We start from the raw sequence: 57443 nt of genomic DNA on the forward strand, positions 1-57443 counted from the left end.
TAGGCGTACAGCGCCGAGAACAGGCGCAGGTGGTCGGGCATGGCCTGCAGCAGGTCGGCCGATGGCATCGGGATGTGCAGGAAGAAGCCGATCCTGCAGCCGATGCCACGCTCGCGCAGCAGCGCGCCCAGTGGAATCAGGTGGTAATCGTGGATCCAGACAATATCGTCTTCGCGCAGCAGCGGCGCGAGCTTGTCGGCGAACAGCGCGTTGACCTTCTGGTAGGTCTCGCGGGTGCCACGGTCGTAGTCCACCAGATCCAGGCGGAAGTGCAGCAGCGGCCACAACGTGCGGTTGGAAAACCCATTGTAGTAACCATCCACATCGCGCTTGGCCAGATCCATGGTGACGTACTCGATGTCACCTTCCTTCTGCTGGTGCAGCGTGCCGCTGGCATCCTTGGCGTTCTTGCCGCTCCAGCCGAACCACATGCCGCCACGCTCCTTCAGCGCGGCCAACAGGCCAACGGCGAGGCCGCCGGCGCGGCTTTCACCGGGCACGGCGACCCGGTTCGAAACAACGACCAGACGACTCACGAGGCCTCCTGCCAGGACCGCGACAGGCGCATGGCGGCAGTGATCAGCCCCACGTGCGAGTACGTCTGCGGGAAGTTGCCCCAGGCTTCGCCGCCATCGAAGGCAAGGTCTTCCGACAACAGTCCCAGGTGATTGCGCTGCTTCAGCAGCAGCTCGAACATCTCGCGTGCTTCGTCCATGCGGCCGATCGCCGCCAGCGCGTCGATGTACCAGAAGGTGCAGATGGTGAAGCTGGTTTCCGGCTCGCCGAAATCATCCGGGGCGACGTAGCGGTACAGCGAGTTGCCGTGTTTCAGGTCGCGGCCGATAGCTTCAACGGTGGCGACGAAACGCGCGTCGTGGGCCTCGATGAAGCCGATGTCCGCCAGCAGCAGCAACGAAGCATCCAGGCGATGGCCGCCGAAGGTATCGGTGAAATGGCCGTGCTCATCGCTCCACGCCTCGGCCATGATGCGCGCGTGGATGGTGTCGGCGCGCTCGCGCCAGTACTGCGCGCGGTCATCGCGCTTCAGGCGCACGGCGATCTTGCACAGGCGGTCGCACGCGGCCCAGCACATGGCGCTGGTGTAGGTGTGCACTTCGGTACGGCCGCGGAATTCCCACAGGCCGGCATCGGGCACGTCGTGCAGGGCGAAGGCCTGTTCGCCCAGCGGTTCCAGCCGCGCGAAGGTATGGGCATCGCCCGGGTCCTGCAGGCGGCGGTCGAAGAACAGCTGGGTGGAAGCCAGCACCACGCTGCCATAGACGTCGTGCTGGCGCTGCACCCAGGCCAGGTTGCCGCGGCGCACCGGGCCCATGCCGCGGTAGCCCGCCAGTGTCGGCACTTCGTCTTCGTCCAGCTTGGCCTCGAAGCCGATGCCGTACAGCGGCTGCAGCGTACCGTCGGTGGTGGCCAGGTTGAAGATGTACCCCAGGAACTGCTCCATGGTGCGGGTAGCGCCCAGCCGGTTCAGCGCGCGTACCACGAAGGCCGCATCGCGCAGCCAGCAGTAGCGATAATCCCAGTTGCGCACGCTGCCGGGCGCCTCGGGAATGGAGGTGGTCATGGCTGCGATGATCGCGCCGCTGTCTTCGTATTGGCAGAGCTTCAGGGTGATCGCACTGCGGATCACCGCGTCCTGCCACTCCAGCGGAATGGACAGATAACGCACCCACTCGCGCCAGTAGTCGCGCGTGCGCTGGAAGGCTTCCTGCACGTAGCCGCTGATCGAGCGGTTCAGGGATTCATCCACGCCCAGCACCAGATGGATGGGGTGGTTGAGCACGAACGGCAGGCCGTCGCGGACGAAGCGCACGGGTACGTCGGTGGTCAGGCGCAGCACGTGGTCGGGCAGGATCCAGCGCACATGGTTGCTGCCCCAGGTGGATTCGGGCACGCGCGCGCCCCAGTCGGCCAGCGGCCGTGCACGCACCACGATGCGCGGGCTGCCGGCCAGTGGACGCACCTGGCGGATCAGGCTGACCGGTCGGTAGAAGCGGTCGTTCTGGCGCCAGCGCGGGGCGAAATCGAGGATTTCCAGCGCGCCGCCATGGTGGTCGTGCAGTACCGTGCGCAGGATGGCCGTATTGGTCAGATAGCTCTGTTCGCTGCTGGCAAAATCCTCCAGTTCGATGGCGAAGTCGCCACCTTCCTGTTGGTTGGGCGAAAGCAGTGCGCAGAACGTGGGGTCGCCATCGAAGGTAGGCAGGCAGCTCCACACCACACGGGCATGCTTGTCGATCAGGGCGCCGAAGCTGCCGTTGCCGACCACGCCCAGATCAAGATCGGGTTGGGTCATCACGCAGAATATTCCGGTTGTGGCCGTGGGGGCCGGGGTCAATAGGCATTCTCACGCAGCCAGGCGTGCACGCTGCGTATGTCAGGCAGGGCGAACACCGCAGCGCTGGGCTCGCGTTCGCCGATCAGCACGCTCCAGCCGTGCTGGCCGTTGGCGGCGTCGAAGCCGTATTCGTCGGTGAGGTCATCGCCCAGGAACACCGGCAGGCGGCCGCGGAAGGGCAGGTACTGCATCATGCGGCGCAGGGCACGGCCCTTGTCGGTGCCGACCGGCACGAACTCGACCACATGGTCGCCCGGTTGCAGGCGGTAGCTGGGCCGGCCGCGGACATGGCGTTCGGCGAACGCGCGCACGTCCTCGCCGGCATGCGGGGCGCCGCGCCAGTGAAGGGCCAGGCCCACGCCTTTTTCCTCTACCAGCACACCGGGATACCCGTGGGCAAAGCGCATGGCCTGCTGGTGCAGGGCATGCAGCCATTCACCGGTGTCATCGTCGTGGTCATCGCGCAGCACGCGGCCATCGGCGCCGCGCATTTCATGGCCATGCAGGCCGGCGGCGGGCAGCTGCAGGGGCGCGAACAGCTGGTCCAGCTGTTCCAGCGGGCGCCCGCTGACCAGAGCCACGGCGCCTTCCAGGCGGTCGCTGATGCGACCTATGGCTTCACGCACGTCGGGCAGCAGGTGCACGGCATCGGGCCGTGCGGCGAATTCAATCAGGGTGCCATCGACGTCGAGGAACAACGCGCAGGCGTCGTCCAGCAACGGCGGTGGCGGACGCAGGGGGAGCGGTTCAGCCATGCACCGCAGGGTGCCAGCGGCGGCGTGTAGGCCAGGTCGAGGACAGGCTACGGCGTTGCGATGGCGTGGCCGGTTGTACGGGTGGGTGCCGACCGTTGCCAACAGGCAGGTGCCGACCGTTGGTCGGCACCGAAGGCAGTACGGACCACGGTCCGCACCTGCCGATGGCGGTCAGAACGTGTAGCGCACGCGACCGTAGTAGTACGCGCCGTTGCTGCCGATCGGCGACAGCACGTCGTACGGCAGGTTGCCGTAGTAGTAGATATCGTCGTTGGACTTGTCCGGGTAGTTGTCGGTCAGGTTCTGCCCGCCGATGGCCACGCTCCACTGCGTGTTGAAGCGGTACTCCACTTCCGCATCCAGCTGCCATTCGGCCTGGTAGGTCTGGCGCGGAATGTAGCCATCGCCGAAGTTGAACACGCGGGTGGCACTGCCGTAGCGGTTCACCCGGCTGCTCAGCGACCAGTGGTCGTTGCTCCACGCGGCCGAGAAGCCGGCGCGGCTGCGCGGGGTGGCGTCGGTCAGGGTATTGGTCTCTTCGATGCCGAACAGCACGTAGTCCGCATCCAGCGCCTGCAGCTGGGCCGGGGTGGCCAGCACGTTCTTCAGCGTGGTCTTGGTGTAAGCGTAGGTGCCGGTCAGCAGCAGCTGGCCATCGCCCAGCGCCTGGCGCCAGTTGGTGACCAGCTCGGCACCGCGGGTTCGGGTGTCGGCGGCGTTGACGAAGAAGCTGGCGCTCTGCAGGCCGGTGACGCCGTAGTTGGCCGCCACGTAGTCGGTCAGCGCATCGCCGGTGATGCTCTCCGACAGCGCGATGCGGTCGTCGATATCAATCTGGAAGAAGTCCAGCGACAGGTCGAAATGCTCGCCGATGCGGCTGGTGAAGCCCAGCGAGGTGTTCAGCGACTTCTCCGGCTTCAGGTCCTGTGCGCCCAGGCCGCGGGCGATCGGGTTGTTGACCGACAGCAGGCGGCCCTGCACCAGCTGGCCAGCGGCGTTATAGCCGGTGGAGGTGGATTCGTAGCCGATCTGCGCCAGCGACGGCGCGCGGAAGTTGTTGGAGATGGCACCGCGCAGGGCGAAGGCCGGGGTGAATTCGTAGCGCAGGCCGAGCTTGCCGGTCAGTTCGCCGCCGAAATCATCGTTGTGCTCGTAGCGCGCGGCCAGATCGGTGGAGAAGTGATCGCCGAACTGGCTGGACAGACTGGCGTAAGCACTGGCTACATCGCGGGCCAGCGAGGCCGCATCCTGCGGGGTCAGGCCACCGCCGGCCTGCGAGCCGGTCGGGCGATCGGTGTACGGGCCTGCGGCGTAGCTGTACGGATCACCGGGGCGGGTTCCATAGCGCTCGTGGCGCACTTCCGCGCCCAGGCCCAGGGTGTGGGTGATGCTGTCGCTCTGGCTGAACACGCGGCTCAGATCGAGGTTGCCCACGGTCTGCGCGTACTGGTAATCGGCGGTCTTGAAACGGGTCGGGCTGGTCGGGCCCAGCGAGGCGTTGATCGAATCACGCAGGCGGTAGGTGAAGTCGTTCTGGCCGTAATCGATGCTGCCGTCGTAGCTCCACTCAGCCCACTGGCCGCGCACGCCGGCCACGGCCTGCACGTCGCGGTTCTCGCCTTCGGAAATCGGCCGATAACCGTTCGGGTAGACCTCCTTCCAGTTGGCGTCGCTGTCGGGGTAGCGGAAGTAGTTCGCGCCTTCGGTATCACGCTGGTTGAAGGTGCCGAACGCATAGAACGTGGCGGTCTTGCCCACCGGAATTTCGGTGTTCAGCCACAGGTTGATGTCCTTGCTGGCACCGTCGCCGAGCACGTAATTGCGCTTGCCCTGCAGTGCCAGGTTGGCCTCGGTCTGGTCCCACGGCGGAATCAGATCGTAGCCGGCGCGGTTGGTGCCGTTGCGCTTCTTGTATTCCAGGCCCACGCGCAGGAAGCCGCCATCTTCGCCCAGCGAGGTGCCGACCTTGGCGCTGATGTTGCCGGTCTGGCCATCGGTGAGGGTGCGGCCGATCGGCTTCAGGTCGGTGTGGTTGGCGCCGTAGCTGGCTTCAATCTCGCCACCGTCGCCGCCGTTGTCCAGGATCACGTTGATCACGCCGGCCACCGCATCGGAGCCGTACAGCGCACCGGCGCCGTCGCGCAGCACTTCAATGCGCTTGATGGCACTGACCGGAATCGAGTTGAAATCGACCGGGGTAGTGCCCTTGCCGATCTTGCTGTCGGTGTTCACCAATGCGGTGTGGTGGCGGCGCTTGCCGTTCACCAGCACCAGCACCTGGTCGGGCGACAGACCGCGCAGCTGCGCGGCGCGCACGTGGTCGGCGCCACCGGAATTGGACTGGCGCGGGAAGTTGAACGACGGCAGCAGGGCCTGCAGCGCGCTGCCCAGTTCGCCGTTGACCACGCCGGCCTTGCGGATGTCTTCGGCAGTCAGCACGTCCACCGGCGCGGTGGATTCCAGCACGGTGCGATCCGCGGCACGGGTACCGGTGACGATCACCGTGTCCAGGTTGGTGGCGGCGTCCTGGGCTGAAGCCAGGGCGGGGGACAGCGCAAGCGCGATGGCGAGGCCGAGCGGCGACGCGGACAGGCGGGGGGACATGCAGACTCCAGCAGCGACAACGTGGGGAAGGGGGGGAAGCGATGGTTTCACTTACATCCATCCGGATGAAGCGATATATTATCTTCGCGTGAGCAGCCGGTGCGATGCAAGCCCCGGCTGCAATCGCATCAGTTCATGCCCCAACGGCATGAGTGATTGGTTGCAGTTGCAACCACGGCACGGGTGTACCCTCCGTGCCCTTTCACCGCGTTTGTTCCCCTTCCCCGGAGTGTTGTTCCTGATGAAACGCCTTGGCCTGATCTTCGCCGTACTGCTGGCCACCAGCGGCTGCGCCAGCCTGTCTTCGCAGGCGCCCAGCGCCTACACCACCACCGCCGCGCTGGAAGGCGACGCGGCCCGCCCGGCCAGCGGCCACGGCTGGGTGCGCAGCGAGCTGTACTTCGGCGTGGGTGAGGAGCAGGGCACTGGCAACCGCCCGCAGGCCGACACCATCAGCGAGGCGCAGTGGCGCGCGTTCCTAGACAAGGAAGTGACCCCGCGCTTCCCCGATGGCCTGACCGTGTTCGATGCCTACGGGCAGTGGCTGTTCCGTGGCGATGCGGCGCCCAATCGCCTGCGTACCAAGGTGCTGGTGGTGCTGCATGAAGACAGCCCGCAGCGCCGTGCGGACATCGAGGCGATCCGCCTGGCGTGGAAGCAGCAGACCCAGCACCAGTCGGTGCTGTGGTCGCGGCAGGCGGTTGACGTATCGTTCTGACCCGGAGGGCGCCACGGCGGCGCCACAGGCCACGATGATGAAAGACAGGGATGCGATGTTGGGCCTGCTGCTGGCAGGCCTGCTGGCGCCGGCCGCGCAGGCGGCCGGACAGGACGACGCTGCGCTGCGCTTCGCGCCGGCACCGGGCGTGCAGGTGCAGGCCGAGGTGAGGGAGGGCGGCAGCGTCGACGTGCTTGTCTCCCCCTCGGGGAAGCGCCTGCAATTGCCCGGTGCCGCAGACGCCGATGGCAACTCGCGGCTGTCGGCCGAAGACATCGATTTCGACGGGCGCCCCGAGCTGGTGGCGCGGGCGTCGGTCGGCATGGTCAACGAAGCGGTGGCGGTCTATCGCTTCGATCCGGCCAGCGGCGGCTTCCGCGCGCTGGAGGCGGATACCCATGGCCATGACAGCTGCGGCAACCTGATGGGCCTGACCGTCGACGCTGCCACGCGCACGCTGAGCAGCAGCTGCCGCAGCGGTCCGATGTGGTACACCGATCTGTACCGCTTCGCGGGCACCCAGCTGTATCTGTACCGCGCCGAGGACGTGCTGCAGCTGGGCGATGCCTTCGATGCCGCGTTTGAGGTCGACCACACCGGCGAACAAGGGCCGCTGGCGGTGTGGCGCACCTTCGATGCCCAGGGCCGCGTGCTGGACAGCGCCATCGGCGATGGCTTGGTCGCGCCCACCGGTCCATCGCCGGTGCCCGGCATCCAGGCCACGGTGCGGCCGGCGCGCCTGTTCCTGTTCGAACGTCCTGGTGCAGCCAGCACCCAGCGCTACCTGGTGCAGGGCGATCGGGTGGAACTGCGCGATGCAGCCGACGGCTGGGTACAGGTGCGCTATCAGAACGCAAAGCGCGGCGCAGTGCTGGGCTGGATCAACGTGAACTGAACACTGCGCGCGCCCTATACCGATGTATGGGGCGCAGCGTGCCGATGCCTACGGAAGCGTCACCGCGTGGGGTCTAGCCTCGGGGTCCTCCCCCAAGCAAGGCTTTTCCCATGAGCAAGCGCGTTGCCGAGATCGTTGTTGAAACCCTGCAGCAGGCGGGCGTGCGCCGCTGTTACGGGATCGTGGGCGACACGCTGAACCACGTGACCGATGCCATGCACCGCAGTGAGATCGACTGGGTGCATGTACGGCACGAGGAGGTGGCCGCCTTCGCTGCCGGTGCCGATTCGCTGGTGAGCGGTGAGTTGACCGCCTGCGCCGGCTCCTGCGGTCCTGGTGGCCTGCATTTCATCAACGGCATTTTCGAAAGCAACCGCAACCGCGCGCCGCTGGTGCTGATCGCCAGCCAGATCGTGACCAGCGAACTGGGCATGGAATTTCCGCAGGAAGTGGATTTCAAAGCGGTCTATGCCAGCTGCACGGTGTTCTGCGAGCAGGTGCACAGCCCGGAACAGGCGCGTCGCGTAGTGGCGTTGGCGTGCCAGGCGGCGATCAGCCGCCGCGGCGTGGCGGTGGTGATCCTGCCGGCCGATATCAGCGAGGCCGAGGTGAAGCACGATGTGCCGTTCTCGGTGCATTACACCCAGCCGGTGCTGCGCCCGGCCGATGCCGAGCTGCAGCGTATCGCCGAGCTGCTGGGGCAGGGCAAGCGCATCGGCATCTATGCCGGTGCCGGTTGCCAGGGCGCGCATGCGCAGCTGATCGAACTGGCGCGCCGGCTGCAGGCGCCGGTAGCGCACACCTCGCGCGCGAAGGACTTCGTCGAACCGGACAACCCGTACAACATGGGCATGACCGGCATCTTCGGCATTGAATCGGGCTTCCACACGCTGATGGCCTGCGACACGCTGCTGCTGCTCGGCGCTGATTTCGCCTGGGGCCAGTTCTACCCGGACAAGGCCACGATCATCCAGGTGGACCGTGATGGCAGCCACCTGGGCCGCCGTCATCCGGTGGATCTGGGTGTGGTGGGCGACATCGCCCCCACCCTGGATGCCCTGCTGCCGCTGTTGCGGCCGCGCGATGACAGCACCTTCCTGGACGAATGCATTGCCCGCCGTGACAAGGCGTTGCACACGCGCGAACAGGAAGAACAGCCGGGCAAGGGTGAGTTGATCCACCCGCAGCATCTGACCGCGCTGCTGTCCCGGCATGCGGCCGATGATGCGCTGTTCACTGCCGATGGCGGCTCACCGATGGTGTGGATCCTGCGCCATATCCGGGTGAACGGTCGCCGCCGCACGCTGACCAGCCTGCTGCACGGCACGATGGCCAACGCCATGCCGCAGGCGCTGGGCCTGCAGAAGGCGTTCCCCGGGCGTCAGGTCATTTCCTTGTCCGGTGATGGTGGCCTGGCGATGCTGCTGGGCGACCTGCTGACTGCCGTGCAGGAGAATCTGCCGATCAAGGTGGTGGTGTTCAACAACGGTTCGCTGAACTTCGTCGAGCTGGAGCAGAAGGTGGAAGGCCTGCTGGACAACTACACCGATCTGAAGAACCCCGACTTCGGCCGCCTGGCCGAGGTGATCGGCTTCCATGGCCGCACCGTGACCCGCAGCGAGGATCTGGAAGAGGCGGTGCTGGATTTCCTGTCCCAGCGCGGCCCGGCGCTGCTGGACGTGCATACCAGCCGCGCCGAACTGGTGATGCCGCCGCAGATCGAAGCCAAGCAGGTGGCCGGCACGGCGCTGTATGCGGCCAAGGCCGTGTTGAACGGCCGCTTCGACGACGTGAAGCATCTGCTGGTGGACAACTTCCTGAAGAAGTGAGGGTGGGTTTTGATGCAGGGCTGCGCCCTGCACCTGCAGAGGCCAGAGCAAGTGCAAAAGCCTGCTATCCGTGGGTTGGCGGGGTGGGTCCGGTTGAGGGGGACGCTGCAAGTACGTCCATGTAAGCTCGGTCGCCGCATCCATGCGGCTCACGCCCCCGCAACCGGACCCACCCCGCCTTCGACAGTTGGCCGCGATCCGTTGGAACGGCATTCTGCTCTGGTGGGTGCCGACCGTTGGTCGGCACGCGGAGGGATCTGGTAGGTGTCGACCTTGGTCGACATGGTGGATCCACGCCATGCGTGGATAGCGGATGCATGATCGAAAAATCTTCTGTAGCGCCGAGCCATGCTCGGCTGAGGACTCGCGCGTACGGCAGCTGAGCATGGGCTCGGCTCTACAACGGGAGCCTGCTTTTGATCTTTTGATTCTCTTCCGTGGCTGCCGCGCGCGGGAAACCACGAGAGGCCGGGCGGGTAGGTTGCGCAGGGGCGTTAGCCGCATGGATGCGGCGACCGAGCTTACAGGGACGTACTTGCGGCGTCCCCTGCGCGGCCTACCCGCCCGGCCCAGCCGCGGATCCCGCTCCGACGACCAACCCAGCCACGAGGGGCCCCGCCGTTGGCTGGAACCCAGCATTCCACCCGGGAATTGGCGCCTGGCCCCTGCTGGGCCTACCATCGGCGGTCCCCACCCCCACCGCCCCTTCCATGTCCGCTCCCGCTTCCGCCGCACCGCGCCGCTGGTTCGTCGCCGGCGACTTCAATGGCTTCTTCGGCCTGGTCGTCGACAACCTGTCCATCCTCGGCTTCATCGCCATGGCCCTGGTCGGCATGTTCCAGTTCCCCGCCGACGTGGTCTTCGGCCGCATGTTCCCCGGCACCGCCTTCGGCGTGCTGGTGGGCAACCTGCTGTACACCCTGATGGCACGCCGGCTGGCCGCGCGCACCGGCCGCGACGACGTCACCGCCATGCCGCTGGGCCTGGACGCGCCCACCAGCATCGGCATGGCCCTGCTGGTGCTGGGCCCGGCGTTCCTGGCGTTCAAACAGCAGGGGCTGGACCCGCACGCCGCGGCCATCGCCACCTGGCAACTGGGCATGGCCTCGCTGGTCATCATGGGCGTGCTGAAGCTGATCCTGTCCTTCTTCGGCGAGGCGGTGACCCGTGCGTTGCCGCGGGCGGCGCTGCTGGGCTCCATCGCTGGCATCGCGCTGGTGCTGATGGGCCTGCTGCCGCTGCTGGAAACCCTGCGGTCGCCGCTGGTGGGCTTCACCACGCTGGGCCTGCTGCTGTATGTGCTGATCGCCAAGGGCAAGCTGCCGGTGCGTGGCCCGGGTGTACTGCTGGCCTTCGTGTTCGGCACCGTGCTGTATTACGGGCTGGGCCTGGCCGGGCTGGGTGTGCCGGGCTTTGCCATTCCGGCCTGGGTGCCGCCGCAGGTGGTGCTGCCGCTGCCCACCCTGGGCTTCATCGAAGGCCTGCCCACGGCGATGACCTATCTGCCGCTGCTGCTGCCGTTTGGCCTGCTGATGGTGGTAGGCGGCATCAATGTTTCGGAAAGCGCGCGCACCGCCGGCGATGACTACCGCACCCGCGATATCCTGCTGGTCGAAGCCTTTGCCACGCTGGTGGCCGGTGTCTGCGGCGGCGTGGCGCAGACTACCCCGTACATCGGCCAGCCGGCCTACAAGCACATGGGCGCGCGCAGCGGCTATACGCTGCTGACCGGCCTGTTCGTCGGTATCGGCGGCATGCTGGGCATCATCTCCGGGCTGGTGCAGTGGCTGCCGCTGGCCGTGCTGGCGCCGATCATCGTGTACGTGTCGATCGACATCACCACCCAGGCCTTCCAGGCCACGCCGCGCCAGCATGCCGGTGCGATGGTGCTCGGCTTCCTGCCGTCGGCTGCCTATCTGCTGGCGATCAAGGCACCGGGTTGGATTTCGGCCGAAACGCTGGGCGCCATGCTCACCACCGTCGATGGCCACGGCCTGCCGGAACTGGCGGTGATCTTCACCCTGGGCAATGGCTTCATCATCACCTCCATGCTGTGGATCGCCACGGTAGCGGCCATGGTGGATGGCCGCCTGCGCCGTGCCTGCGGTTTCCTGCTGGTGGCGGCAGCGCTGACCCTGTTCGGCCTGATCCATTCGGTGGATCCGCGCGGTGGCATCTACCTGCCCTGGAATCTGGAGGGCCTGGCCCGCGTGATCAGCTGGCAGTTCGCCGGCGCTTACGTGGCCTTGGCCGTGCTGCTGGGGCTGTTGTCGCTGCAGAAGCAGCCGGTGAAGCCATTGGCTGACGCCGGACATTGAATGCGAACGCCGGGCATGGCCCGGCGCTACCGTTCAAGGGCGCGAGAAGGTAGCGCCGGGCCGTGCCCGGCGTCAGGTCTCGCGATCCAGCTCGGGGTAATGGCGGAAGATGCCGTTGGTGTTGAACGCCAGCCGTCGGTCCGAGGCCAGGTAGGCGGCGATGTTCGGCCGCCTCGCCACTCGCTCCTGCAGCGCCCGCAGCAGGGGCAGGGTGGGCGCCAGGGCCTGCATGCGCTTGGGGAACATGTAGTCCAGCCCGCTGAGCAACTGGAACAGCGAGAGATCCACATACGAGTGTTCGCGCAGCGGGTGGCGGCCACCGTTGGCTTCGATCACCTGTTCGAAGTAGCCGAGGAATTTCGGCAGGCGCTCGCCTCACATGGCCTTCGCGCGCGCCTTGGCTTCCGCCTTCTGGTCTTCGTAATACTTTGATGCAGCAATCGGATGATGGGTGTCGTGTACTTCGGCGACGAGGTCGGCAATCGTCAACTGCAGCTGCAGCGCCTGCATCCGCCGCGAAGCCGCCTGCGGCACCAGATCCAAAATGGGACCGAGAAAGTCCAGAATCGCCGAGACCTGCGCGATCACTTGCCGGCCCGCCTTCAGGAACGGTGGGGCGAATGGCTGGCCGCCCACGGCTTGGCCGTGCAGGAAAGGTTCCATCACCGCATCGCCGTGGGTGCGTGCCATGTCCTCGTACGCGGCACCGGCATCTTCGAACGCCAGCCGCACGAACTCGCCCCGGCCCTGGATGCCGGCCCAGTAATACAACGCGTAGTGCATGTCCATCTCCGCGAAGAAGTGTCAGCAGACTCGCGCGTTGCACGCAAAGCAGGCGTGAGCATGCCGTTCATGCCAAGCACAACACAGGCCAAACAATGTGGGAACCGCGTGCACTGAAGCGGGTCATACTCCGGTCGTGCACGTGAAAAGCGAGGTGCTGCATCATGCAGAAGAGTGGAAGGGCGGTGTGGCCCTGGGTGCTGGGCGTAGTGGTGGTGGGTGGGGCGGGCGCGTGGCTGTTCCGCGATCAGTGGCAGGGTCTGGCGGATCGCGTGGAGGTGCCGACCCAGGCCGCTCCACCTTCGGCAGCTTCACCCCCGCCGGCACCCGCCGCTGAATCGGCACCGTCGACACCCGCCATCCAGCATCCGCTGGATACCGATGCCGCTGCCGATCCGGCGTTGCCGAAAATGGAAGACAGCGATACTGCGGCATGGACCGCGCTGAGCGGTCTGTTCCAAGGCGAAAGTGGACTGGCGCTGCTGCTGCGTGACCATCTGATCCAACGCCTGGTCACCCACGTGGACAACCTGGACAAGACCAGTGTGCCACCTTCTGCACTCGCCACACGGCCGCTGCCCGGCAACCTGCAGGTAGAAGCCGGCGGGAATGGCGAGCAGATTGCCGCAGGCAATGCGGCGCGTTACGCGCCCTATGTGCAGGCCTTCACCGCGCTTGATCCAGCGGCAGCGGGCACGGCATACAGGCGCTTCTATCCTCTCATCCAGCAGGCCTACGTCGACCTCGGGCGTCCGCAGGGCTACTTCAACGACCGCCTGGTGGCGGTGATCGATCATCTGCTGGAAACCCCGGAACCGGCCCGACCGCTGGCCGTGGTGCGTGATGAACGGGGCCGCTATCGCTTCGCCGATCCCGATCTGCAATCGCGCTCGGTGGGGCAGAAGGCGCTGCTGCGCATGGATGCGACGCAGGAGCGCGCGGTGAAGCAGCAGCTGCGTGCGATCCGCACGGCGATCACCCGCGGTTGATGGCAGCTACAGGCTCTGCAGGAAGGCTTCAATGTCCTGCAGGTCCTGGCGGCTGAGGCCGCGCGGCTTGAGCAGCGGATCAGGCAGCGGGAAGGGCGGCGCATCCGGTGGCAGTGAGGCCGGTGCACGCGGCCGCCCGCCGCCCACGTTGTAGAACGCCAGCACGCCCGACAGGCGCGGAATCAGGCCGTTGTGCATGTACGGCGCGCTGTTTGCCACGCCCCGCAGCGATGGCGTGCGGAAGCGACCGCTGTCGGCCGGATCAGCGGTGACCTCGTAGCGGCCCAGATCCTGCCGCGGGCGACCGTGGAAGTGCAGGCCCAGATTGTGGAAGCCGTTGTCGGTCAGCGCCGCGCCGTTGTGGCAGTTCATGCAGCCGGCCTGCGTGCGGAACAGGTGAAGGCCGCGCAGCTGGGCATCGTCCAGTGCACGCGCATTGCCACGCAGGAAACGATCAAAACGGCTGTTGCGCGGTGACAGGCTGCGCTCGAAGGCGGCGATGGCCTGTGCGAGCTGGGCGGCATCGATGCGCGGCTGCGCGAACACCTCGTTGAACTCACGGCGGTAGGACGCATCGCGGCGCAGGCGGCGCACGGCACCCTGGGTAGTGAAGCCCATTTCGATGGGATCGGCGATGGGGTGCAGCGCCTGGTCTTCCAGCGCCACGGCACGGCCATCCCAGAACAGCGGCGTTACATGCGCGCTGGTGGCGACGCTGGGCGCGTTGCGACGGCCGGCCTGGCGGTCGTGGCCGAACGAGACGCGGCGGCCATCGGCCCAGCCCAGGTCCGGATCGTGGCAGCTTGCACAGGCCAGTTGCCGTGACTTTGACAGCACCGGATCGAAGAACAGGCGCCGCCCCAGTGCGACCTTGGCTGGCGTCGAAGGATTGTCTGCAGGATCAACCGGGGCCGGCAGCGGCGCCAGCTCCTGCCAGGCTACGCCGGGCTCGATCTCCGGCGCGGGCCAGCGCGCAGCGGGGCTGCTGTAGAGCGCGCGCAGGCAGGCCGCGTCCGGGCGTGCGGGCAGCACCTCGGGGCAGGGCGTGTCCTGTGCGGGCGCAGGCATGCCCGCGCCGCCCAGCAACAGGGCGGCGACGGGCAAGGCCAGGCGCAGTGGGTGCAGCCGCTTCATCGTCGGGCGTCAGCCACGGTCAGGCACTCAGAACCGGTAGCCCACTTCGAGCGAGAACTGGCGGCCGATGTCGTAGTACAGCGCATTGCCCACCGACGAGGACACCCCGTTGATGTTGCTGCGGTCGAGCACGTTGGTGATGTCCAGGTTGGTGTAGACCGTGCCGCCCTTGTTTCCCAGGTCCTGTTCCCAGTGCACCCGCATGTCCCAGGTGATCGTCGGCGCGAAGCGCATCTCTTCCCACACGTCGATCGACTCACCCTTGTAGACCTCGTTGAGGCCGGTGTCGTAGATGCGCCTGTAGCCGGCGCTGTAACGCAGCTGGTTGGTCAGCTGCAGGTTCAGCGGCTCGATCCGGGTGATCGCCGTGAGCGCCGTCGACCACGGCCGCGCGTAGTTGTCGGCGGGCTTTTCCTGGTAGCGCAGGTAGCGGCCGTCGTAGCGGATCATCGGATTGAGGTAGAACAGGTCCGATTCGTCCTCGTAGGTGGGGACTGCGCGCTTCACGTCCAGCCAGCTTGCCGAGAAGTGCAGCTGGGTGCTGGTCGCGCCCAGCACCCAGGGTTCGCGGGTGTCGATGTTCAGGCTGTAGTTGGTCGATTCGCCGCGACCGTTGCTGACCCAGGTGCGATAGCTGCTGGTCAGGTTGGTGTCATCCGGCGTGGTGCCTGCATTGCGGCCGCTGACATTGATCGGCTGGTCGTAAGCCTTGCGGTTGACCACCTTCAGCAGCGAGCGCAGGTTCCCCCATTGCTGGTCCCAGGCCAGCATCAGTTCGTCCTGGTAGCCGATCCGGTGCAGGTCGAAGTAGGTGTCGTTGCCTGGCTGGGTGCCCACGGTCCAGCCGCTGTCCAGGCTGGTGCGGCGCTCGCTGTTGTAGCGCAGCAGGTTCATGCCGTCGCGCAGCTTCCAGGTAGCCATGCTGCGGCCGTAGTAGCGGTTGGCGCCGGCGGTCAGCAACGTGCCTTCCCGCGGTGCCCAGTTCATCGCAAGGCGCGGCGACACCGTGGTCTGGCCCATGTAGCTGTCACGCTCGATGCGGATGCCGGGGCGGATGGCAACATTGCCGTACTGCATCGTGTCATCGATGTAGGCCGCATAGTTCTCCACGTCGAAGCCGATCTGGCCGGCGGCGTAGCGGGTGCGGCGGCTGAGGTACTGGCCGGGCCAGCCGGAGGTGGTCAGGCCGATGTCGCAGGCATCGGCCAGCACGCCGCCCGAGGTCGTGCAGGTGCTGGTGCGCACCGGTGTGGTGTAGGTGCTGCTCTCACTCAGGCGGCGGTAGTCGTAGCCGTCGCGGGTGATCGCCAGGCCGCTGGTGAAGGTGTGCACGCCGCCGGCCCATTCAATGAGGTCGGTGCTGGCGTCCAGGTTGTACATCAGGCGACGCTGGGTCTGCTCCACATCGCCGAATTCGCCTTCCAGGGTGAGCGCGGTGGTGCCCCAGTCCTTGGTCTCCGAGCGTTGCCAGGTGTAGTAGTCATCGCTCTCGGCATCGCGGCTCTGTTCGCTGCGGCTCCAGCTCAGGCGCTGCTCCACCTTGCCCCAGTCGGTCAGCCAGGTGGCGCGGGTGTTGGCGAAGGTGCCACCGCCCTCGATGTTGATGCCCGCGCCACGGATGTTGGAGCGGAACAGCTTGTTCTCCGATGGCGCATGGACCAGCGTTGCGTCAACTGTCAGGCGATCATTGACGTCCCAGACCGCCTTCAGCGTGGCCTGGTCGTTCTGCTGGCGCTGCGTCTCCTTGTCGGTCCCATAGGTGTCCACCAGGTGCGACGAGTAGAAGTAGGTCGGGATGGTTGATTGGGTGCGGGTGAAGTTGCCCAGCAGCGCCACCGAGTCGCTGACCCTGCCTTCCAGGGTGGCATTCCAGGTTTCCTTCTTGAATTCAGGCTGGCCATCGCCCCAGGACGACGCGTTTTCATAGTCCTCCTTCAGGCTGTCTGCGATGTGGTACTGGGTCCATACCGAGCGCGAAGTCGTGTAGCCGAACTTGCCGGAGAACTCATCACTGGGCCGGCGCAGTTCCGCCTGGATGACACCGCCGTTGAAGCCGCCGTAGCGGGCAGGAACATTGCTGTCCAGCACGGCCAGGCGCTCGAGCAGGTCGGTGTCCAGCGCGAGCGCCTGGCTGCTGCCTGGCGCGGCATACAGCCGGTACGGCGAGCTGTCGCCAGCCGGATCGATGTCGTTGTTGATGTTCATGCCATCGACGGTGAACGCGTTCTGGTAGAACGGCGCACCGTTGATGCTGACGTTGGCCGGGCTGATGTTGCCGGGCGTGAAATTGCTCAGCTGGGTGTTGTCGAAGCGCGCGGCCGGATTGGTCAGCAACAGGCGCCCGATATCGCGGTTGCCCGCCACTTGGGCGTGGATGTAGTCCTCGTCCAGTTGCACGCCCTCGGCGAACTTGAGGGCCTGGCGGTCACCGCCGACGCGCAGGGGCTGGGTGTGGCGGGTACTGCCGGCGGGGCGGACGTCGGCCACTGCCAGCGTGTAGCTGCCGTCGGCAAGCGCCTGCAGGCGCAGCCCCGTGCCGGCCAGCAGGCGGGCAAAGCCCTGTTCGGTACTGAAGGTACCCGACAGCGCCGGTGCGGTACGGCCGGCGGCCAGTGCCGGGTCGAACGACAGGGCGATGCCACGCTGCGCGGCGAAGGTGCTCAGGGCCAGGCCCAGCGGGCTTTCGGCCTGCTCGGTGGGGGCGACCGCCTGCAGCGGGGCGTTCTGGGCGAAGGCGGGGGTGGCCGCCAGGGCGGCAGCCAGCAGGCTGAGCCGGAAGGTTCGGGTGATGGAAGGCATGTAAGGCACGCGAGGAAAGGATTCATTACCTCTGCCACCCCACTGCGGAAAAAGTGTCACCGCCGTGGAAGGTCGGCTCTCAACGGGATGCGGGCGGGCGCAGGCGCGTCCACAGGCCCGCCGGGCCGCGCTGCACCTGCAGGTGGTGGACGGCGGCCAGCATCGCCACGCTGCGCGCGGGATCATCCACGGGGAAGGCGCCGGACACCGGCTGCGCGGCGATCGCATCGTCACAACCCAGCCAGCCGGACTGGTAACGGCCGAGCTGCTCCAGCACGCGGCGCAGCGGCTGCGCATCGACCACCAGCATGCCGTTGCGCCAGGCATCGATGGCCGGTGTGATCGCCTGCGTGGGCTCGAAGGCATCGGCGCTGAAGCGGACCTGCGCACCGGCGTCGAAGACGCGCTGCTGGCCGCGCGCGGCGAGTACGACCTGTACGGCGCCTTCCAATACCGCCAGCGCAGTGGTCGCTGCCGCGTGGTGCACGTTGAAGCGCGTGCCCAGGGCGCGCATCCGCCCGGCCGGGCTGGCCAGCACGAACGGACGCGCTGGCCGCTGCGGATCGGCCGCGGTCTCCACCAGCACCTGGCCATGCCGCAGCCGCAGCTGGCGCTGCTGGCCATCGAAGGCAATGTCCACGGCGGTGTCGGTATCCAGCTGCAGCACGCTGCCATCGTCCAGCACGTGGCGGCGGCGTTCGCCCACGGCGGTGCGCACGCTGGCATCCCAGGCGGCATCGTCGTACAGGCGCCAGGCCAGCCAGCCGCCCAACGGTGCGACCAGCAGGGCGGCGATGCTGCGCAGCACGGCGCGGCGTCCTGGCGATGACGGGCGCTGCAGGGCGTTGTGGGCGAGGGCAGGGGGCACCTGGCCACTCAGCGCCAGCAGCCGTTCGGCACGCTGCCAGGCACGCGCATGGTCGGGGTCGGCATCGTGCCAACGCTGCCACTGCGCGCGCTGCACGGCACTGCCATCCTCGTGCAGACGCATCAGCCAGTCGGCGGCCTGTTCCAGCACACGGGGCGGCAGCGCCCGCTCGCCTGCAGCATCGACGGCCATGCTCAGCAGGCGTGCACCAGGCAGCCCATCAGTGCGCGCTTCATGTGCCGCTTCACCGTGGACAGCGACAGCCCCAGCTGCTCGCTGATGGCCTCGTAGCGCAGACCATCGAACTGCGCCAGCAGGAACACCCTGCGTGCCATCGCCGGCAGGCCATCGAGCATTGCGTCGATCTGCTGCAGGGCCTCGCGCACCACCGCCTGTTCCTCCAGCGAGGGCAGCACCGGCTCGGGGAACTGCGCCAGATACTCCAGATAGGCGCGCTCCAGCGCCTGCCGCCGGAACCAGTTGGCGGCCAGCCCGCGCGCCACGGTCGTGAGGAAGGCGCGTGGCTCGCGCAGCGCGGCCAGATCGCGATCCAGCAGCAGCCGCGCGAACGTGTCCTGGGCCAGGTCATCGGCCACATCGCGATTGCCCACCCGACCGCTCAGCCAGCCGCGCAGCCACCGGTGGTGGTCGCGGTACAACGTGGCCAGGTGCGGGTGGGAAGCGTGCATGCGTAGAGCGTCGATGCGCACGGATCGAAATGAGAATGATTCGCAAGTATGGCATTGGCGGGCCAGCCGTGCCAGTCCTTGCCCACCGATTGCGCTGGATCAACGCGGTACCCACGGGGGCGGGCGCATGCTTGCCGCAGCCTGACCGACCCCCGGATGCAGTCGCAGCCACCCTTGAAACGGGACGGCGCAACCGCATCTTCCCTGCATCGCCGGCGCGGGCCGGCTCTGTAACCGATGAGGATTCGCAATGCGGATGGACAAGCTCACCTCGCGTTTCCAGCAGGCGCTGGCAGACGCACAGTCGCTGGCCGTGGGCCGCGACAACAGCATCATCGAACCGATTCACCTGTTCAGCGCACTGCTGGACCAGCAGGGCGGCAGTACGCGCCCGCTGCTGGCCCAGGCCGGGGTGAATGTGCCGGTGCTGCGCGAGCGCCTGGCCGAGGCGCTGGATGCACTGCCGAAGGTATCCGGGCAGGCCGGCAACGTGTCGCTGGGCAATGACCTGGGGCGCCTGCTGAACCACACCGACAAGCTGGCCCAGCAGAATGGCGATGCGTTCATCGCCAGCGAATGGTTCGTGCTGGCCGCGCTGGAAGACGGCGGCACGCTGGGCATGGCGCTGCGCGCCGCCGGCGCCGACAAGACGCGCCTGCAGGCCGCCATCGACACGCTGCGTGGCGGCGAGAGCGTGCAGTCGGAAAATGCCGAAGAGCAGCGTCAGGCGCTGGAAAAGTACACCATCGACCTGACCGCGCGCGCCGAGAGCGGCAAGCTGGACCCGGTGATCGGCCGCGATGAAGAAATCCGGCGCACCATCCAGGTCCTGCAGCGCCGCACCAAGAACAACCCGGTGCTGATTGGCGAACCCGGCGTGGGCAAGACCGCGATCGTCGAAGGGCTGGCCCAGCGCATTGTGAACGACGAGGTGCCCGAGGGGCTGCGTGGCAAGCGCGTGCTGTCGCTGGACATGGGCGCGCTGATTGCCGGTGCCAAGTTCCGTGGTGAATTCGAGGAGCGTCTGAAGGGCGTACTCAATGATCTGGCCAAGAGCGAAGGGCAGATCATCCTGTTCATCGACGAGCTGCACACCATGGTCGGCGCTGGCAAGGCCGACGGCGCGATGGACGCCGGCAACATGCTTAAGCCCGCGCTGGCCCGCGGCGAGCTGCATTGCGTGGGCGCCACCACGCTGGATGAATATCGCAAGTACATCGAGAAGGATGCCGCACTGGAGCGCCGCTTCCAGAAGGTGTTCGTGGGTGAGCCGTCGGTGGAAGACACCATCGCGATCCTGCGCGGACTGAAGGAAAAGTACGCCGTGCACCATGGCGTGGAGATTACCGATCCGGCCATCGTGGCGGCAGCGACGCTGTCCAACCGCTACATCACCGATCGCCAGTTGCCCGACAAGGCCATCGATCTGATGGACGAGGCCGCCTCGCGCCTGCGCATGGAGATCGACTCCAAGCCGGAGGAACTGGATCGCCTGGAACGCCGGGTGATCCAGCTGAAGATCCAGCGCGAGATGCTGAAGAAGGAAAAGGACGATGCCTCGCGGCAGCGCCTGGCTGATCTGGAAAATGACATCGAGGGCCTGGAGCGCGAGTTCTCCGACCTCAATGAAATCTGGAAGTCAGAGAAGGCTGCGCTGCAGGGCGCAACCAAGATCAAGGAACAGGTCGAGCAGGCGAAGCTGGACCTGGAAGCCGCGCAGCGCCGCCAGGATTTCGCCCGCATGAGCGAAATCCAGTACGGGGTGCTGCCGCAGCTGGAAAAGCAGCTGGCCGCTGCCCAGGAAGCCGAGAGCAACGACTTCAAGCTGGTGCAGGACCGGGTGACCGACGAAGAAATCGCCGAGGTGGTTTCGCGCTGGACCGGCATTCCGGTGAACAAGATGCTGGAAGGCGAGCGCGACAAGCTGCTGCGCATGGAAGAAGTGCTGCACAACCGCGTGGTCGGCCAGGAAGAAGCGATCAAGGTCGTTTCCGATGCCGTGCGCCGCTCGCGTGCCGGGCTGTCCGACCCGAACCGGCCGGCAGGCTCGTTCCTGTTCCTGGGCCCGACCGGCGTGGGCAAGACCGAGCTGTGCAAGTCATTGGCCGAGTTCCTGTTCGACAGTGCCGACGCGATGATCCGCATCGACATGAGCGAGTTCATGGAGAAGCACAGCGTGGCACGCCTGATCGGTGCGCCTCCGGGCTACGTGGGCTATGAAGAGGGCGGCTATCTGACTGAGGCCGTGCGCCGTCGTCCGTACTCGCTGATCCTGCTGGACGAAGTGGAGAAGGCGCACACCGATGTGTTCAACATCCTGCTGCAGGTGCTGGACGATGGTCGCCTGACCGACGGCCAGGGGCGCACCGTGGACTTCCGCAACACCGTCATCGTGATGACCTCGAACCTGGGCTCGCACCAGATCCAGGACATGAGCGGTGACGACAGCCCGGAGGCCTACACGCAGATGAAGGCCGCGGTGATGGGCGTGGTGCAGGCGCACTTCCGCCCGGAATTCATCAACCGGCTGGACGACATCGTGGTCTTCCACCCGCTGGACAAGCAGCAGATCAAGCAGATCGCGCGCATCCAGATGCGCGGGCTGGAAAAGCGTCTGGCCGAGCGCGGGCTGAAGCTGGTCGTGTCCGATGCCGCATTCGACCTGCTCGGCAATGTGGGCTTCGACCCGGTATATGGCGCTCGCCCGCTGAAGCGCGCGATCCAGGCGCAGCTGGAAAACCCATTGGCGCAGAAGATCCTGTCCGGTGCGTTTGCCAATGGCGATACCATCGAGGTGGGCAACGACGGCGGCCAGCTGGTGTTTGCCAAGGCCTGATTCGGTTGTGCCGGTCCCCGCCTACGGGCGGGGACGTACCGGCCGGTAGCGCCCGTTCTCGCCAACGCCGCTGCCACGGGTATGGACGTTGGCACACAGCTGCTCCTTGCCACACAGCACCACGTCGGCGCGATTGTAGGCGCGCAGCAGCTGGGCCTCGACCTGGTTGCGCTCGATCTCGGCGCGGTACCTGCCGCCCAGCCACGTGGCACCGCCCAGCAGGATCGCCATGGCAGCTGCGGCCGTGGCCACGCTCTTCCAGATAACGCCGCGCGAGGCGAGTTTCAGGCGCGTCACTTCCGCTGCCAGTGCCTCGGCGCTGTGGCCCAGGCGCGTGGCCGAGGCTGCCAACTGCTGTTCGTAGGCGCCCACGGGTGCTAGCAGCGCGTGTTTCACCACGGCGGCTCCCTCGCGCGTCAGTCCTGCAATGGCGCTGTCGGCGCTGGCACGGAACTGCCCGGGCAGCGCCTGCGCCAGGCCGTTCAGCGCGGCCGACAGACGTGACTGCTGCCCAGCCATTTCCGCGCACATCCGCTGGTAGCGCTCCATCAGCAGGGCGGTCCGGCTGATCAGATCTTCCAGTTCGCGTTCATCCATGAGCCTGTCTCCACTCCGTCAACGACGCATGGCGGCTGCCTGCGTGTCCTGCTGCACGTTCTGCTGGCGAAGCTGATCCTGCGCTTGCTCGCGGGCGGCATCTTCCGCGTTCACCTGATTGCGCGTCTGCTGATCCAGTGTCTGGCCCGCCTGCCGCGTGGACATCTGCTGATTCAAAACCCTGAAGCGGTCGGGGTCTGCGTCGAGCAGTTCGTTCAAGCGCTGGCCCAGAGGGGATGCCGTCTGGAACTCTGGATGTTCGCGTAGCGGTCCGCCATGAAAGCCCGGCGCATTTCGGTGCTCGGCCGGATTGAAGGGATATGCGGCGAGCCTGGCTGCCTCGGCCTGGCGTTCGGCGTAGGCGCCCGGTTCATCCGGGCCGCGGAGCTTGTTTACGATGTCCTGCGCCAGGCCGGGTCCGCCACGGGTAATGAACGTCGTGGCGGCGCGGAAATGGTGGATGTTTGATCGATAGGTATCGACCCTGCGCTGATCTTCGGGATCTGTGATGCGCGCAGAAGGGTCATCCAGCACAGACTTGATCTGCACGCCATTCTCGACGCGATCGAGAAAGTGCTTCATCCGGTGCGAATCGGACAGAAGGAACGTGGGCAGTGCGTTGGCACTTGCGCCGCCCATTCCGCCGGCCAGGTAGGTAGCGAGTTCCGCATTGCGGAACAGGGTGAGGTCCCCAGGCGCGGCATACATCTCGACGCTGCCGTAATGCGTGCCTGCGGCGCTGACCAGGTCGCCGGCGGTGACATGGTTGACGAACCGGGCCGCATTCGCAGGCTGGCCACTGGGGATGCGATAGCCCAGGCTGGCTGCGCCATACGCGTTGAAGGCCTCGCCTGGAAGGTTGTAATGATGGCAAGTGACTTGCGCCATGCTTGCACCGAGCGAGTGGCCGGTTACGGAGAGTCTGGTGCCATCGCGTTCGGCCATGTCCTTGGCCTGCCGCGTGAGCTCCAGGGCATCCTTCAGTTGGGCGTTGAACCGCAGCGAGACCATGCCGAGATCCACGACGCCATCCTTCAGTGGTTCACGGTCAAATTCGGTGCCGCGGTGAGCGACTACGTAGTCGCCGGTCTTGACGTCCCGGAAGATCGTTCCCTGGTAGCCGCTGGGTCTGTCCATGTGCGCGACTGGTTCGAATTGCTGATCGTCGATGTGAATGCGCTTGACGTCGCCCTTGCTGTCCAACGTCGGGGCTTCGTAAGCTGCATCGGCCAAGCCAGCGTAGATGCGTGAGTTCATTCTTCATCGTTCCTTGTGACAAGTGAAATGTTGTACGAGAAGAAATCACTCCTGTTCGATTCGGGGATGGTTGCCTCAAATCTTGTCTCGGACAAAGCACTGTCAGGATAGATTCCGCCGTCATCAAGCAACGGACTTATCTCTTTTCGGCTATAGCGTGTGGCAGAACGCGTTTTCGGCGTTGTGCTGATGGGAAAGTATGTGAATGATTCAGTGCTGTGGGTCATGAGGCTTGCACTCACGTACTGGACTTCCCACGAGCAGACTCCACGGCCAAAGTAGTTTTTTTCAGCTATTGCGTCGCGGAAATATTTCCCGACGTACTGGTTCGGTGAAATTCTCCTGAGGGAAATCCTGACGAGGTGCTTCTCGATTCCGTAGCTGACACCCTCGAAGTTGTCGATGGGAGGCAAGCAATCGCTGTTCGCGACGATGTACCCGACGGCTGCGTCTGACAGGAACATGTCCTTCGGCGCATCATGCGTAGTAACCACAACCTCATACGCCTCCTTCGGCGAAGGGTTGGCTTCATACGGCGGCGGCGCGCGCTCCCTGCTTCCGCATGCGCTCAGCAGCGGCAGGGCCAGGATCAACGAATACAGTGCGCGGCTAGCCACGCGCGCGCCGCATGGGGCAGCAACGAGTTCCTTCATCTGTCGGTCCCGCATCCTTGAGTATCCGCACAGTACGACTGCGGATCCGGGGTTTTCAGATCCATCCAGTCCAAACTCAATAGCTGTGATGAGGATCCCGGTTTGTGCGCTGGGTTCCCGCGATCAGGTCGCCCCGTTTCTGCAGATCGCGTCACCGGCTGGAACATGTGCCGAACCGGGTTGCACTCGCAGGGCTGTCGCGCACGGCGCAGAACTGCTGTCCCGGCCGCCGAAGACCCATCAGCATGCCGTGCGCGCTGCCTCTGGTCCGCGGGGAAATGTGCGACCGGCCAGCGATTTCACATGCCCAATCTGGCGCGGCGGGGAGAATCCGCGTAATGCTATGGGCGTCCCCGGCCCCGGCGGACACGCGGTTTCATTTTTCTGGAGAAGGAGTTCCATCCATGACGTCCCGAATCACCTTGTTGCATCTCGCCCTGGCTGCGCTGTTGGCCCCGGCAGCTGCCCTGGCCGCCAGCGGCGAGCAGGCCCGCCTGCCGTCCATGCCTGGCTACGTGCATGCCTACGATGCCGTCGATCCACAGGGCAACCGCATCGACGAGTACGTCCCGAAGGGCCAGACCGTGCAGAACTGGACCGATATGATCACCGTCAACACCGCCCCCAACTCCGCCAGCGTCAGCCCGCGTGAGTTCCTGGGCTTCATGGAGGCTGGTTGGAAAGCGGCTTGCCCCGATGCACAGGCGCACTGGGTGCGCGAGGGTGAGGAGGAGGGGCGCCCCTTCGCGGTGCTGATGCTCGGTTGCCCGCTCAATCCCGGTACCGGCAAACCGGAATACACCTGGATCAAGGGAATCCAGGGGCTGCAGGGCTTCTACACCGTGCAGAAGGCCTTCCGGTCCGAACCCGGCCGCGATGATGTGGTGACCTGGGTCAGCTGGCTGCGCGACGTGAGCCTGTGCGGCAATGGGCAGGCCCCTGCCTGTTCGCCCGCTGCGCGCTGATAGCCGACGGTACGGGCGTTATCGCCAAGCGCTCTGAGCGAGGCGGGACCGCTGCCCTATGGTGGCGGTTTCCCGTCTGGAGCGTGTGCAATGAGCGATCCGCAGTGGCAACTGGAAACCCTGGCCGTGCATGGCGGCTACCGCCCCGACCCGACCACGCGCGCCGTGGCGGTGCCGATCTATCAGACGGTGGCCTATGCCTTCGATGACACCCAGCACGGCGCAGACCTGTTCGACCTGAAGGTGCCAGGCAACATCTACACGCGCATCATGAACCCCACCACCGATGTGCTGGAGCAGCGCCTGGCCGCGCTGGAGGGGGGCATTGGCGCGCTGGCCCTGGCGTCGGGGCAGGCCGCGATCACCTACGCCATCCAGACCATTGCCGAGGCAGGCGACAACATTGTGGCGGCCAGTGCGCTTTACGGTGGCAGCCTGAACCTGCTGGCGCATACCCTGCCGCAGTATGGCATCCAGGCGCGTTTCGCCGACCCGGCTGATCCGGCCACATTCGCCGCACTGATCGACGCGCGCACCAAGGCGGTGTTTGTCGAATCCATCGGCAACCCGCGCGGCAATGTCACCGACATCGCGGCGATTGCCGAGGTCGCGCATGCCGCTGGCGTGCCGCTGATCGTCGACAACACCGTGGCCACGCCGTTCCTGCTGCGCCCGTTCGAGCACGGTGCCGACATCGTGGTGCATTCGCTGACCAAGTACCTGGGCGGTCATGGCAACAGCCTGGGCGGGGCGATCATCGATTCGGGGCGATTCGACTGGGCCGCGCACGCGCAGCGTTTTCCACGGCTGAACCAACCCGATCCCAGTTACCACGGGGTGGTCTACACCGAGGCGCTCGGGGCGGCGGCCTATATCGGGCGGGCGCGGGTGGTGCCATTGCGCAACACCGGCGCCGCGCTGTCGCCGTTCAACGCCTTCCTGATCCTGCAGGGCATTGAAACGCTGGCGCTGCGCATGGAGCGCATCAACGCCAACGCGCTGGCGGTGGCGACGTTCCTGAAGACGCACCCCAAGGTGGCCTGGGTGCGCTATGCCGGTCTGCCCGACGACGCTGAACACGCCGCCGCGCAGCGCTATCTGGGCGGGCACGGTTCGGGGGTGCTGACCTTCGGCCTGCCTGGTGGTCGCGCGACAGGGGCGCGCTTCCTGGATGCGCTGAAGCTGTTCACCCGGCTGGTGAACCTGGGCGATGCGAAGTCGCTGGCCACCCACCCCGCCTCGACTACCCATCGCCAACTGGATGCTGCGGAACTGGCCCGGGCCGGGGTGAGCGAGGACACCGTGCGCCTGTCGATCGGCATCGAGCATATCGGCGACCTGCAGGCCGATCTGCAGCAGGCGCTGGCCAGCGCCTGATAGCCGAAGGCTTGGTCGTCATCGCCAGCGGCCATCACCGCCGGCCGCGCGATGCGCTACGGTGGAGCTGCCTCTCCAAGGCGTGGCAAACGTGGCAATGCAGATCCCCGGCGGGTGCGGGCCCGCCGGGGATTTTAATGTTTGCGGGATCTGACCCCTTGCGCCACCGTGTCGACCAGGGTCGACACCTGCCCACACCCCTTACACCACCGGGATGCTGTTCTGCCCCAGGGTCCGGTACGGCGGCGTGGACATGATCATTTCCGCCAGCGAATAGGCCAGCTCGCGCTCGGCCATGACCGTGCCGTCGGCGCCGTGTTCCAGCAGATGCTTTACTTCGGCATCGCTGTGCGCCCGTGCCAGCAGGGTCAGGTCGGGATTGATGGCGCGCAGCTTGGCCAGCGCTTCACCGGCTTCCAGCGGCTGCGGAATGGCCAGCACCGCGATCTTGGCGCGCTCGGGATGGGCCTCGGCCAGTACCCGATCGGCGGCCGCACTGCCGCGGATCGCCGCCAGGCCCTTGGCATGGGCCTGCTCGACGTGTTCCTTGTTGTCATCGATCACCAGCACCGGCACGCCGCGGTCACGCAGTACCTGCGCCAGTTCGCTGCCCACCCGGCCGTAGCCGATCACGATGGCGTGGTCATGCAGGTCGCGCGAAGGGCCGATGGCCTCCTCCGGCTCCGGTGCCTGCGGCAGCTGTTCCTGCTTGGCCTGCCAGCGGTCCAGCAGGCCGAACACCAGCGGGTTCAGCATGATCGACACCAGCGCACCGGCCAGCACCAGCGACTGGCCTTCCTTGGGCAGGATCTGCAGTGCCACGCCCAGGCCGGCGATGATGAAGGCGAATTCGCCGATCTGCGCGAGGCTGGCCGAGATGGTCAGCGCGGTGCTGGTGGGGTGGCCGAAGGCGCGCACGATGAAGAAGGCCGCCGCCGACTTGCCGAACATGATGATGGCCACCGTCGCCAGCACCTGCCACGGGTGCTGCACGATGATGTTGGGGTCGAACAGCATGCCCACCGAGACGAAGAACAGCACCGCGAAGGCATCGCGCAGCGGCAGCGAATCATGCGCTGCCTTGTGGCTCAGCTCGGATTCGTTGAGCAGCATGCCGGCGAAGAAGGCGCCCAGCGCGAAGGACACGCCGAACAGCATGGCCGATCCGAACGCCACGCCCAGCGCGATGGCCAGCACCGACAGCGTGAACAGTTCGCGCGAACCGGTGCCGGCAATGCGTTCCAGAATCCACGGAATGACCCGGCGGCCGACCACCAGCATCACCGCCACGAACAGCCCCAGCTGCACGAACGTCCAGCCGATATCGGCCAGCACGCTGCCCACGGTGTGGGTTTCCTTGGATGCATCGGGGCCAAATACACCTGCCAGCACCGGCATCATCACCAGTGCCAGTACACAGGCCAGGTCTTCCACGATCAGCCAGCCGACGGCGATCTTGCCGCGCATGGTTTCCAGCAGGCGCCGCTCTTCCATGGCACGCAGCAGCACCACGGTACTGGCGGTGGCCAACGAGAAGCCGAAGATGACCCCGTGCAGCGCGGGCCAGCCCATCAGCCAGGCCACGCCCCAGCCGAGCAGGGTGGCCACGGCAATCTGGCCGATGGCGCCGGGAATGGCGATGGCCTTGACCGCCATCAGGTCTTTCAGCGAGAAGTGCAGGCCGACGCCGAACATCAGCAGCATCACGCCCAGTTCGGCCAGCTGGTTGGCCAGCGCCTGGTCGGCCACGAAGCCGGGGGTGAAGGGACCGACGCAGATGCCAGCGACCAGGTAGCCGACCAGAGGCGACAAACGCAGCTTGTTGGCCAGGGCACCGAAGATGAAGGCGAGCCCCAGGCCAACGGCCACGATGTTGATCAGGTCGGTGTCATGGTGCATCGGCACTCGCAGGTAATCGGGGGATGCCCCGATTTTCACCGATGCGGCCACATACGGCAAACCGAAAATGCGAACGGGGTAACGCGACCGGGGTCAGAGCCCTTTTCTGGCGAAAAGGGATCTGACCCCGCGTCAGCACCGCCGGGCAGGGCCCGGCGCTACCGTTATTGCTTACCAGTTGTACTTGATGCGGCCGTACACATACGCGCCATTGAAGCCGAACGGCGAGTAGTTGCTGTAGGGCAGCATGCCGAAGGTCGAGTTCTGCAGGTCTTCGGTGCGGTCCGGGTACTCGTCCAGCAGGTTGTCGGCGCCCACGGTCAGGGTCCAGTTGCTGCTCGGCTTGTAGCTGACCGAGGCGTCCAGCACCCACTTGTCGCCGTAGGTCTGGTCACGCAGGGCGGTGGCGGAATTGCGCACGGTGAATTCGCCGTAGCGGGTGGCCGCCAGGCCCAGTTCCCAGTGGTCCGAACGCCAGGTGCCGCTGACAATGGTCTTGTCGCGCGGGAAGCTGTCTTCGATGCGGCCGATCTCATCGCGGCCGATCAGCGACTGGGTCAGGCCCAGCGTGCTGAACACCGCCGGGGTGCCGCCCACGCGACGCACTTCGGTGTCGTTGTAGCTGTAGGCCGCGGTCAGTTCCAGGCTGCTGGCGCTGAACGGAATGGTGTAGCTGGACACGAAGTCCACGCCGCGGGTGCGGGTATCCAGGCCGTTGGTGAAGTACGAGAACGCGGTGACCTGCGGCAGCCCCAGCCCGGCCAGCAGGTTGCTGGTGGCGGTGTTGGTGGTGATGCTGGAGGACAGCGCGATGCGGTCATCAATGTCGATCTGGTACGCATCGACGGTCACGTACAGGCGGTCCACCGGCTGCAGCACCAGGCCCACGCTGTAGCTGGTGGAGGTTTCGGCCTTCAGCGGCGAAGCGCCCAGTGCCTGCGCGGCCGCGCTGGTGGTCGGGAAGGTGCCGCGTTCGACGAACACGCCGTTGGTGAACTGGCTGGTGACGGCCTGGTAGCCCTGCTGGGCCAGCGACGGTGCGCGGAAGCCGCTGGAGGCGGTGGCGCGCAGCGCGACCTTGTCGGTGAAGGCGTAGCGTGCCGACAGCTTGCCCGAGAAGCGGTCGCCGAAGTCCGAATAATCCTCGTAGCGACCGGTGATGCCGGCCGAGAACTTCTCGGTCAGGTCCGCTTCCAGGCCGGCGTAGACCGCGTAGTTGTGGCGGTCGGCATGCACTTCATTGGTGGGGGTGAAGCCGCCAAAGCCCTGCGCGCCGCTGCCGGTGTACGAGTTCAGCTCGCCCGGGTTCTGGTCCCACTTTTCCTTGCGGTATTCACCGCCGAAGGAGAGGGTGACCGGATAGGCCAGGCCCCAGTCCAGCGACTTGGTGATGTCGGCGTTGAACACGTCCTGCTGGTACTTCAGCGTGCCGTCGTAGAACGAGCGCGGGCTGGTCGCACCGAGGCTGTAGTTGATGCTGTTGCGGGTGTGGAAATCCAGGGTGTTCTCGCCGTGGTTCAGGCTCAGGTCCCAGGTCCAGCCGCTGTCGGTGTTGCCCTTCACCCCGGCCACCACCGAGCGGTCCTTGGAGTACTGGTTGATCTCCGGCACGAAGCCGTCCGGGTAGACCTGCGCCAGCAGCGCGGTCTGGCCGTTGTGGTTGCGCGAGCGGTAGAACGCGAACGAGGTGATGTCGCGGTTGCTGAGGATCGCGTTGGCGTAGCCGGTGACGTGGTCGCTGAAATCGAAGCTGGCGTTGGCCGACACGGCGGTGGCGTCCACCTTTGGGTCGCCCACCACGAAGGTGGTCTCGCCGACGGAGGGGTAGTTCACCGTGTTGGGGGTGGTGCCGCGGTACGGGCCGGCGCGGTTGCTTTCATCCTGCTGGCTGATCTGGCCAGCCACGTGCACGCGACCGCGACCGCCGGCGAATTCCACGCCGGTATCGCCGGACAGCTGGTACTTGTTGCCGTCACCGGCCGAGTACTGGCCGTAATCGACCGCCAGGCTGCCGCCGCTGCCACTGCCCTTCAGCACGATGTTGATGACACCGGCGATGGCGTCCGAACCGTACTGCGCCGAGGCGCCGTCGCGCAGCACTTCCACGCGCTCGATGGCGGCGATCGGAATGGCGTTGATGTCCACCGCCGACGAGCCGCGACCGATGGTGCCGTTGACGTTGATCATGGCTGAGGTGTGGCGGCGCTTGCCGTTCACCAGCACCAGCACCTGGTCGGGCGACAGGCCGCGCAGCTGCGCCGGGCGCACGCCGCTGGTGCCGTCGGTCAGGGCCGGGCGCGGGAAGTTCAGCGAGGGCAGGGCGCGCGACAGCGCCGTGGCCAGTTCGCTGCTGCCGGTGGACTGCAGCACTTCGGGGGTGATGATGTCGATCGGCGACTGCGATTCGGCCACGGTGCGGTCAGCCACGCGGGTACCGGTGACGATCACCGTGTCCAGGGTGTTGGCGGCGGTGCCGGCCTGCTGGGCTACGGCGGCGAAGGAGGATCCACCGAGGGCGACAGCGACGGCGGCGGCGATCAGGCTGGTCTTGCGGGTCATCGGGAGGGGGCTCCGGTTGGCGGGGGCGGGCACCGGAATCGACATCACTGGGGTGAGGCGGACGACGGTTGTTGCGGTGCGCAATGCAGGAATTAACGGGATATTCAGTGCCTGTCAAATGGTGGTAACAGGAAAAATTGTTGCCGTGGCAACCATTTAGCTTTGACGGGCAGTGAAGCGGGGGAGGGGGCCGGGGGCTGCGCGGGGCCGACGCGGGAGAGAGTGGGCCTGCCACCGCGCATCCCGGGGCGCGTCAAGTATTCGTTAACGCTAGAATTGCGTCGCAGGAACAGTGCTCACCAGCACATTCCATTCGGTTATATGGACGCCTTCCCCCATGATTTCGCTTCGTAATTTCGCCTTGCGCCGCGGCGAGCGGCTGCTGTTGTCCAACGTGGACCTGACCCTGCACGCCGGTTACCGGGTGGGTGTGGTCGGCCGTAACGGTGCCGGCAAGTCCAGCCTGTTTGCCGCGGTGAAGGGCGAGCTGGAGGCCGACAAGGGCGATGTGGACCTGCCCGGCAAGGTGCGCATCGCCAGCGTGGCCCAGGAAACCCCGTCGCTGCCCGACCCGGCGCTGAGCTTCGTGCTGGGCGGCGATACCGAAGTGGCTGCGGTGCTGGCCGCCGAGGCCGATGCCACCGCGCGCGAGGACTGGGAGGCGGTGGCCGAGGCGCATACGCGCATGGCCGAACTGAATGCCTACGACGCCGAAGCGCGTGCCGGCAAGCTGCTGCACGGCCTGGGCTTCCCGGCCGAGACCCACCACCGCGCGGTGTCCTCGTTCTCCGGCGGCTGGCGCGTGCGCCTGAACCTGGCGCGCGCGCTGATGATGCCCAGCGACCTGCTGCTGCTGGACGAACCGACCAACCACCTGGATCTGGACGCGGTGTACTGGCTGGAACAGTGGCTGCTGAAGTATCCGGGCACCCTGTTGCTGATCTCGCACGACCGCGAGTTCCTGGACAACGTGGCCACCCACACCCTGCACCTGCATGGTGGCGGGGCCAAGCTGTACCCCGGCGGCTACACCGACTTCGAGCGCCAGCGTGCCGAACAGCTGCGCCAGCAGCAGATCGCGCACGAGAAGGAACAGGCCGAGCGCGCCCACCTGCAGAGCTTCATCGACCGCTTCAAGGCGCAGGCCAGCAAGGCCGCGCAGGCGCAGAGCCGCATGAAGCGCCTGGCCAAGCTGGCCGGTACCGAAGCGGTGCGCGCCGAACGCGAGTTCCGCATCGAGTTCGCACCGCCGGCCAAGCTGCCGTTCTCGCTGATCCGCCTGAACCACGTCGAGGCCGGTTACGGCAGCGACGCGGTGATCCTCAACAACGTGGGCTTCGGCCTGGAAGCGGGCCAGCGCATCGGCCTGCTGGGCCCTAACGGCGCCGGCAAGACCACCCTGGTGAAGACCCTGGTGGGCGAGCTGAAGCCGATTGCCGGCGAGCGCTCGGCGCACCCGGACCTGCGCATCGGCTACTTCGCCCAGCACACGGTGGAGTCGCTGCATGAAGGGCAGTCGCCGATCGAGCATTTCCGCGAGATCGCCCCGGACGCGCCGAACCAGGCCTTCCGCGATTTTCTCGGCAAGTGGAACTTCCCCGGTGACCGCGCGTTCGAGCCGGTGGATGGTTTCTCTGGTGGCGAGCGCGCGCGCCTGGCGCTGGCGCTGATCGCCTGGCAGCAGCCGAACGTGCTGCTGCTGGACGAACCGACCAACCACCTGGATCTGGAAATGCGCGAAGCGCTGGCCGAAGCACTGGCCACCTTCGAGGGCGCGATCGTGATGGTGTCGCATGACCGCCATCTGATCGGTTTGGTCTGCGATACCTACTGGCGCGTGGCCGACGGTGTGGTCGAGCCGTTCGATGGCGACCTGGATGCCTACGCCGCCTGGCTGCGCACCCGCCCGCAGGCGCAGGGCACCAAGGCGCGCATGGAGCAGGTGGAAGAGCCGGTGGTGGTCAAGACCGCACCGGTGGCGCAGGTGGTGCAGAAGAAGCCGGCGAACCCGCACAAGCTGGCCAGCGCCGAAGCCAAGGTGGCCGAGCTGGAAGGCAGCCTGGCCGAACTGGACCGCCAGCTGGCCGACCCGGCCAACTACGCCGATGCCACCCGCATGGCGGTGTTGGGCCGCGAGCGCGAGACCACCGCCGCGCAGCTGGAAAAAGCCGAAGCGGCGTGGATGGAGCTGCTGGAATCCTGATTGCAACGGTAGCGCCGGGCCATGCCCGGCGAGGTTACCCGCCCTGCGCCTGCAGCCACTCGCGGAAGCGGCGGGCCGGTTCACGCTCGGCGCGTGAGCGCAGCCGGGTCAGCCAGTAGCGGCCCAGTTCCAGCGTGGTCGTGAACGGCTGCAGCAGGCGGCCTTCGGCCAGTTCCTGCTCAAACATGCGCAGCGGCAGCAGGGCGACGCCGGCGCCACCGGCCGCGGCCATCGCCACGGTCAACGACGAATCGAACACTGGCCCACGCGCTTCTACGCCGCTCACTCCGGCCGTCTGCAGCCAGCGCGGCCATTCGTCGCTGCGGTAGGAGCGCAGCAGCGGCACCGTTCCCAGGTCGCGCGGCTGCTTCAGCCGTCGCGCCAGCGCCGGTGCGCACAAGGGCGCGAACGGCGCATCGAGGATCGCCGTGCACGCCTGGCCCTGCCAGTCGCCGTCGCCGAAGCGGATCGCCAGGTCCAGCCCTTCGCCGGCCAGATCGATGCGGTTGTTGTGGGTCTGAAGGCGCAGCTCGATATCCGGGTGCGCCGCTTCGAACGCCGCCAGCCGCGGCAGCAGCCAGCCGGTGGCGAAAGTGCCGACCACGCCCAGGGTCAGCACTTCCCGCGCCGGGCCGCCGGTGTAGCGGGCGATGCTGGCTGAGATGCGTTCGAAGGATTCATTGAGCACCGGGAACAGCGCCGCGCCCTCGTCGGTGAGGGCCACCCCGCGCGGCAGGCGGTGGAACAGGCGGATGCCCAGCCGGTCTTCCAGCCCGCGGATCTGGTGGCTGAGCGCGGCCTGGCTGACGCACAGCTCCAGGGCCGCGCGGGTGAAGTTCTGGTGCCGTGCGGCGGCTTCGAAGGCGCGTAGGGCATTGAGCGGCAGGGTGGGGTGCAGCATGCGCAGGTGTGAGCAGGGGTGATGGCTGATCCTAGCAATGCGGGCGTCATGTGCAATACATGGGGCTTTTCTTGCATGAGACACAATAAAAATTCATGTCTTTCCAGAATCCTGCGGATGCGTCGATATAGGATTTCTACGAAATTCTGCTGTTTGTCGGTTGGAGGCCATGGCACCAACGGTACGCTGACCGTCAGCACATGGACGAAACTGTTACCAGGGAGCGCTGGATGAGTACCGTTGAACCCACTTTCATGGGCCGCATGGGCCGGTTTGCAGTCACGTCGGGTATTTTCCTCGCCATCGCTACGGCGGTGTTGTCCCTGCAGGGCAGCCTTTACCGCAGCGCGTATCTGGGAACGTTCGGCATCGATCCGCTCCAGTTCCCCATCGACAGCGGCGGACTTGAACTGATGATTGCCCATGGATGGGTGGGTTTCAGCGCTACCGTGCTGGAGAACATCGGCCCCGGCTTGTACTCAATGGCTCGTGAAACCTGGTGGGTGCTGCTGCTCGTTGCAGCAACGGCGTTGTCTTCGCCCTTGTGGGGCCCCCTGTTCAGAAAATCACCAGTAGGTGCCGCAAGTGAGCCGGCAGGCAGGCTGGGGACGCTGGCCGAGCGGACCCGGGCGACTCTGCGCCGTCCTCCAATGACCTGGCCCTGGTATGGCCGGCTGCTGGGCGCGGTATTGATGTGGATCGCAGGTCCCGTGACCGTTGCGTTGGCCCTGGTGATGATTGCAGTGGTGGCATTGTTCGGTCTGATGATGGTCGCCGTGCCGTTTGAGTCTGTGGGCGAGCGGAGTGCGCTGCAGTTCTGCGCGAAGGATCCCGGATCCATCGCCTGGGCGGAGTACCAATCTGCAGGCGGGGGCGAACCGATCCAGGCGCCCCTGATCGAGTGCGGCGGAACCTATTGCGCCGTCATTCCGGAGCGGCATGTAGAAGTCCTGCTTGCCAGCCGATTGATCCGGGTGATACCGGGGGCGGTGATCGACGCGAGCAAGGTGGATGCCGCGAGGACTGGGGCGAGTTTTTGTCCTGCAAGCCTGGACAAGCGATTGAAGCGCGTTCCTCGTGATGAGAAACCTTGATGGCAGCATGAACGAGAATCAGCTGGTCGCTGGGTTCTGCATCAGGAAAGATGCTCGCATGTCCCCGAGGAGCCCGCCCATGCACGCCCGCCGTCGATTCCTGCAGTTCAGTGGTGCCGCCCTCGCATCCTCCCTGCTCGCACCCGCCTTGGCGCGGGCCGCCGGCCCCGCGCCGGGGGCGCCTGCCGCGATTGCGGGCGCCGCCGATTTCGCCGCGCTGGAAAAAGCCAGTGGTGGCCGCCTGGGCGTGACCGTGCTCGACACTGGCAGCGGCCGTCGCATCGGCGGGCATCGCCAGGACGAGCGCTTCCCGATGTGCAGCACGTTCAAGTCGATGCTGGTGGCCCACGTGCTGAGCCTGGCCGACGCCGGCCGCGTCTCGCTGGACACCCGCGTGCCGATCGCCGAAAAAGACCTGCTGTCCTATGCGCCGGTGGCCCGCCGCCACGTTGGCAAGGACCTCAGCGTGCGCGATCTGTGCCGCGGCACGCTGACCACCAGCGACAACACCGCTGCCAACCTGCTGCTGGGCGTGAATGGCGGCCCGCCGGCGCTGACCGCCTTCCTGCACGCGCAGGGCGACACGGTCACCCGCAACGACCGCTACGAGCCGGACATGAACCGGTTCGCCAAAGGCGATCCGCGCGACACCACCAGCCCGGCGGCGATGGCGACCAGCCTGGCCCGCTTCGCAGTTGGGGATGGTCTGTCGGAACAATCCCGGCTGCAGTTCGCCGACTGGCTGATCGACAACCAGACCGGCGATGCCTGCCTGCGTGCTGGTCTGGGCGCGCGCTGGCGGGTGGGCGACAAGACCGGCAGCAACGGCGAGGACACGCGCAACGATATCGCCGTGATCTGGCCGCGAGCAGGTGGCGCGCCGTGGGTGGTGACCGCCTATCTGCAGGGGGCATCGGTCGATGATGACCAGCGTGCTGCGGTGCTGGCGCGTGTCGGCGCGCTGGCCGATGCGCTGATCGGCTGAGGTGCAGGGCCAATGTGCGGGGTCGGAGCCGCTTCCGCAGGAAACGGATCCGACCCCGCTGCGTCAGCTGGCCGGCGTGTCGCTGCCTTCCACGGCGGCCAGGAAGTCACGGCCCCAGCGGTCCACGTCGTAGTACTCGACGATGCCCTGCAGCTGGCGCAGACGCGCGCTGGCCTCTTCTTCGGGCATGGACAGCGCCTGCAGCAGGCCGGCGGCCAGATCGGCAGGGTCGTGCGGGTTGGTCAGCACCGCGCCTTTCAGCTCGGCCGCCGCACCCGCGAACTCGCTCAGCACCAGCACACCGGGCGTGCCTTCGATGCCCTGGGTGGCGACGAACTCCTTGGCGACCAGATTCAGCCCATCACGCAGCGGCGTGATCCACATCACCTGCGCGGCCGCGTAGTGCGCCACCACCTGTTCAAACGGCAGGGCCTGGGCGAAGAAGCGCACCGGGGTCCAGTCCAGCCGCGAGAAACGGCCATTGATGCGGCCCACCGCCTGTTCGATCTGGTTCTGCAACGTGCGGTACACGGTCATCTCGCGCGCGGCGGGTACGCAGACCATCAGCAGGGTGACCTTGCCGCAGTGCTCGGGGTGCTGTTCCAGCACGCGTTCGAAGGCTTCCAGCTTGGCCAGGGTGCCTTTGGTGTAATCCAGTCGCTCCACCGACAGCACAAGCTTGCGTGCGCCGATCTCGCGGCGCAGCTTGAACAGGTCGTTGCGCACCTCGGCACGCGCCAGCAGGGTGCGGATGCGGCGAACGTCGGTGCCCACCGGGTGCGCGCCCAGCGCCACATCGCGGTCACCCACGCGCAGGCGGGTGGTCATGGTGTCCAGGCCCACCGCGCAGCCGTAGGTCAAAAAGCGCGGCGCGCAGCTTTCCCAGGCCAGGCGCTCGGCGGGCATGGCGCCACGCACTACGTCCACGAAGTTTTCCACTTGGCGCGGAATGTGGAAGCCGATGTAATCGCAGCACAGCAGGCTGCCGATGATCTCGCGTCGCCACGGCACCACGTTGAACACATCGGCGGACGGGAAGTAGGTGTGGTGGAAGAAGGCGATTTTCAGGTCCGGGCGCAGTTCGCGCAGTGCCGCCGGAACCATCCACAGGTTGTAGTCGTGGATCCACACAGTGGCGCCGTGCGCGGCTTCGTCAGCCACCGCCTCGGCGAATCGGCGGTTCACCTTCAGGAACACCTGCCAATCGTCTTCACGGAACCGCGCGCGTTCCCAGAACACGTGCAGCATCGGCCAGAACGCTTCCTTGGAAAAGCGCTTGTAGAAGATGTCCACGTCCTGGCGGCTGAGCGGCACACGGGTGGCGCGCAGGGTCGGGTAGCGCTGCGCGTCCACCTGCACATGGCGCTGGAACGGGCGATGCTTGGGATCGTCGATGCCCCAGGCCACCCAGCTGCCGCGCTGGCCGCCATCGAAGAAGCTCAGCAGCGAGGGAATGATGCCGTTGGGCGAGCGCGGCGGCCGCTGCACCAGCTTGCCGTCTTCGATGGCTTCGTCGAAGGGCAGGCGGTGGTACACCATCACCAGTTCGGCGCCCTGCGCGCGCGCGGCGGCCGGTGCATGCAGGAAGGGATCGTCGGCGGCCAGCAGGCCGAAGTGTTCGATGGCTTCCAGGATGCCGCCGCAGCCGGGTTCACGGGCGTGGTAGGTGTGGGACAGATCGGCGGTGGCCGCGGTCAGTGCCGGCTCCGATTCGCCCACGCACACGCCGCGGAAGCCTGCCTGGTACATCGACAGGTCGTTCAAGGTATCGCCGGCCACCAGGATGCGCTCGCGCGGCAGTTCCAGCAGGCGTGCCAGCGCGGCCAGGGTGCGGCCCTTGTCGGTGTCCGGCGGCAGGATGTCCAGGTAGCGGTCGGCCGAATACAGCACGTCGCAGCCCAGCGCGTGCGCGGTCTGCTGGATCTGCGCACGCAGCGGGGCCAGCGTGGCCGGATCGCAGAAGTAGGAACAGCGTCGCTCCTGCGGAACGTCCTGGCGCTGCAGCGCGGTGAACGGCCGCATCGCTTCGGCCACCACTTGTTCGCCGGGCCAGTGCGCGTCGATCATTGATTGCAGCGGCTGCAAGGGTTGCAGGGTATGGCCGTGGACGACGGTGGCGCCCACATCGCAGACGATGTAGTCGGGGCGCGGAATGGCCGGGTCGGACAGCAGCGGCATCACCGCCTCCAGACCGCGCCCGGTAATGAACACCAGGGCGATGCCCGGGTGCTGGTCCACCAGCCGGTACAGGCGGTGGCGCTGGGCGGCGCTGCCGGCCAGGAAAGTGCCGTCCAGGTCGGTGGCCAGGATCAGCTGCGGCTCGCGGGCCGCGGGGTCGGAAAGAACGGGGTTCGGAATCAGGGTCGGAGACTCGACAGTCAATGCACTTCCTTCGTGGGTACGGTGGGAGATTCGGTTTCGGGCATCAGTTCCAGCGCGGATGGCGTGGTCCGCAGCATCGGCCGGAACGGTGCCGGGTGGGTGCGCAGGCGCGCATGGCGCAGCAGGCGCAGGGCGGTGAACGCGGCCAGCGCGCTGAGAACCGCGGTGAAATACAGCGGCAGTGCCGGCGCGCCGTAGCGCTGCATCAGCGCACCGGCCAGCGCCGGGCCGATGGCCGCGCCGATGCCGTGCACCAGCAGCAGGCTGCTGCAGCCGGACAGCAGGTCCGGCGTGGGCAGGTAATCCAGCATGTGCGCCACGGCGAACGGGTAGAGCGCGAAGGCCAGGCCGCCGTAGCAGAACACCAGTACGAACAGCAGGTGGATCTGCTGCGACAACGGGGGCAGCGCCGCCAACGCCGCCACGGCGGCGGCCAGCACGCTCAGGCACAGCAGACCCAGGCGGCGATCATGGCCGTCGCTGATGCGGCCCAGCGGCCATTGCAGCAGCGCGCCGCCGGCGATCGCCGTGAGCATGAACAACGGCACCTGGGTCCCGCGCAGGCCGATCTGTTCGGCATACACCGGCAGCAGGCCCCAGAAGGGTCCCATTGCCAGTCCGGACAGGCCGGCGGCCACCGTGGCGACCGGCGCCAGGGCGTACAGGCGCGCCAGCTTCAGCCGCGGCACGCTGGGCACCTCGGGCTGCTGCAGGCGGGTGGCGGTGACCGGCAGCATGGCTGCGCAGACCAGCAGCGCGGTAAGCGAGAACATCGTCGCCGCGCCGGCATCGCCTGCCAGCAACAGCACCTGGCCCAGCGCCAGCGCCGATAGATTCACCATCATGTACACCGAAAACACCCGGCTGCGCCGCTGCGGATCGGGTTCGGCGTTGAGCCAGCTCTCGATAACGGTGTACAGGCCGACCAGGGCGACGCCGGTCACCACCCGCAGCAGCATCCAGCCGGCGGGGCTGATCCACAGCGGATGCAGCAGCACGGCCATGGTGGCCAGCGCGGCATGGAAGGCGAACGCACGGCTGTGGCCGATGCGGCGGATCAACGGCGGGGCGGTGAAGGTGCCGATGAAATAGCCGGCGAAGTAGGCCGACATCACCCAGCCCAGGGTGCCGGCGCTGAAGCCTTCCTGCCCGCCACGCACGGCCAGCAGGGTGCCCAACAGCCCGCCGCCGGTCAGCAGCAGCGCAACCCCCAGCAGCAGGGCCGTCAGCCGCCACATGGGTGCGGCCTCGATGGAAGACAGGGATAAAACACCTGTCCCACCCTAACACACCCGCATTTCAGCCCCGTTCTATTTGCAGCCGCAGCGGTGCGCGCGCATGCTGCGCGCGTTCGTTCCACACGGAAGTCACGATGAGCCATGAACTGATCTACCTGCTGCTGATCTTCGCGCTGCTGGTCATTCCGCGCGCGCTGCAGCGTTTCAGCCTGCCCGCACCGCTGACCTGCCTGCTGTTCGGCATCATCGCCATGCTGTGGCTGGGCGAACGTTCGCACGATGCAGTGATCGGCCTGCTGGCGACGCTGGGCATCTCCTCGCTGTTCCTGTTCGCCGGGCTGGAAGTGGATCTGGCCGCACTGCGGCGCGGGCTGTGGCCGCTGCTGGCGCATCTGGTGATCCGCAGTGCAACGCTGTTCGGCGTGGGCTGGTTGGCCTGGCGCTATGCGGACCTGCCCTGGCAGGCCGCCGGCCTGCTGGCGCTGGCCCTGCTCACCCCGTCCACCGGCTTCATCATGGATTCGCTGTCACGGCTGGGGCTCAGCGAAGACGAACGGTTCTGGGTGACCAGCAAGGCCATTGCCGGTGAACTGCTCGCGCTGGCGGCACTGTTCGTGGTGCTGCAGGCGGGCGATCCGTGGCATATGGCCCTGTCCAGTGGTGCCCTGCTGGCGATGATGATCGGCCTGCCGCTGCTGTTCATCGCGCTGGGCCGTTGGGTGGCACCGCACGCGCCGGGCTCGGAGTTTTCGCTGCTGGTGATGGTAGGCATGGTGGCGGCCTACATCACTTACCTGCTGGGCGTGTACTACCTGGTGGGCGCCTTCATCGCCGGTCTGGTCGCGCGCCTGCTGCACCAGCGCATGCCGCTGCTGGCTTCGCACGAAAACCTGCACGCGCTGCGCCTGTTTGCTTCGTTCTTCGTGCCGTTCTATTTCTTCAATGCAGGCACCAAGGTGCCCAGCGAAGCGCTGAGCTTCGAGGCGCTGGGGCTGGGTGTGGTGATCACGATGGTGGTGCTGCCGCTGCGCATTGCCGTGGTGTGGCTGCAGCGCCGGGTCATGTTCGGTGAAAGTTTCCGCAGCAGCCTGCGGGTGTCGCTGGCGTTGGCGCCCACGCTGATCTTCACCCTGGTGCTGGCGGCGATCATGCGCGAGCGCTTCCAGATTCCGGCGGTGCTGTTCGGCGCGCTGCTGCTGTACGCCGCGCTGACCACGCTGCTGCCCTCGCTGGTGTTCCGCACGCCCTTCGATGTTGACCCGGTGGAGCAGGAGCCTGCCGGTGAAGGCGAGGGCGCACCGGTGGCGGCGACCGAAGTGACGGAGCCGGTACCGGCGCGCGATTGATCGCGCGATGGTCTGGGCCGCTTGCGTTGCAACGGCCCAGACCGGACACTGCGCGCCCGGCCGCACCGCCCTGGTGCGGGCCGGTCTGCACAGGAGCCCCACGCGTGATCGAGGACATGAACCACCGCCGCAGCCTGCTGCCCGCCCGGATCCTGCTGGGGTTCTCGGCGATTGCGCTGTTGATCCTGTTCGCCGCCAGCTGGTCGATGCCGCCGGTGGATGCGTCCGGCTTCCGGCAGACCCAGACCGCGCTGTCCATCGACTGGCTGCTGCGTGGCGGGCCCTGGCTGGATTACCTGACGCCGGTGATCGGTGCGCCCTGGTCCATTCCCTTCGAATTTCCGCTGTACCAGTGGCTGGCAGCGCTGTTGTCGGCGGCCACCGGCCTGAGCGCGGACAATAGCGGCCGTGTGGTGTCGCTGCTGTTCCATGTGGGCAGTATCGTCATGGTCTACCGCGTGGTCCTGGCGTTCCGCCCCGACCGCCTGCTGGCGCTGTGCGTAGCGGCTGCGTTCGCGGTCTCGCCGTTCGCCCAGTTCTGGGGGCGGGCGGTGCTGATCGAATCCATGGCGGTGTTCTTCGGCCTGGTGTTCGTCTGGGCGATGGCCGGCCTGCGCACCCGACCACGCCTCCTGCTGGGCGTAGTGGCCGTGCTGGCCGCGGTGCTGTCGGCGCTGGTGAAGATCACCACGTTCTTCGCCTACGCCGCGTTCGTGGCGCTGGCCCTGTTGTGGCTGGCGGTGCGTGAACACGGCTGGCGGCCGCAGTGGCTGGCCGCGCACTGGAAACTGCTGGCCTGGGGCGTGGCCGCGGCGCTGGCGGTGCTGGCCACGCTGCTGCTGTGGCTGCAGCACGCAGACGCATTGAAGGTGCAGTCGGCGCTGGGCGAACAGGTCACTTCGGCAGGGCTGAGCACGTTCAACTACGGCACCCTGCAGCAGCGCCTGGACCCGGCCACCTGGGCGGCGGTGTTCAAGAAGCGCTTCGGCGCCGCCACCGGCTCGAACTGGGTGTTCCTGCTGATCGTCATCGCCGGCCTGTGCATGCGCCGCACCCGCCCGGCCGTGGCGCTGCTGCTGCTGGCCTACCTGCTGCCGTTCCTGGTGTTCACCAACCTGCAGGTGGTGCACCCGTACTACCAGGCGGCGCAGGTGGTGTTCGCCACCTCCATCGTCGGCCTGGTGCTGTGGGCGATGGTGCTGCGCGCGCAGGCCAGTGGCCGCCATCGCTGGCCGATCGCCTTTGCCGTGCTGCTGTGCCTGTTGTCGACCGGCTTCGGCCTGGTCCATTACCTGAAGAACATGCAGGAAGCCCGTCAGCCCAGCGATGTTTCGCAGCTGGCGGCGCTGATCCAGTCGGGGACGCCCCAGGATGGGGTGGTCGTGGCGCTCGGCCAGGACTGGTCGTCCGAACTGCCGTACCGCTCCGGTCGGCGCGGGGTGATGGTGCCGGACTGGGCCTCGGATGGCGTGCTGCGGTCGCTCGTGGAAACCGATGCGGCCCTGGGTGGCCTGCCGCTGGCCGCGCTGGTGGTCTGCCCCAATCAGTTGGCCAACACCGCCGAACGGGTGCAGTGGCAGGCGCAGCTGGTGCAGCGCTATTCGGCCGGTGCGCAGAAGCAGGTCGTGGGGCAGTGCGAGGCCTGGCTGCAGCCCGCGCGGTGACCCGATCGGCCGGCGCCCGCGGTTTGCGTGCGCTGGCCATGGCCGTTAGGGTGGGGCCATGACTGTCCGTTCCGTCTCGATGTCCGCCATGCTGGCGCTGGCCCTTGCGGCCTGTTCCCAGCAGCCCCCACAGATCAGCCACGATGTGGCTTCCGCGCCATCGGATGCGTTCATGGCTGCGGTGGCCGCGCACTGCGGCCAGGCGTTTGCGGGCAGGGTGGTGGAAGACACCCCGGCACCGGCCGGTGACGATCCGTTCGCGGGCAAGCCGCTGGTGATGCACGTGCGCGGCTGTGATGATCCGGGCCACGAACTGCGCATTCCGTTCCACGTGGGCGCTGACCATTCGCGCACCTGGATCCTGACCCGCACCGAACACGGTCTGAAACTGAAGCACGACCACCGCCATGCCGATGGCAGCCCCGATGCCATCACCCTGTACGGCGGCGACAGCACGCCGCCGGGCACCGCCCAGCGCCAGCAGTTCCCGGCCGATGCGGAGTCGGTGGCGATGTTCCGCCGCGCCGACATGCTCGCTTCGACCCACAACGTGTGGGCCATGGAGATCGAGCCGGACCAGCGTTTCGTCTATGAGCTGACGCGGCCGGGCGGGCGGCGTTTCCGCGTCGAATTCGACCTGGGCACGCCGGTGGCGCTGCCGCCGGCGCCGTGGGGTTCCGAGGCCCCGCCCGCCCAGCCCTGAACTGATCGGGGTCGGATCCCCTGCCGCAGGCAGGGGCTCTGACCCCATCGGGGATTGAACGCAGGGGTCAGAGCCCTGGCCGGTGGCCAGGGATCCGACCCCGCCGCTCAGCGGGTGCCGAAGCGCGCCCGGCAGCCGTTGCTGACCCACACGCTGCCGCGCGAATAGCCCCAGCTGCGGCCTTCCTGGCAGGCGCTGCCCGACAGCTGCTGCTGCAGCACCGGCCGGCCCTGGCGTTCATCCCAGTCGCAGTTCTGGGTGCGGTTGTTGTTGCTGCTGCAGGTGATGCTGTAGTTGCTGTTGCCACCGCCCCAGCCTCCGCCGTTGCCACCGCCCCAACCCCCGCGGCTCTCGGCGAATTCACCGCGGCAGCCCCGGTTGACCCAGATCGCCCCGCGGCGCACGCCCCAGGTCTGGCCCTCCACGCAGGCTGATCCGGAAATCTGCCGCACCAGGGTGGCGCCGCGCCAGTTCACCGGGCAGGTGCGTTCACGGTTGTCCTGGCTCTCGCAGCGGATGGTGCCGCCGCTGTTGCCGCCACCCCAGCCACCGCCATGGTTGCCGCCGTGGTTGCCGCCCCAGCCGCCGCGGCCTTCGACGAACTCGGCACGGCAGCCGCCGTTCACCCAGATGCTGCCGTTGCGGCTGCCCCAGGTGCGGCCCTCCACGCAGGCCGAGCCGGACAGCTGGCGTACCAGCTGGGCGTCGCGCCAGCCGGTGCTGCAGACCCGTTCGCGGTTGTTCTGGCTTTCGCAGCGGACTACGCCAGTCTGCGCGGCGGCGGGGGCGGGGGACAGGGTCAGCCCGGCAAGGGCGCCCAGGGTAAGGGTGGTGGCCAGGCTGGCCAGGGACAGCGCGTTCATGGCAAATCCCCATACGGTGTGTGGTGCGCGACTATAAGGACGGGGCGGATAAAGCCCGCGTGACCGTCCGCATTTGCCCCAGCCGGGCCCTCGGCCGCAGAATACGAGGCTTTCCGGCCCCCGTCGGGTGCCGGCGTTCTCCAGCGGAGCTTTCCCCCCATGCGTACCCACTTCTGCGGCCTGGTCAACGAGACCCTGATTGGCCAGACTGTCACCCTCGCCGGCTGGACCGACGTGGCCCGTAACCAGGGCGGCGTCTGCTTCATCGATCTTCGCGATCATGAAGGCATCGTGCAGGTGACCGTGGAGGTGGACAACGCCGAGGTGTTCGCCGTGGCCGCCAGCCTGGGCTACGAGGACGTGCTGCAGGTGGAAGGCGTGGTGCGCGCCCGCCACGCGGTGAACGACAAGATCGCCACCGGCAAGGTGGAAGTGATCGCCACCGCCATCACCGTGCTGAACAAGGCCGCCCCGCTGCCGTTCCACGCGCACGAGAACCCGGGCGAAGACACCCGCCTGAAGTACCGCTACCTGGACCTGCGCCGCCCGGAAATGCAGCGCATGCAGCGCACCCGCATCAAGTTGGTGCAGGCCCTGCGCCGCCACCTGGACGAGCGCGGCTTCCAGGACATCGAAACCCCGATCCTGACCAAGGCCACCCCGGAAGGCGCGCGCGACTTCCTGGTGCCGGCGCGCATGCACCCGGGCGAGTTCTACGCCCTGCCGCAGAGCCCGCAGCTGTTCAAGCAGATCCTGATGGTGGCCGGCTTCGACCGCTACTACCAGATCGCGCGCTGCTTCCGCGACGAAGCCCTGCGCGCCGACCGCCAGCTGGAATTCACCCAGCTGGACATGGAATTCGCCTTCGTGCGCGAGCGCGACGTGCAGGATTTCGTTGAAGACATGATCCGCGCCATCTTCAAGGAAGTGGTGGACGTGCCGCTGGCGGCCAGCTTCCCGCGCATGACCTGGGCCGAGGCCATGCGCCGCTACGGTTCGGACAAGCCGGACCTGCGCATCGCGCTGGAGCTGGTGGACGTGGCCGAACTGGTCAAGGACAGCGAGTTCCCGGTGTTTACCGGCCCGGCCAATGATGCCGAAGGCCGTGTGGCCGCGCTGCGCATTCCGGGCGGTGCCACCCTGTCGCGCAAGCAGATCGACGAATACGCCGCGCACGCCGCCAAGTACGGCGCCAAGGGCCTGGCGTACATCAAGATCGGCGACAATGGCGACGTCAGCTCGCCCATCCAGAAGTTCTTCAGCGAGGAATCCTTCGCTGCGCTGGTGGCCCACGTCGGCGCCGGCAACGGCGACATCGTGTTCTTCGGTGCCGGTGGCTACAACAAGGTGTCCGACTTCATGGGCGCCCTGCGCCTGAAGGCCGGCAAGGACTTCGGCCTGGTCGCCGACGGCTGGGCACCGCTGTGGGTCACCGACTTCCCCATGTTCGAATGGGACGAGGAAGGGCAGCGCTACGTCGCTCTGCATCACCCCTTCACCGCGCCGGCCGTGGACGATATCGCCGACCTGCGTGCCAACGCCCGCACCGCCGTGTCGCGCGGCTACGACATGGTGCTCAACGGCAATGAAATCGGCGGCGGTTCGATTCGTATCCACCGCCCGGACATGCAGAGCGCGGTCTTCGAGCTGCTGGGCATCGGCGCCGAAGAAGCCCGTGCCAAGTTCGGCTTCCTGCTGGACGCGCTGAACTACGGCGCGCCGCCGCACGGCGGCATCGCCTTCGGCATCGACCGCATTGCCGCGCTGATGGCCGGTACCGAATCCATCCGCGACGTCATTCCGTTCCCGAAGACCACCGGTGCGCAGGATCTGATGACCGATGCGCCGTCGCCGATCGTCGACGCGCAACTGGCCGAAGTGCATATCCAGGTTCGCCCCAAGACCAACTGATCAGGAGATCCACGCAATGACCGAGTTCGCGTTTTCGCTGGAGTGGGAAAAGCTGGGCAATGAAGGCTCCGAGGCCACTCTGGTCACCGAGCGTGCACGTGTATTCGGTGGTTGGCTGGTCCGCGTCGGTACCAACCCGGCGGCGATGGCGCTGACCTTCGTCGCCGACGGCGAAGGTCGTTGGGACGGTGAAGACTTCGGCGTCGAGGATTACGAGGACGACGAAGAGGAAGAGGAAGAGTTCGACGAGGAAGAAGAAGGCGAGGACGAGGACGAGGACGAAGAGGAATACGAGGAAGAGGACGAGGAAGAAGAGGACGAAGCCGAGTCGTCGGAACGGGCTTGACCCCGACCGTCGCCCTGGCGTCCACTCGACCCATGTATTCGATCCGCCGCGCTACTGTGGACGACGCGCCGACCCTGTCGGTGCTGGCCGCGCGCACGTTCACTGAAACCTTCGGCCACCTGTACCCGCCGCAGGACCTGCAGGCCTTCCTGGAGGAGGCCTACACGGTCGAGCGCCAGCGCATCATCCTGGCCCACCCCGACTATGCGGTGTGGCTGCTGGAACTGGATGGGGAGGCGGTCGGCCATGCTGCCGCCGGCCCCTGCGGCCTGCCGCACCCGGACGTGAAGCCCGGCGATGGCGAGCTCAAGCGCCTGTACCTGGTCAAGACCCAGCAGAGCTGTGGCTGGGGCAGCCGCCTGCTGGAAACCGCGCTGGCCTGGCTGGAGCGCGACGGCCCGCGCACGCTGTGGTTGGGCGTGTGGTCGGAAAACTTCGGCGCACAGCGCTTCTATGCCCGTTATGGCTTCCAGAAAGCCGGCGAGTATCTGTTCCCGGTCGGCCAGATCAACGATCTGGAATTCATCCTGCGCCGCGAACCGCGCCCGGCCTGAGCGCGTTCACTGGCGCTTGCCCCGCGATTTCGTTCAATCACTGCAGATTCCGCCCCGCCCAACGCCAGGCTGTTACGCATGAATCCCCCTGTTTTGCTGCTGCATGGCATCTGGAATGCCCGTGCCTGGGTCGGGCCGTTGGCCTGGCGCCTGCGCGCGCGTGGTTTCCAGGTGCATACCTTCGGTTACGCCTCGATCTTCGGCGGGCCGGACGTGGCCGTGCCGCAGTTGCTGGAACGCCTGGCCGGCACCGGCCCGCTGTCGCTGGTGGGCCACAGCCTGGGCGGGCTGGTCGCGCTGGAAGCCCTGCGCCGGCAGCCGCATCTGCCAGTGCAGCGCGTGGTCTGCCTGGGTTCGCCGCTGCGCGGCAGCGGTACCGCGCGCTCGTTGTCGGAACACGGCTGGGGTCTGGCTTTGGGCCGCAGCAGTGACCTGCTGCTCGATGGCCTGCCGGACTGGCAGGGCAGGGCGCAGGTGGGGCTGATTGCCGGGTCGGTGCCGCATGGCTTGGGCAGCCTGCTGGGGGCGATGGGCGAAGCGTCCGACGGTACGGTCGCGCTGGACGAGACCCGCCTGCCAGGCCTCGCCGACCACTGCGTGGTGCGCACCAGCCACAGCGGGCTGGTGGTATCCCCCGACGCCGCGCGGCAGACCGCGCATTTCCTGCAGCACGGCCAGTTCGACCACAGCCGCGACGCCGCCGCCGCGTAGCCTGGTGGGTGCGAACCGTTGGTTCGCACGCCCTCGCCGGGCATGGCCCGGCGCCATCCATCCGCCCTAGACACGGTTGCCGCCCCCGATCAGGTAGAATCCGCGCCTTGATCCTGAAGCAGCCAGACGGTAGCACCCATGGGTAGAGGCCCCTCCATCGAAGCCCGCAAGAACGCGTCCGACGCGAAGCGTGGCAAGATTTTCACCAAGATCATCCGCGAGATCGGCGTGGCCGCGCGCGGCGGTGGAGGCGACCCCAACAACAACCCGCGCCTGCGCGTGGCCATGGACAAGGGTCTGGGCGTGAACATGTCCAAGGACGTGATCGAACGCGCCATCAAGAAGGCCACCGGTGAACTGGAAGGCGTCGATTACGAGGAAATCCGCTACGAGGGCTACGCCCCCGGTGGCGTGGCCGTGATCGTCGACTGCCTGACCGACAACCGCGTGCGTACCGTGGCCGATGTGCGCCACGCGTTCAGCAAGTGCGGCGGCAACATGGGCACCGAAGGCTCGGTCGCCTTCATGTTCAAGCGCCTGGGCGTGCTCAGCTTCGCCCCGGGCGCAGACGAAGAGGCGATCACCGAGGCGGCCATCGAGGCCGGCGCAGATGACATCGTGGTCTACCCGGACGACGGTTCGATCGACGTGGTCACCAGCCCTGACGCATTCAACGCGGTCAAGGATGCGATGGCCGCTGCCGGTCACGTGCCGGGCCACGCGGAAATCACCTTCCGTGCCGACAATGACATCAAGGTCGAAGGCGATGTGGCCCTGCAGGTGAAGAAGCTGCTGGACATGCTGGAAGACCTGGACGACGTACAGGACGTGTACTCCAACGCCGAACTCGGCGCCGACGCCTACGCCTGAGCCGTCTTCGACGGTCTGGGCGCGGGCCGTTGAACGGTCACCGCGGACAGTCATGAGCCCATACGCCTGCCAGCGCTACCCGTTCCACCCGGCCAGGAGCGCCGCATGACCCGTATTCTCGGCATCGACCCCGGTTCCCAGCGGACCGGGGTCGGCATCATTGATGTCGACGCCGCCGGCAAGGTCAGCCACGTGCACCACCAGCCGCTGGTGCTGCTGGGTGCCGACGATTTCCCCCAGCGCATGAAGCTGCTGGTACTGGGCCTGGCCGAACTGTGCCAGCAATTCCAGCCGCAGGAAGTGGCCATCGAAAAAGTGTTCATGGCGCGCAACCCGGATTCGGCTCTGAAGCTGGGCCAGGCCCGTGGCGCGGCCATTTCGGCGGTGGTGCTGCGCGACCTGCCCGTGCACGAGTACGCGGCCAGCGAGATCAAGCTGGCCGTGGTCGGCCGCGGTGGCGCGGAAAAACAACAGGTCCAACACATGGTCGGGCTCATGCTGAACCTGAAAACCAAGCTGCAGGCCGACGCGGCCGACGCGTTGGCCGTAGCCATCACCCATGCCCACGTAAGGGCGACGGCGAACCGCCTGGGGCTCAGTGCCCGCCAGGCCTGGGGCCGCAAATGAGGAGCAGCACGCAATGATCGGTCGACTGCGCGGCATCGTCGCCTACAAGGCACCGCCGTGGCTGGTGGTGGATGTGAACGGGGTGGGCTACGAGCTGGAGGCGCCGATGAGCACCTTCTATGACCTGCCCGAACTCGGCCGCGAGGTCATCCTGTACACCCACTATTCGCAGAAGGAAGACAGCGTTTCGCTGTACGGCTTCCTGCGCGAGGGCGAGCGCCGGCTGTTCCGCGATGTGCAGAAGGTCAGCGGCATTGGCGCAAAGATCGCGCTGGCTGTGCTGTCCGGGGTTACCGTGGAAGAGTTCGCGCGCATGGTCCAGGCCGGTGATATCACCGCGCTGACCCGCATTCCGGGCATCGGCAAGAAGACCGCCGAGCGCATGGTGCTGGAGCTGCGTGATCGCGCCGCCCAGTTCGGTGCCGGCGGTGCACTGCCCACCGGCAGCGGCCCGGCACCGGCCGATCCGCTGGCCGATGCCACCGTGGCCCTGCAGCAGTTGGGCTACAAGCCCACCGAAGCAGCCCGCATGGCCCGCGATGCCTTCAATGAAGGCGACGAAGTGGCCGCGGTCATCCGCAAGGCCCTGCAATCGGCGCTGCGCTGAGCCGCGCCGTCCATTCCCCCCCCAACACGCCTGAGCCCCGCCAGGAGCGCCATGTCCAGCAGTCAAACCCCGCACGATGCCGCCCATGGCGGCCACGGTCACGCTCCCCCGGCTGGGGGTCTGGCGCTGATCATCGGTGCGATCGGCGTGGTGTTCGGTGATATCGGCACCAGCCCGCTGTACACCCTGAAAGAGGCGTTTTCGCCGCACTACGGGCTGACCAGCGACCACGACACCGTGCTGGGCGTGCTGTCGCTGGCGTTCTGGGCGCTGAACATCGTGGTCACCCTCAAGTACGTGACCATCATCATGCGCGCCGACAACGATGGCGAAGGCGGCATCATGGCGCTGATGGCGCTGACCCAGCGCACCCTGCGCAACGGGTCGCGCTCGGCGTACGTGGTCGGCATCCTCGGCATCTTCGGCGCCTCGCTGTTCTTCGGCGATGGGGTGATCACCCCGGCCATTTCCGTGCTCGGCGCGGTGGAAGGCCTGGAAGTGGCCGCGCCGGGCCTGCATGCGTTCATCGTGCCGATCACCGTGATGGTGCTGCTGGCGGTGTTCGCGGTGCAGCGCTTTGGTACCGAGAAGATCGGCAAGCTGTTCGGGCCGATCACCTCGATCTGGTTCATTTCGTTGGCCGCGATCGGCATCTACAACATCGTCGATTCGCCGGAAGTGCTGAAGGCGTTCAACCCCTGGTGGGCCATCCGCTTCTTCATGGACCACAGCTGGCACGGCATCTTCATCCTGGGCGCGGTGGTGCTGGCGGTGACCGGCGGCGAAGCGCTGTATGCGGACATGGGCCACTTCGGTGCCAAGCCCATCCGCCACGCCTGGTACTTCTTCGTGCTGCCGTGCCTGGTGCTGAACTACCTGGGGCAGGGCGCGCTGGTGCTCAACCACCCCGAAGCGGTGAAGAACCCGTTCTTCGAAGCCGTGCCGTCGTGGGCGCTGTACCCGATGATCATCCTGGCCACCATGGCCGCGGTGATCGCCTCGCAGTCGGTCATCACCGGCGCGTTCTCGGTGTCGCGCCAGGCCATGCAGCTGGGCTACATCCCGCGCATGCGCATCAAGCACACCTCGCACGACACCATCGGCCAGATCTACATTCCCGGCATCAACTGGGGTATCGCGGTAATGGTGATCGGCCTGGTGCTGGCCTTCCGCAGTTCGTCCAACCTGGCCGTGGCCTACGGCATCTCGGTATCGGCCACCATGCTGATCGACACCCTGCTGCTGGCCCTGGTGGCGCGCTCGCTGTGGCCCAAGGCACGCAACTGGATCCTGCCGCTGTGCGTGGTGTTCTTCATCATCGACCTGGGCTTTGTCATCGCCAACGGCGCCAAGCTGTTGCAGGGCGCGTGGTTCCCGGTGGTGCTGGGCATCTTCCTGTTCACCATGATGCGCACCTGGCGCCGCGGCCGCGAACTGCTGCGCGACGAGATCCGCAAGGACGGCATCCGCATCGACACTTTCCTGCCGGGCCTGATGCTGGCGCCGCCGGTGCGCGTGCCGGGCACCGCGGTGTTCCTGACCGCCGACCCGACCGTGGCCCCGCATGCGCTGATGCACAACCTGAAGCACAACAAGGTGCTGCACGAGCGCAACGTGTTCCTGCACGTGGAAACCCTGCCCATTCCGTATGCGGTGGAAGGGCAGCGGCTGAAGATCGAATCGGTGGGCGATGAGTTCTACCGGGTCTACGTGCGCTTCGGTTTCATGGAAACCCCGGACGTACCGCTGGCGCTGATGCGCTCGTGCGACCACGGCGGCATCTACTTCGACCCGATGGACACCACCTTCTTCGCCAGCCGCGAAACCATCGTGGCCACCGCCAACCGCGGCATGCCGATCTGGCGCGACAAGCTGTTCGCGCTCATGCACCGGAACGCGGCCCCGGCCACCGGCTTCTTCCGTATTCCCGGCAACCGCCTCGTAGAGCTCGGCGCCCAGGTCGAAATCTGACCGCAGGGGTCGGATCCCTTTCCGCAGGAAAGGGCTCTGACCCCATGCCGCCGCATCCAGATGCGGGGTCGGATCCCTTTTCCACAGGAAAAGGGCTCTGCCCCCATGTTGCCGGTGTCCCGGTTCGGGGTCAGAGCCGTTTTCCGCCGGAAAACGGATCCGACCCCATGCACTTTTGCCGCATAATCAGCAGATGACCGACGACCGCATCATTGGCGCCGGCGCCACCCGCGAGGATGACGCCGCCGACGCCAGCATCCGCCCCAAGCGACTGGCCGATTACCTGGGCCAGGCGCCGGTGCGCGAGCAGATGGAAATCTACATCCAGGCCGCCAAGGCTCGTGGCGATGCGCTGGACCACGTGCTGATCTTCGGGCCGCCCGGCCTGGGCAAGACCACCCTGAGCCATGTGATCGCCAACGAACTGGGCGTGGCGCTGCGGGTCACCTCCGGCCCGGTCATCGAAAAGGCCGGCGATCTGGCCGCGCTGCTGACCAACCTGCAGCCGCACGACGTCCTGTTCATCGATGAAATCCACCGCCTCTCGCCCGTGGTGGAAGAAGTGTTGTACCCGGCGATGGAAGATTTCCAGATCGACATCATGATCGGCGAAGGCCCCGCCGCCCGCTCGATCAAGATCGACCTGCCGCCGTTCACCCTGATCGGTGCCACCACCCGCGCTGGCCTGTTGACCGCGCCGCTGCGCGACCGCTTCGGCATCGTGCAGCGCCTGGAGTTCTACAGCGTTGAGGAACTGACCCGCATCGTGCGCCGCTCGGCCGCCATCCTGGGCATCGACTGCACCGCCGATGGGGCAGGGGAGATCGCCCGCCGCGCGCGTGGCACCCCGCGTATCGCCAACCGCCTGCTGCGCCGCGTGCGCGACTACGCCCAGGTCAAGGCCGGCGGCCATATCGACGAAGCCGTGGCCCAGGCCGCCATGCAGATGCTGAAGGTCGACCCGGAAGGCTTCGACGAACTGGACCGGCGTCTGCTCAGGACCATGGTCGACTACTTCGACGGCGGCCCGGTGGGCATCGAATCGCTGGCCGCGGCACTGTCCGAAGAGCGCGGCACGCTGGAAGACGTGGTCGAACCCTACCTGATCCAGCAGGGCTTCCTAGTGCGCACCGCGCGTGGCCGCATGGCCACCCACAAGGCCTACCGGCACATGGGGTTGAAGCCGAAGAACCCGCCGCAGGACCTGTTCGCGGAGGTTCCCGATGTCGGTTGAGCCCCGATTCAGTTGGCCGACACGCATTTACTGGGAAGATACGGACGCTGGCGGGGTGGTCTACCACGCCCGCTACGTGGCCTTCATGGAACGGGCCCGGACCGAATGGATGCGCGCGCTGGGCTACGGCCAGGAGCGCATGCGCAGCGAGCACGGCATGGTGTTCGCGGTGCGTTCGATGCAGATGGACTTCATCAAGCCGGCCCGGCTGGATGACGCCCTGCAGGTGAGCGCCACCCTGGTCCAGCTGAAGAAGGCCAGCATGGTCTTCGACCAGCGGGTCGAGCGCGACGGCGAGCTTCTGCTGTCCGCCCAGGTCCGCATTGCCGCACTGGACGCGGCCAGTTTCCGCCCGCGCGGCATGGACGAGCCCGTCCTTGCCGCGCTGCAACCCCACCTCCACCCCGAATCCGAACTTTGAGGAACAACGGATGATCGCAACGCTCCTGGCCCTGCAGGCCACGGTCACCGAGGCACTGCCGGCCGATGTCAGCAACGCCGCGACCCAGACCCTTGCCCAGGCCACCACCGGCGGCGGCATCAACTACCTCGAACTGATGGCCAAGGCCAGCCTGCCGGTGAAGCTCATCGTGCTGCTGCTGCTGATCGGCTCGTTCGTCAGCTGGGTGATCATTTTCCGCAAGGCCCGCGTGTTCAAGCAGGCCACCCGCGAAGCCGACGAGTTCGAGAACCGCTTCTGGTCCGGCGCCGACCTGGGCAAGCTGTACAGTTCGGCCACCGACCGCAGCCGCAATGTGGGCGGCCTGGAGGCCATCTTCGAATCCGGTTTCCGCGAATACACCCGCCTGCGCGACAAGCGTCGCCTGGACGGCCGCGCGCAGCTGGAAGGTGCCCAGCGCGCCATGCGCACCACCTACACCCGTGAAGTGGACCAGCTCGAGCGCAACCTCGAACTGCTGGCCAACATCGGCTCCACCGCCCCGTACGTGGGCCTGGTCGGTACCGTGTTCGGCATCATGGTGACCATGCATGACATGATCAGCAGCGGTGCCCAGGCCGGTATCGCCGCGGTCGCACCGGGTATCTCCGAAGCGCTGTTCGCCACTGCCATCGGCCTGTTTGTAGCGATCCCGGCGGTGTGGGCCTACAACCGCTTCACCACGCGTGTGGAGCGCATGTCGGTGCGGTTCGAAACCTTCGCCGAAGAGTTCAGCTCCATCCTGCAGCGCCAGAGCGCTGGCGACGAGTAAGCGACTGACCCGGGAGTCCAAGCCATGTCCGCTGCCATCGGTCGCCGCAAGCGCCGCAAGCTGAAATCGGAAATCAACGTCGTTCCCTACATCGACGTCATGCTGGTGCTGTTGATCATCTTCATGGTCACCGCGCCGCTGCTTACCCTGAGCTTCGATGTCGACCTGCCGCAGTCCAACGCCAAGGCGCTGGAAAGCAAGCAGGACCCGGTGGTCGTCTCGGTCCGCCAGGACGGCCAGCTGAGCCTGAAGCTGCCCGACGCCAAGGAGCCGACCGCGGTCACCGCCGAGGAACTGCAGGGCCGCCTGTCCGGCATTGCCGCGCAGGACAAGGACGTGCGCGTGATCGTGGCCGCCGACCGTGCCGTGGCCTATGAAAAGGTCATCGCCGCGATGGACGTGATCAAGCGCTCGAAAGTGGACAAGGTAGGCCTGGCCACCGATGCACGCTGACGCCCTGCCACCGCCGCACAAGCAGGAACCGGGCTGGGGCCTGCCCCTGGCCCTGGCCGTGCTGGTGCACCTGCTGGTCGCGCTGGTCTTCATCGTGGCCTGGCTGTGGTCGCCGGAGCGCAACACCGAAGCCGCCGCGGGTGACCCGTCGGTCGAGGCCAGCCTGGCGCTGTCCTCCTCCGAGGCCGCCGCCGCGCGCCAGGCCCTGCGCCAGTCGGAAAAACTGGAAGACCTGCCCGAACCGGTCGCCGAGCCGGTGCCTGTGCCCGTGCCGGAAGACACCATCCCGCCGCCGCAGCCCATCGAGGAACCGCGCCCGCAGGACGCGCCCACCCCGCAGCAGCAACAGGCGCAGGAGCGCGTGGCCCAGCCCGATACCAAGGACCAGGAAGCGGTCAACGCGTTGGCCATTTCGCAGGAAAAGGCCAAGCAGGAGCAGGAAGCCAAGCGCCGCCAGGAGCAGATTGACCTGACCGAGCGCAAGCGCCAGGAAGAGGCCGAGCAGAAGGCGCGCCTGGCCAAGCAGCAGGAAGAGGACGCCAAGAAGAAGATCGCCGAGCAGCAGCGCGTGGCTGCCGACAAGGCCGAGGCCGAGAAGCAGAAGAAGATTGCCGAGATCCGTGCCAAGCGCGAGCAGGCCGAGAAGGAAGCCAAGCTGGCCGAGCAGAAGCTGCGCCAGGTCGCCGCCGCGCGCAACGCCGCAGGCGCGACCCCGGCCGGCAGCACCGGTGCCGCCCAGCCGGCCGGTGGCGGCGGTGGCACCAGCGATGACCTGGCCGCCAAGTACGCTGCGGCCATCCAGGCCAAGGTGCTGGCACAGTGGAGTCGTCCGGACACCGTGCCGCTCGGCCAACGCTGCCAGATCACCATCCGCCAGTTGCCCGGCGGCAGTGTGCGCAGCGCCACGGTCAGTGCCAACTGCCCGTACGACGAGGCCGGCAAGCGCTCGATCGAGGCCGCCGTGTTGAATGCCCAGCCGTTGCCGTACCGTGGCTTCGAGTCGGTGTTCAACAACACGATCAACTTCACCTTTACGGCCCAGGACCACTGAGCCCGCCGCCCGGGTGGCCCTGCGGGGTTGCCCGGAGCCGCCGCTGGGTGGCGTATCGTTAACATCGAGTGAGGTCCCGGGCTGGCACTGACCCGGAATTCACGTACCCTTGGTTCATGATTGCGAAACGGTTCACTCCCGTTTTGCTATCCCTCGTTCCGGTTTCCCTTTTTTGAGCTCTCCATGAAGAAGATGCCTCGCTGGCTTGCCGTGTTTGCGGCCCTGTTGTTGCCTTTCGCTGCCGCTGCGCAGCAGAAGGGGCTGGATATCGACATCATCGGCGGCAATGCCTCCGCGCTGCCGATCACCATCGTGCCCATGCCCTACCAGGGCGCGGCCGGTGCCCCGCAGACCGACGTGGCCGGCGTGGTCCGCGCCGATCTGGAGCGTTCGGGCCAGTTCCGCACGCTGCCCGAAGCGCAGATCGTGGAAAAGCCCACCCGTGGCGGCGACATCCAGTTCGCCACCTGGCGCGCGCTGAAGCAGAACTACATCGTGGTCGGCCGGGTGATGGACGCCGGTGCCGGTGCCTACCGCGTGGAATACGAACTGTTCGACGTGCCCAAGGGCGAGCGCCTGCTGGGCCTGGCCATGACCGCCCGTGGCAACGCCATGCGCGATGTGGCGCACCAGATGGCCGATGCCATCTATGAAAAGATCACCGGTGTGCGCGGCGCCTTCTGGACCCGCATCGCCTACATCACCGCCAGCGGCAAGGGCGATGCCATGCGCTATGCGCTGATGGTCGCCGATTCCGATGGCTACAACCCGCAGACCATCGTGCGTTCGGCCGAGCCGCTGCTGTCGCCCTCGTGGAGCCCGGACGGCAGCAAGCTGGCCTATGTCAGCTTCGAGCGTGGCAATTCGGCCATCTACATCCAGAACATTTCCACTGGCGCGCGTGAGCTGGTCACCAGCTTCCGTGGCATCAACAGCGCCCCGGCGTTCTCGCCGGACGGCCGCAAGCTGGCCCTGACCCTGTCGCGTTCGGGCAATCCGGAAATCTACGTGATGGACCTGGGCAGCAAGCAGCTGACCCAGCTGACCAACCACTTCGCCATCGATACCGAGCCGACCTGGGCCGCCGATGGCAGCGCGGTGTACTTCACCTCCGACCGCGGCGGTCGCCCGCAGGTCTACAAGGTCGGTGCCGGCGGCGGCAGCGCCGAGCGCGTCACCTTCCAGGGCAACTACAACGCCAAGCCCTCGGTGTCCTACGACGGCAAGAAGATCGTGGTCGCCCAGGGGTCCGGCAACAGCTACAAGATCGCGATGATGGACAGCTCGCTGGGCTCGCCGCGCTGGAGCACCCTGTCGCCGGGCTCGCTGGACGAATCGCCCAGCTTCGCCCCCAACGCCAGCATGGTGTTGTACGCCGCCCGCGAGGGTGGCCGTGGTGTGCTGTACGCCGTTTCGGCCGATGCACGGGTGCGCCAGCGCCTGGTCCTGGCTGACGGTGATGTGCGCGAACCGGCATGGTCCCCCTACCGTACCCAGCGCTAAAAGAGTGTTAATATTTCCGCTGTTTTGAACCCCTCATCGGCCTAGGAGCCACAAAGGTATTGCCATGAACAAGACCACCCGCGTTCTGCTTGTTTCCCTGCTGTCTGTGGCCGTCCTGGCCGGTTGCTCGAAGAA

46 protein-coding genes and 1 pseudogene (2 of these 47 running past the window's edge) are annotated in these 57443 nt (G+C 66.9%); 29 read left to right on the forward strand and 18 right to left on the reverse strand.

Annotated features, from left to right (window positions below; all coding sequences use genetic code 11):
• From otsA to RTY46_RS02510, 4 genes are all read right to left on the reverse strand, one after another.
• Nucleotides 1–536 carry the beginning of an alpha,alpha-trehalose-phosphate synthase (UDP-forming) gene (gene otsA, locus RTY46_RS02495; RefSeq protein WP_312706514.1) on the reverse strand. The gene continues 829 nt to the left of window position 1, outside the view, so the window shows 536 of its 1365 coding nt (coding positions 1–536); it begins with the start codon at nt 534–536; its stop codon lies off the left edge, out of view.
• Nucleotides 533–2314: a glycoside hydrolase family 15 protein gene (locus RTY46_RS02500; RefSeq protein ID WP_312706515.1), complete on the reverse strand. Its 1782-nt coding sequence runs from the start codon at nt 2312–2314 to the stop codon at nt 533–535. Before RTY46_RS02500 ends, otsA begins: the two co-directional genes overlap by 4 nt.
• Nucleotides 2315–2352: 38 nt before the next feature.
• Nucleotides 2353–3111 carry a trehalose-phosphatase gene (otsB, locus tag RTY46_RS02505; protein WP_312706516.1) on the reverse strand — a complete coding sequence of 253 codons (759 nt, stop codon included), beginning with the start codon at nt 3109–3111 and terminating at the stop codon, nt 2353–2355.
• Nucleotides 3112–3282: 171 nt separating this feature from the next.
• Nucleotides 3283–5715: a TonB-dependent receptor gene (locus tag RTY46_RS02510; RefSeq protein WP_312706517.1), complete on the reverse strand. Its 2433-nt coding sequence runs from the start codon at nt 5713–5715 to the stop codon at nt 3283–3285.
• A 241-nt stretch (nt 5716–5956) separates the two neighbouring features.
• Here RTY46_RS02510 and RTY46_RS02515 point away from each other — a divergent pair, with 241 nt between their 5' ends.
• The 4 genes from RTY46_RS02515 (at nt 5957) to RTY46_RS02530 (ending at nt 11475) form a co-directional block, all read left to right on the forward strand.
• On the forward strand, nt 5957–6433 hold the full coding sequence (locus RTY46_RS02515) for a DUF3574 domain-containing protein (protein ID WP_312706518.1): 477 nt from the start codon (nt 5957–5959) through the stop codon (nt 6431–6433).
• A gap of 37 nt (nt 6434–6470) precedes the next feature.
• The gene (locus RTY46_RS02520) at nt 6471–7328 is read left to right on the forward strand and encodes an SH3 domain-containing protein (RefSeq protein ID WP_312706519.1); all 858 of its coding nucleotides are present in this window, start codon (nt 6471–6473) and stop codon (nt 7326–7328) included.
• Nucleotides 7329–7438: 110 nt separating this feature from the next.
• Nucleotides 7439–9157, forward strand: coding sequence for a thiamine pyrophosphate-dependent enzyme (locus tag RTY46_RS02525; RefSeq protein ID WP_312706520.1), 1719 nt, complete (start codon nt 7439–7441; stop codon nt 9155–9157).
• A gap of 710 nt (nt 9158–9867) precedes the next feature.
• Nucleotides 9868–11475 (forward strand): hypothetical protein, encoded by a 1608-nt coding sequence (locus RTY46_RS02530; protein WP_312706521.1) that lies wholly within the window; start codon nt 9868–9870, stop codon nt 11473–11475.
• 72 nt (nt 11476–11547) lie between these two features.
• Here RTY46_RS02530 and RTY46_RS02535 read toward each other — a convergent pair.
• A pseudogene (locus RTY46_RS02535) lies at nt 11548–12258 on the reverse strand (glutathione S-transferase).
• Nucleotides 12259–12422: 164 nt separating this feature from the next.
• Here RTY46_RS02535 and RTY46_RS02540 point away from each other — a divergent pair.
• Nucleotides 12423–13247, forward strand: a complete 825-nt coding sequence (locus RTY46_RS02540) for a DUF3014 domain-containing protein (protein ID WP_312706522.1) — start codon at nt 12423–12425, stop codon at nt 13245–13247.
• Between the two features lie 6 nt (nt 13248–13253).
• On the opposite strand, the gene RTY46_RS02545 is transcribed toward RTY46_RS02540, so the two are convergent.
• The 4 genes from RTY46_RS02545 to RTY46_RS02560 form a co-directional block, all read right to left on the reverse strand.
• Nucleotides 13254–14381 (reverse strand): cytochrome c peroxidase, encoded by a 1128-nt coding sequence (locus RTY46_RS02545; RefSeq protein WP_312706523.1) that lies wholly within the window; start codon nt 14379–14381, stop codon nt 13254–13256.
• 27 nt (nt 14382–14408) lie between these two features.
• Complete coding sequence (locus tag RTY46_RS02550) at nt 14409–17180, reverse strand: TonB-dependent receptor (RefSeq protein ID WP_312706524.1); 2772 nt, start codon at nt 17178–17180, stop codon at nt 14409–14411.
• A gap of 79 nt (nt 17181–17259) precedes the next feature.
• Nucleotides 17260–18240: a FecR domain-containing protein gene (locus RTY46_RS02555; protein WP_312706525.1), complete on the reverse strand. Its 981-nt coding sequence runs from the start codon at nt 18238–18240 to the stop codon at nt 17260–17262.
• A gap of 2 nt (nt 18241–18242) precedes the next feature.
• Nucleotides 18243–18737 (reverse strand): sigma-70 family RNA polymerase sigma factor, encoded by a 495-nt coding sequence (locus tag RTY46_RS02560; protein WP_312706526.1) that lies wholly within the window; start codon nt 18735–18737, stop codon nt 18243–18245.
• Between the two features lie 250 nt (nt 18738–18987).
• Between RTY46_RS02560 and clpB the strand changes: the two genes are divergently transcribed.
• Nucleotides 18988–21573, forward strand: coding sequence for an ATP-dependent chaperone ClpB (gene clpB / locus RTY46_RS02565; RefSeq protein ID WP_312706527.1), 2586 nt, complete (start codon nt 18988–18990; stop codon nt 21571–21573).
• A gap of 21 nt (nt 21574–21594) precedes the next feature.
• Here the strand turns inward: clpB and RTY46_RS02570 are convergent, their stop codons facing one another.
• Genes RTY46_RS02570 through RTY46_RS02580 form a run of 3 tightly spaced genes read right to left on the reverse strand, consistent with a single transcriptional unit; the run spans nt 21595 to nt 24080 of the window.
• Nucleotides 21595–22170, reverse strand: a complete 576-nt coding sequence (locus tag RTY46_RS02570) for a hypothetical protein (protein WP_312706528.1) — start codon at nt 22168–22170, stop codon at nt 21595–21597.
• An 18-nt stretch (nt 22171–22188) separates the two neighbouring features.
• The gene (locus RTY46_RS02575; RefSeq protein ID WP_312706529.1) at nt 22189–23427 is read right to left on the reverse strand and encodes a hemolysin; all 1239 of its coding nucleotides are present in this window, start codon (nt 23425–23427) and stop codon (nt 22189–22191) included.
• Nucleotides 23424–24080, reverse strand: coding sequence for a hypothetical protein (locus RTY46_RS02580; protein ID WP_312706530.1), 657 nt, complete (start codon nt 24078–24080; stop codon nt 23424–23426). Before RTY46_RS02580 ends, RTY46_RS02575 begins: the two co-directional genes overlap by 4 nt.
• 404 nt (nt 24081–24484) lie before the next feature.
• Between RTY46_RS02580 and RTY46_RS02585 the strand changes: the two genes are divergently transcribed.
• Both RTY46_RS02585 and RTY46_RS02590 read left to right on the forward strand, forming a co-directional pair.
• Nucleotides 24485–25045, forward strand: a complete 561-nt coding sequence (locus RTY46_RS02585; RefSeq protein WP_312706531.1) for a hypothetical protein — start codon at nt 24485–24487, stop codon at nt 25043–25045.
• Between the two features lie 90 nt (nt 25046–25135).
• Entirely contained in the window at nt 25136–26422 is a 1287-nt protein-coding gene (locus tag RTY46_RS02590; RefSeq protein ID WP_312706532.1) for an aminotransferase class V-fold PLP-dependent enzyme, read from the forward strand.
• A 201-nt stretch (nt 26423–26623) separates the two neighbouring features.
• Here the strand turns inward: RTY46_RS02590 and ybaL are convergent, their stop codons facing one another.
• The gene (ybaL, locus tag RTY46_RS02595) at nt 26624–28321 is read right to left on the reverse strand and encodes a YbaL family putative K(+) efflux transporter (RefSeq protein WP_312706533.1); all 1698 of its coding nucleotides are present in this window, start codon (nt 28319–28321) and stop codon (nt 26624–26626) included.
• A 171-nt stretch (nt 28322–28492) separates the two neighbouring features.
• A complete protein-coding gene (locus tag RTY46_RS02600) occupies nt 28493–30880 on the reverse strand; it encodes a TonB-dependent receptor (RefSeq protein ID WP_312706534.1) in 2388 nt (795 codons plus the stop codon).
• 337 nt (nt 30881–31217) lie between these two features.
• Here RTY46_RS02600 and RTY46_RS02605 point away from each other — a divergent pair, with 337 nt between their 5' ends.
• On the forward strand, nt 31218–33083 hold the full coding sequence (locus RTY46_RS02605) for an ABC-F family ATP-binding cassette domain-containing protein (protein WP_312706535.1): 1866 nt from the start codon (nt 31218–31220) through the stop codon (nt 33081–33083).
• A 34-nt stretch (nt 33084–33117) separates the two neighbouring features.
• Here RTY46_RS02605 and ampR read toward each other — a convergent pair whose 3' ends face one another.
• Nucleotides 33118–33984: a LysR family transcriptional regulator AmpR gene (ampR, locus tag RTY46_RS02610; RefSeq protein ID WP_200751223.1), complete on the reverse strand. Its 867-nt coding sequence runs from the start codon at nt 33982–33984 to the stop codon at nt 33118–33120.
• 230 nt (nt 33985–34214) lie between these two features.
• On the opposite strand from ampR, the gene RTY46_RS02615 reads away from it, so the two are divergent.
• Together RTY46_RS02615 and blaL2 are read left to right on the forward strand one after the other, a co-directional pair.
• On the forward strand, nt 34215–35078 hold the full coding sequence (locus RTY46_RS02615; protein WP_312706536.1) for a hypothetical protein: 864 nt from the start codon (nt 34215–34217) through the stop codon (nt 35076–35078).
• 79 nt (nt 35079–35157) lie between these two features.
• Entirely contained in the window at nt 35158–36063 is a 906-nt protein-coding gene (gene blaL2 / locus RTY46_RS02620; RefSeq protein WP_312706537.1) for a L2 family extended-spectrum class A beta-lactamase, read from the forward strand.
• A gap of 63 nt (nt 36064–36126) precedes the next feature.
• Here the strand turns inward: blaL2 and ggpS are convergent, their stop codons facing one another.
• Both ggpS and RTY46_RS02630 read right to left on the reverse strand, forming a co-directional pair.
• Nucleotides 36127–38376, reverse strand: a complete 2250-nt coding sequence (gene ggpS, locus RTY46_RS02625; protein WP_312706572.1) for a glucosylglycerol-phosphate synthase — start codon at nt 38374–38376, stop codon at nt 36127–36129.
• 65 nt (nt 38377–38441) lie between these two features.
• Nucleotides 38442–39683 carry an MFS transporter gene (locus RTY46_RS02630; protein WP_312706538.1) on the reverse strand — a complete coding sequence of 414 codons (1242 nt, stop codon included), beginning with the start codon at nt 39681–39683 and terminating at the stop codon, nt 38442–38444.
• Between the two features lie 134 nt (nt 39684–39817).
• Here RTY46_RS02630 and RTY46_RS02635 point away from each other — a divergent pair, with 134 nt between their 5' ends.
• The 3 genes from RTY46_RS02635 to RTY46_RS02645 all read left to right on the forward strand — a co-directional run bounded on the left by RTY46_RS02635 (nt 39818) and on the right by RTY46_RS02645 (nt 43396).
• A complete protein-coding gene (locus tag RTY46_RS02635; protein WP_312706539.1) occupies nt 39818–41029 on the forward strand; it encodes a cation:proton antiporter in 1212 nt (403 codons plus the stop codon).
• A gap of 116 nt (nt 41030–41145) precedes the next feature.
• Nucleotides 41146–42693 (forward strand): glycosyltransferase family 39 protein, encoded by a 1548-nt coding sequence (locus RTY46_RS02640; RefSeq protein WP_312706573.1) that lies wholly within the window; start codon nt 41146–41148, stop codon nt 42691–42693.
• A 58-nt stretch (nt 42694–42751) separates the two neighbouring features.
• Nucleotides 42752–43396, forward strand: a complete 645-nt coding sequence (locus RTY46_RS02645; protein WP_312706540.1) for a hypothetical protein — start codon at nt 42752–42754, stop codon at nt 43394–43396.
• A gap of 107 nt (nt 43397–43503) precedes the next feature.
• Here the strand turns inward: RTY46_RS02645 and RTY46_RS02650 are convergent, their stop codons facing one another.
• Nucleotides 43504–44259, reverse strand: coding sequence for a DUF3011 domain-containing protein (locus tag RTY46_RS02650; protein WP_312706541.1), 756 nt, complete (start codon nt 44257–44259; stop codon nt 43504–43506).
• A 159-nt stretch (nt 44260–44418) separates the two neighbouring features.
• Between RTY46_RS02650 and aspS the strand changes: the two genes are divergently transcribed.
• The 15 genes from aspS to pal form a co-directional block, all read left to right on the forward strand.
• Nucleotides 44419–46170, forward strand: coding sequence for an aspartate--tRNA ligase (gene aspS / locus RTY46_RS02655; RefSeq protein ID WP_312706542.1), 1752 nt, complete (start codon nt 44419–44421; stop codon nt 46168–46170).
• Between the two features lie 16 nt (nt 46171–46186).
• Complete coding sequence (locus RTY46_RS02660) at nt 46187–46516, forward strand: DNA primase (RefSeq protein WP_312706543.1); 330 nt, start codon at nt 46187–46189, stop codon at nt 46514–46516.
• Nucleotides 46517–46548: 32 nt separating this feature from the next.
• Complete coding sequence (locus RTY46_RS02665; RefSeq protein ID WP_312706574.1) at nt 46549–47070, forward strand: GNAT family N-acetyltransferase; 522 nt, start codon at nt 46549–46551, stop codon at nt 47068–47070.
• Nucleotides 47071–47148: 78 nt separating this feature from the next.
• On the forward strand, nt 47149–47781 hold the full coding sequence (locus RTY46_RS02670) for an alpha/beta hydrolase (protein WP_312706544.1): 633 nt from the start codon (nt 47149–47151) through the stop codon (nt 47779–47781).
• Between the two features lie 138 nt (nt 47782–47919).
• The gene (locus RTY46_RS02675; RefSeq protein WP_108753923.1) at nt 47920–48651 is read left to right on the forward strand and encodes a YebC/PmpR family DNA-binding transcriptional regulator; all 732 of its coding nucleotides are present in this window, start codon (nt 47920–47922) and stop codon (nt 48649–48651) included.
• Between the two features lie 105 nt (nt 48652–48756).
• Nucleotides 48757–49278, forward strand: a complete 522-nt coding sequence (gene ruvC, locus RTY46_RS02680) for a crossover junction endodeoxyribonuclease RuvC (RefSeq protein WP_312706545.1) — start codon at nt 48757–48759, stop codon at nt 49276–49278.
• Nucleotides 49279–49291: 13 nt separating this feature from the next.
• A complete protein-coding gene (gene ruvA, locus RTY46_RS02685; protein WP_312706546.1) occupies nt 49292–49885 on the forward strand; it encodes a Holliday junction branch migration protein RuvA in 594 nt (197 codons plus the stop codon).
• A 51-nt stretch (nt 49886–49936) separates the two neighbouring features.
• Complete coding sequence (locus tag RTY46_RS02690) at nt 49937–51856, forward strand: potassium transporter Kup (protein ID WP_108750851.1); 1920 nt, start codon at nt 49937–49939, stop codon at nt 51854–51856.
• A 193-nt stretch (nt 51857–52049) separates the two neighbouring features.
• The gene (ruvB, locus tag RTY46_RS02695) at nt 52050–53090 is read left to right on the forward strand and encodes a Holliday junction branch migration DNA helicase RuvB (protein WP_199933448.1); all 1041 of its coding nucleotides are present in this window, start codon (nt 52050–52052) and stop codon (nt 53088–53090) included.
• Nucleotides 53080–53511, forward strand: coding sequence for a tol-pal system-associated acyl-CoA thioesterase (gene ybgC / locus RTY46_RS02700; RefSeq protein WP_312706547.1), 432 nt, complete (start codon nt 53080–53082; stop codon nt 53509–53511). Before ruvB ends, ybgC begins: the two co-directional genes overlap by 11 nt.
• Before the next feature lie 10 nt (nt 53512–53521).
• Complete coding sequence (gene tolQ, locus RTY46_RS02705; protein WP_312706548.1) at nt 53522–54301, forward strand: protein TolQ; 780 nt, start codon at nt 53522–53524, stop codon at nt 54299–54301.
• A 24-nt stretch (nt 54302–54325) separates the two neighbouring features.
• Nucleotides 54326–54754, forward strand: a complete 429-nt coding sequence (gene tolR, locus RTY46_RS02710) for a protein TolR (RefSeq protein WP_312706549.1) — start codon at nt 54326–54328, stop codon at nt 54752–54754.
• A complete protein-coding gene (tolA, locus tag RTY46_RS02715) occupies nt 54744–55805 on the forward strand; it encodes a cell envelope integrity protein TolA (protein ID WP_312706550.1) in 1062 nt (353 codons plus the stop codon). The genes tolR and tolA overlap by 11 nt, the downstream gene beginning before the upstream one ends.
• A 183-nt stretch (nt 55806–55988) precedes the next feature.
• Entirely contained in the window at nt 55989–57308 is a 1320-nt protein-coding gene (gene tolB / locus RTY46_RS02720; RefSeq protein WP_312706551.1) for a Tol-Pal system beta propeller repeat protein TolB, read from the forward strand.
• A 64-nt stretch (nt 57309–57372) separates the two neighbouring features.
• Nucleotides 57373–57443 carry the beginning of a peptidoglycan-associated lipoprotein Pal gene (gene pal / locus RTY46_RS02725; protein ID WP_312706552.1) on the forward strand. Its footprint extends 445 nt past the window's final position, so 71 of the gene's 516 nt are visible here — the first part of the coding sequence; the start codon lies at nt 57373–57375; the stop codon falls past the right edge of the window.

Origin of the sequence: Stenotrophomonas sp. (assembly GCF_032056425.1) — a bacterium.
GTDB lineage: Bacteria > Pseudomonadota > Gammaproteobacteria > Xanthomonadales > Xanthomonadaceae > Stenotrophomonas.

What these genes read in the sequence shown, in the direction of transcription:
- RTY46_RS02650 (WP_312706541.1), bottom strand. Translation starts at nt 44,259, where the DNA reads ATGAACGCGCTGTCCCTGGCCAGCCTGGCCACCACCCTTACCCTGGGC.
- RTY46_RS02510 (WP_312706517.1), bottom strand. Translation starts at nt 5,715, where the DNA reads ATGTCCCCCCGCCTGTCCGCGTCGCCGCTCGGCCTCGCCATCGCGCTT.
- tolQ (WP_312706548.1), top strand. Translation starts at nt 53,522, where the DNA reads ATGATCGCAACGCTCCTGGCCCTGCAGGCCACGGTCACCGAGGCACTG.
- ruvB (WP_199933448.1), top strand. Translation starts at nt 52,050, where the DNA reads ATGACCGACGACCGCATCATTGGCGCCGGCGCCACCCGCGAGGATGAC.
- RTY46_RS02515 (WP_312706518.1), top strand. Translation starts at nt 5,957, where the DNA reads ATGAAACGCCTTGGCCTGATCTTCGCCGTACTGCTGGCCACCAGCGGC.
- ruvC (WP_312706545.1), top strand. Translation starts at nt 48,757, where the DNA reads ATGACCCGTATTCTCGGCATCGACCCCGGTTCCCAGCGGACCGGGGTC.
- clpB (WP_312706527.1), top strand. Translation starts at nt 18,988, where the DNA reads ATGCGGATGGACAAGCTCACCTCGCGTTTCCAGCAGGCGCTGGCAGAC.
- RTY46_RS02525 (WP_312706520.1), top strand. Translation starts at nt 7,439, where the DNA reads ATGAGCAAGCGCGTTGCCGAGATCGTTGTTGAAACCCTGCAGCAGGCG.
- tolA (WP_312706550.1), top strand. Translation starts at nt 54,744, where the DNA reads ATGCACGCTGACGCCCTGCCACCGCCGCACAAGCAGGAACCGGGCTGG.
- RTY46_RS02675 (WP_108753923.1), top strand. Translation starts at nt 47,920, where the DNA reads ATGGGTAGAGGCCCCTCCATCGAAGCCCGCAAGAACGCGTCCGACGCG.
- RTY46_RS02670 (WP_312706544.1), top strand. Translation starts at nt 47,149, where the DNA reads ATGAATCCCCCTGTTTTGCTGCTGCATGGCATCTGGAATGCCCGTGCC.
- RTY46_RS02585 (WP_312706531.1), top strand. Translation starts at nt 24,485, where the DNA reads ATGACGTCCCGAATCACCTTGTTGCATCTCGCCCTGGCTGCGCTGTTG.
- otsB (WP_312706516.1), bottom strand. Translation starts at nt 3,111, where the DNA reads ATGGCTGAACCGCTCCCCCTGCGTCCGCCACCGCCGTTGCTGGACGAC.
- RTY46_RS02600 (WP_312706534.1), bottom strand. Translation starts at nt 30,880, where the DNA reads ATGACCCGCAAGACCAGCCTGATCGCCGCCGCCGTCGCTGTCGCCCTC.
- RTY46_RS02635 (WP_312706539.1), top strand. Translation starts at nt 39,818, where the DNA reads ATGAGCCATGAACTGATCTACCTGCTGCTGATCTTCGCGCTGCTGGTC.
- RTY46_RS02570 (WP_312706528.1), bottom strand. Translation starts at nt 22,170, where the DNA reads ATGGATGAACGCGAACTGGAAGATCTGATCAGCCGGACCGCCCTGCTG.
- ruvA (WP_312706546.1), top strand. Translation starts at nt 49,292, where the DNA reads ATGATCGGTCGACTGCGCGGCATCGTCGCCTACAAGGCACCGCCGTGG.
- RTY46_RS02575 (WP_312706529.1), bottom strand. Translation starts at nt 23,427, where the DNA reads ATGAACTCACGCATCTACGCTGGCTTGGCCGATGCAGCTTACGAAGCC.
- tolR (WP_312706549.1), top strand. Translation starts at nt 54,326, where the DNA reads ATGTCCGCTGCCATCGGTCGCCGCAAGCGCCGCAAGCTGAAATCGGAA.
- RTY46_RS02520 (WP_312706519.1), top strand. Translation starts at nt 6,471, where the DNA reads ATGAAAGACAGGGATGCGATGTTGGGCCTGCTGCTGGCAGGCCTGCTG.
- RTY46_RS02630 (WP_312706538.1), bottom strand. Translation starts at nt 39,683, where the DNA reads ATGTGGCGGCTGACGGCCCTGCTGCTGGGGGTTGCGCTGCTGCTGACC.
- RTY46_RS02615 (WP_312706536.1), top strand. Translation starts at nt 34,215, where the DNA reads ATGAGTACCGTTGAACCCACTTTCATGGGCCGCATGGGCCGGTTTGCA.
- aspS (WP_312706542.1), top strand. Translation starts at nt 44,419, where the DNA reads ATGCGTACCCACTTCTGCGGCCTGGTCAACGAGACCCTGATTGGCCAG.
- RTY46_RS02665 (WP_312706574.1), top strand. Translation starts at nt 46,549, where the DNA reads ATGTATTCGATCCGCCGCGCTACTGTGGACGACGCGCCGACCCTGTCG.
- RTY46_RS02590 (WP_312706532.1), top strand. Translation starts at nt 25,136, where the DNA reads ATGAGCGATCCGCAGTGGCAACTGGAAACCCTGGCCGTGCATGGCGGC.
- RTY46_RS02640 (WP_312706573.1), top strand. Translation starts at nt 41,146, where the DNA reads ATGAACCACCGCCGCAGCCTGCTGCCCGCCCGGATCCTGCTGGGGTTC.
- ybgC (WP_312706547.1), top strand. Translation starts at nt 53,080, where the DNA reads ATGTCGGTTGAGCCCCGATTCAGTTGGCCGACACGCATTTACTGGGAA.
- RTY46_RS02530 (WP_312706521.1), top strand. Translation starts at nt 9,868, where the DNA reads ATGTCCGCTCCCGCTTCCGCCGCACCGCGCCGCTGGTTCGTCGCCGGC.
- RTY46_RS02555 (WP_312706525.1), bottom strand. Translation starts at nt 18,240, where the DNA reads ATGGCCGTCGATGCTGCAGGCGAGCGGGCGCTGCCGCCCCGTGTGCTG.
- ampR (WP_200751223.1), bottom strand. Translation starts at nt 33,984, where the DNA reads ATGCTGCACCCCACCCTGCCGCTCAATGCCCTACGCGCCTTCGAAGCC.
- RTY46_RS02605 (WP_312706535.1), top strand. Translation starts at nt 31,218, where the DNA reads ATGATTTCGCTTCGTAATTTCGCCTTGCGCCGCGGCGAGCGGCTGCTG.
- tolB (WP_312706551.1), top strand. Translation starts at nt 55,989, where the DNA reads ATGAAGAAGATGCCTCGCTGGCTTGCCGTGTTTGCGGCCCTGTTGTTG.
- RTY46_RS02500 (WP_312706515.1), bottom strand. Translation starts at nt 2,314, where the DNA reads ATGACCCAACCCGATCTTGATCTGGGCGTGGTCGGCAACGGCAGCTTC.
- RTY46_RS02560 (WP_312706526.1), bottom strand. Translation starts at nt 18,737, where the DNA reads ATGCACGCTTCCCACCCGCACCTGGCCACGTTGTACCGCGACCACCAC.
- blaL2 (WP_312706537.1), top strand. Translation starts at nt 35,158, where the DNA reads ATGCACGCCCGCCGTCGATTCCTGCAGTTCAGTGGTGCCGCCCTCGCA.
- RTY46_RS02550 (WP_312706524.1), bottom strand. Translation starts at nt 17,180, where the DNA reads ATGCCTTCCATCACCCGAACCTTCCGGCTCAGCCTGCTGGCTGCCGCC.
- RTY46_RS02540 (WP_312706522.1), top strand. Translation starts at nt 12,423, where the DNA reads ATGCAGAAGAGTGGAAGGGCGGTGTGGCCCTGGGTGCTGGGCGTAGTG.
- RTY46_RS02580 (WP_312706530.1), bottom strand. Translation starts at nt 24,080, where the DNA reads ATGAAGGAACTCGTTGCTGCCCCATGCGGCGCGCGCGTGGCTAGCCGC.
- RTY46_RS02645 (WP_312706540.1), top strand. Translation starts at nt 42,752, where the DNA reads ATGACTGTCCGTTCCGTCTCGATGTCCGCCATGCTGGCGCTGGCCCTT.
- RTY46_RS02690 (WP_108750851.1), top strand. Translation starts at nt 49,937, where the DNA reads ATGTCCAGCAGTCAAACCCCGCACGATGCCGCCCATGGCGGCCACGGT.
- RTY46_RS02545 (WP_312706523.1), bottom strand. Translation starts at nt 14,381, where the DNA reads ATGAAGCGGCTGCACCCACTGCGCCTGGCCTTGCCCGTCGCCGCCCTG.
- RTY46_RS02660 (WP_312706543.1), top strand. Translation starts at nt 46,187, where the DNA reads ATGACCGAGTTCGCGTTTTCGCTGGAGTGGGAAAAGCTGGGCAATGAA.
- ybaL (WP_312706533.1), bottom strand. Translation starts at nt 28,321, where the DNA reads ATGCACCATGACACCGACCTGATCAACATCGTGGCCGTTGGCCTGGGG.